Genomic DNA, 55,265 nt, shown 5'->3' on the forward strand with positions numbered 1-55,265 from the left:
GCCGGCGCGGCGACGGCGACGGGCGCGGCTTCGGCGGGTGCCGGCGCGGCAGGCTGCGCCGGGTCGGGCGGCATGGTGCTGTCGAGGAACTGCGCGAGCGCTGGCAGCGTCGGATAGTCGCTCATGATCTGCCGGAAGCTGATCGTGACGTCAAAGCGGCGGCGCAGTTGCCGGGAGACCTGTCCCATGAACAACGAGTCGTAACCGAGATCCCAGAAAGTCACATCCGGATTGGAGGTGTCGGGCGCCTCGCCGGACAATTCGGCAAGAAGCGATGCCAGTTCGGCAATGAGACGCGGTTTGCGATCGATCTGTACGGTTTGGTCCATGGTGGTCTGAGTAGTAGTGGTTATGACATCGGGCGTGACAGGCGCGGCAATGACCGCGGCTTGCGTCGTGACGTTGCGTGAAGCGGCAGATGCAGGCGCGTCGATCCAGTGCCGTTCCGGCTCGAACGGATAGGTCGGCAGCGAAATGCGGCGGGCGGCCTGGCCCTGAACGGTTTTCCAGTCCGGCGCGACGCCGTTCAGCCACAGCCGACCGGTCGACTCGGCCAGCACGGAGAGCTCCTGGTCGCGCATGGCGAAATCGGGCAGGGAGGCAATCGCGCCCAGATGCCGGTCTCTCGGCAAGCCCTGCATGACGAAGGTCGACAGCGTCCGGCCTGGGCCGATTTCGAGCAGAAGCGGCTTGCTCTCGGCCGTCACCGTGAGCAACGCGTCGCTGAAGCGCACGACGTCACGGCAATGGCTGGCCCAGTAGCGTCCCCGCACCGGCTGATCCATCGCTGCCCACTGTCCGGTCACGGACGACACGTACGGGATCTTTGGCCGTGCGAACGAAAGGGTGTCCGCGAGCCGGGCAAGATCCTCGACGACGCCGGACATCATGCGCGAGTGAAACGCATGAGAGGTATGCAGCCGGCGATGGTCGATATCGCGCGCTTTCAGCGTGGCCTCGAAAGCCTCGATCGCCGCGAAGGGACCTGCCACGACGCTGAGCGACGGTGCGTTGACCGCGGCCAGATCGACGTCGTCGCCCAGCATGGGCATGAGATCGGCCTCCGACAGGCGTACGACCAGCATCGCGCCCGGCTCGGCCGACTGCATGAGCGCGCCGCGCTTCGCGATGAGATACAGCGCATCCTCGAAGGCGATCGCCTCGGCCACGCACGCGGCGACCAGTTCGCCGACGCTATGGCCGATCATCGCGGTCGGCTTGATGCCGCGCGAAATCCACAATTGCGCCAGCGCGTATTCGACGAGGAAGAGCGCAGGCTGCGCGTAGATCGTCGAACGGATGGGATGCGGGGTGTCGTCGCCTTCCGGCGCCTCGCTGAGCAGCAGCGTCCGGATATCGAGCCCGAGATGGGGCGCCAGCGCCTGCGCGCCCTTGTCGATCCACTGGCGAAAGACCGGCTCGCTGTGATAGAGCGCGTGTCCCATGCCCGGATACTGCGCGCCCTGGCCGGGAAACATGAAGACCACCGGAGGCGTGCCTTGCGGTGCCTGGGATTCGATCGCGCCTTTTTGCAGTTTGGCCTGCGCCTGATCGAGACTGTCGGCGATGATGACAGCCCGATGCGTGAAGTCGCGGCGACCCGTTTGCAGCGTCGCCGCCACGTCGGCGAGCGCAAGGTCGGGATTGGCCGCGAGATGCCCGGCGAGATTGGCCTTGGCGCGTTCGAGCGCAGATGCGCTCCTCGCCGAGAGCGGAAGTATCTGCAGTCCGTCGCGCGAGGTGTCTTGTGCCGCATCGGCTTCGGTACGGCAAGGCGCTTCTTCCAGCAGCACGTGGACGTTCGTACCGCCCACGCCGAACGAACTCACACCGGCGCGGCGCGGCGTCGAGCCATCGGTCCAGGGGCGCGCCGCGCCGTTGAAGAAGAACGGGCTGTTCGTCACGTCGATGCCCGGGTTCGGCGCGCGGAAATGCGTGAGCGGCGGCAAGGTCCGGTTGCGCAGTGCCAGCGCCGCCGAGATGAAACCCGTCACGCCAGCGGCCGCGTCGAGGTGTCCGACATTGGCCTTCGCCGAGCCGAGCGCGCAGAACTGGCCGCCTTCGACGCCGCCCAGACGGAATGCCTGCACGAGGCCCGCGAATTCGATTGGATCGCCGAGCGGCGTCGCCGTGCCATGCGCCTCGATATAGCCAATGGAAGCGGGGTCGATGCCCGCTTCGGCGTGCGCGATGGCAATCGCGCGGGCCTGCGCGTCGACGCTCGGCGCGGTGAAGCCGACCTTGTCGGAGCCGTCGTTGTTCATGCCGACGCCGCGCACCACCGCATAGATTGGGTCACCGTCTGCGATTGCGTCTTCGAGCCGTTTGAGCAGGACCACGCCCGCGCCGCTGCCGAACACCGTGCCTTTGGCATCGGCATCGAATGGACGGCACACGCCGTCGGCGGCGCCCATGCCGCCTTCTTCGTAGAAATAGCCGCGCTTTTGCGGGAACGTGATCGACACGCCGCCGGCCAGCGCCATGTCGCAGCGTCCCGCGCGAAGGTTTTCGACTGCGAGGCCGATCGCCGTCAGCGACGTCGAGCATGCGGTCTGCACGGAGATAGCAGGTCCCGTGAGGCCGAGCTTGTAGGCCGTGCGGGTGGCGACGAAATCGCCGGCGCCGACCAGCTTCTGATACTCGCCGATCTGGAACTGGCTCGTGAATTCGTCGATCACGCCACGATCGGACAGAACATGCTTGAGGAAGTAGGTGTTCATCGAGGTGCCGGCGAACACGCCGACGGCACCGGTGATTGCCGCCGGGTCATAGCCGGCGTCTTCGAACGCCTCCCAGGCGATCTCGAGAAACAGGCGCTGTTGCGGGTCGGTCAGCGCCGCCTCGCGAGCCAGCATGCCGAAAAAGCCGGCATCGAAACGGTCGACTTGCTGGAGTATCGGCCGCGCCTTCACATACCGTTCTTCTCGGCGCGTGCCGTCGTCGAAACTGTCTTCCAGTTCAGCCACGTCGAAATGCGTGATGCAGTCGCGCCCTTCGAGGATGTTGGCCCAGAACTCGCGGACATTGCGCGCGCCAGGAAACCGGCCTGACATGCCGACGACAGCGATAGCCCCGTCCTGCACGTCCCGGCGGCGCCGGATGGCGCCTTGCTGTGCCATGCCCAGGGCGTCATGCAGATGCGCGGCCAGCGCCTCGACATTGGGATGGCGGAACAGATCCACCAGCGCGACCTTGGCCGACACGTCGCGCGCGATGATCGCGTGCGCCCGCATCAGATCGAGCGAGCGCAGTCCGAGGTCGAAGAAGTTCGCGCGGCGATCGACGGGGTTGCCAAGCAGTCCCTCGAACACAGCCGCCAGCCTCGCAGCGAAGTCTTCGTCGACCGGCGCGGATTCGACGGCTGCCGCGACGGGCGTGTCGAGTCCCGCAAGCAGGGCTTTGCGGTCGATCTTGCCATTCGGCGTCAGCGGGAAGTCCGGCAGGACACGCAGTTCCGTCGGCACCATGTAGTCGGGCAGTGCTGCCTTCAGATGCGCGCGCAGCCCGTCGAGGTAGGCCGGGCTAGCCGCTGCAGCGGCGACATCGGCCTTGACGAAGCCGGCGATGGCCTTGCCCCTGCGACCCTCGAAGGCCGCCACGGCAGCATCGGCTGCACCGGGCGCCACACGCAATGCATGCTCGATCTCATCGAGTTCGATGCGCTTGCCCGCGATCTTGATCTGCCGGTCGTTGCGGCCCAGAAAATCGATGGCACCGTCCGGACGGCGGCGAACGAGGTCACCCGTGCGGTAGAGCTTGCCGCCAAGGGTGAAGACGTCGTCGATGAATTTTTCTGCCGTCAGTTCGGGGCGATTGAGGTAGCCGAGCGCAACGCCGTCGCCGCCCGTCACGAGTTCGCCGACTTCGCCATCGGCGACAGGCGCCAGCTTGTCGTCGAGAATGTAGACGCGCGTGCCCGCGATCGCGTCGCCGATGGGAATGGCGTCGCCGTTTGCCGATGCCGCGTTGTCGCGCGGAAGGCGGTAGCAGCAGGTGAATGTCGTGTTCTCGGTCGGCCCGTAGCCATTGATGATCTGCAGCGCGGGATGGGCCTCCATGACCTTGCGGATATGCACGGGCGACAGCACGTCGCCGCCCGTCAGCACTTCCTTCATCGGCGCGAAGGCTTCGAGCCGATAGTCGGCGAGCGCATTGAAGAGGCCGGCCGTAAACCACGCGCTCGTCACGCCGAATTGCGCGATTCCCGCGGCGATCGCGTCGAGCGAAGGCTGAACCTCGCTGATGATCGCGGCGCTGCCGCCATTGAGCAGCGGACCCCAGATCTCGAGCGTGCTTGCATCGAAGGCGAGCGGCGCGAGATTGAGAAAGCGCGTCTGCGGCGTCAGGTCGGTGAAGGTCTGCCCGTGCACCAGACGCAGAATCGCGCGGTGCGGGACGATCACGCCTTTGGGTTTGCCCGTCGAGCCGGACGTATACATGATGTAGGCCGCGTCGTCGCGACCTGCAGGATGCAGGGGCGCCCGATCGGCGGTTGCGGACGATGCCACGATGCCGGCCAGATCGATCCATGCGCCATTCAGGTCGCCCACGCTCGCGAGCGCGGATCCTTCCGCGATCATGAGCTTCGGCGCGCAGTCGGCCACGATGAAATCGAGCTGGGCTCGCGGGTAAGCCGGGTCGAGCGGCACGTAGACGGCGCCCACGCGCAGGATCGCCAGCATCAGCGCCAACGTGTCGCGGCTGCGCGGAACCATGATCGCGCAGCGTTCGCCGGGTTCGAGACCCAGGTTGCGCAGGACGGTTGCCATCCGGGACGAACGTTCGCCGAGGGCGGCATAACTCTCTTCACCCGTTGCATCGATCACAGCAAGATGACGGGCAAACTCCGCACATACGGCATCGAAGCGCGCTGCCACGCCAGGAACATGATCGGTCCCGCCCGGCAAGTTGCCTGGAAATCCATCTCTGTGTGACATTTGCCGCTCTCCAGTGATTTTGAAAGGCTGTGTGCAGGGCCACGCTTGCTGATTCGCGCACGGAAGGCGCACATAGGGGCCGGCTACAGCAGGCAAAAGCAGTACGGGGCGATGCGCGCCCGCCCCATGCCTTACGTACGAAATTTGCGGTTAGTGAAAGTTAAACTTCTGCGGAGTGCCTATCCGTACGCCGTCGCACACACTAACGACGCAACAACACATCGATCCCGCCAGTGTTCGGGGTCCCACAGTGCAGATGGCGCAATCGTTAAAATCCGGCGATGCCCACGCGTTTGTTGCGGCGGCGAAACACGGCGGGCGACGGGTGTCCCGGACCAGAAATTCACGAGTCGACGGCCGGTTTCCATGTTTAGCGTGGGATTCCTAATTGATACGTCGTCATTGTTGACGTCTGTGCAAAGCGCCGCACAGTTCCTGTCGGTTTTTGGCCGCCTGTGTGGCGTGTGCGTGCTGTTCGGCGGGGCGACGTTCTGACGCCGGGCATCAATGCATCTCGACGATCGACCAGTCCATGCGCCGCGCCGCGACCGCGCACGCACAACCGGGAACGCCAGACAGCGCGCGAATGCGCCAATGCGCCGCTTCGTGCGCATCGCCACCGACCAGACGCGGCGCCGTGTCGCCATGCACGGACAGGTCGAATTCGAAATGCGTGGGCGGCAGGATGAAGCCGGTGCCGAGTGCTTTCAGGCACGCCTCTTTGCGCGCCCAGCTTTCGAAGAACACGGTCTGTTGTTCCGCTTTGGCCACGGCAGCGTATTGGGCGCGTTCCTGCTGCGAGAACACTTCTAGCGGCAGGTTTTCTTCGATTACCCGGATACGCTCTACGTCGATGCCGATCTCGAAACCATTCGATATCGCGAGTGCCGCCGTATTTTCACTGTGACTGAGATTGAAGCAGGGCATCCAGTCATGAGGTTGGCGGGTGCAATGAGGCTTGCCGTCCGGACCATAGCCGATCGCGACTTCCGATGGCGATATCCCGAGGTAAGCGCCAAGCAGCCGTCTGAGTTCGCCGCGTCCCGCTACGAAGCGGCGCCGATGCAGATCGAAGCGGAATTTGCCGGCGCGCTCGCGTTCCTGCGTGCTGAGCGTGTTCCAGTAGCGCCCGATAGCGTCATCGCAGGCTTCGAGATCCCACTGCCAGACATGCACCTGGTGTGCAGCGGGCGGAGTCAGTAGAAAAGAAGACATGGCGCGTCTTGATTCGCGGGCGATGCACGTCGTGACTTTGCGGGAGCGTCATCGGAGACGATGCTGGATCATCGATGGTTGCATTCCCGTCCATACCGCGACAACCACACAACCCGAAATGAATCAGTTTTGTAACCCGACATCGCGATGATGTTGCGGACGCAACGTGTATCGCGCGATGGCGCGAGCGTCGACGGTTCGCCTGAATGAATCGCGTCGAACTTCATGCGTCGCGATCAGGTCGACGTTGCGTGACACGTTGAGGACGCAACGGTTCAGCAAGATGCGTGAGAGCAGGGAGCAGCAGTGCAGCGCACGAAGGCTTCGCGCAATGCGACAGTGCCTGCGTGGTCGCACGATAGCGTGCGCGCCGCATGCGACCGCCGGCATCACACGCTATCTTTGCACAGCACGACTTGAAGCTGTGGCGTGCGAACCGGCGTGCTGCGTGCGGCCGGTGAGGCCGCCGACACCATGCCCGGCGCGCACCTTAGCTCACCGTCTCGGCTTCACGCAGACGCGGCAGCAGGCGGTCGAACTCGCGCTTCACGAGCCCGTAGCATTCGCATGCGCGCGCTTCGAGACCCTTGCGGTCGAGCACGCGGATGTGTCCGCGGCTGTGGTGGATCAGACCGTCGTTGTGCAGCTTGCCTGCCGCTTCCGTGATGCCTTCGCGGCGCACGCCGAGCATGTCGGCGATCAGCTGTTGCGTGACGGACAGTTCATCCGATGCGACGCGATCCACTTCGATCAGAAGCCACCGGCACAGTTGCTTGTTCAGCGAATGGTGACGGTTGCAGGCTGCCGTTTGTGCGACCTGCGTGAGCAGGGCGTGCATGTAGAGCAGCATCAGGCGGCGCAGAAAATCGGAGCGCGCGAACTGCTGGCGCAGCGCCTGTGCCGTCATCCGGTAGGCGAAGCCCGAGCACTGCACCTGCACGCGGTTCGGCATGGTTTCGCCGCCCGTCAGCACGGGCACGCCCGTCATGCCTTCGCGGCCCACGGCGGCGATTTCCACGGAGCCGCCGTCTTCCATCGTCGAGAGCATCGAGATGATGGCTGTCGTGGGGAAGTAGACGTGGTGAATACGTTGTCCCGAATCGCACAGCAACTGCTCCGTGCGCAGATGTACGAGTTCGAGGTGGGGGGCAATGGCTTGCCACTCGTGAGAAGGCAATGCGCCGAGCAAATGATTGCCGTGCAGGTCTGATTGAAGCGTTAGCATGATCGGTCCTCGCATGAAGCCGTGCGCTGCACGACCCCTTGTCTTTTTAACCCGGCGCTGTTCGCTCTCGATGCCTGCCGCCTGGCTCGCGGCGAGATTCGTACAGACCGGCCCCGTCAACCCGCCGTCGATGCGATTGTTTTGACTGTCTGCATCGAGGCTGGCTTTCACCACGCCGAGCATTTAGCGAGGACTGTGCCAATCGACGCGAAAATGAGCACTGGTGCGGCGCAGCGTGGGGATGACCACCAACAGGTCATATCAAAACGCGTCGATTTGTTTCAAATCTGCACAACGGGTTTTGGCGGCCGATTCGAGAATTTGTCTTAACTTACCTAAGCTAACTCGCTGATTTATCTGGATTTGAAAATAATCGCCCGCACGCGATCGACGCGTTATCAAGCTTGAAACACGGGCGAAACGCCCACCAAAGAGCGATTCCGGACTGAACGCGATTTGATTCAGATGTGTTCCATCGATTTCGTGCGTTTGCGCACCGAACGCCGATTTTTAAACGGCATGCAGCGCCGCGAAATCCGATTGTGTCGTACGAATACCGACGACCGTTGCGCGAGTGTTGGCGCGCATCCGCTATTTGTCAGTTGGAAACGCGGCGCCCATCCAGTGGGCCGCGCAAACGTTTTTCATGAATGTCGCCTGCGTGGTGACGATCGCGTGGGTTGTCCCATCGGATCGTCAGGGGCGCCCGGTATGAGGCCTGACGCACGCAACCGTCGTCATGCTGCATGGCCGCGTCGAATCAGGTCAGGTGAAATGGTTTGGGAGCCGTCGCACGGCGCACGTCATTCAGTTAGCGGGCGATTGCGATCCGGTAGCGCCGCGTCCGGTTTGTCTCATTGATGAGATACCGGATGCGCGCCGGCCTGGGCGATAACCGCTGCCCGTTCAGTCCGCGCAAACGTTCGACCGCATCGTCGATGCCAAAGCGCCTTGAAAGTGTGGGTCCACGTACAGAGCAACGCGCAAAAGATCGGTTCAATGGCGCTCAAGCATGCGATCCATGTGAACAATCTCGAAGCGAGTTCGCGCGATATCACGTGTAGACGCGCGGATGAGCGGCAGTGCGTAGTCTGATGAACCGGTGGTGTCGTCGTGATGTTTCGAAAACGCACGTGAATTTTGCCGGTGTAGTGACGATCCAAAGCGTGACGATCCAAAGCGCGACGATCGAAAGCAGTCAGTAACGACCTGTTGTCATGAGGCGATCGAATACTGGAGAGGAAGTGTGTTGTACGCCCAGTTAGTGGAGCAGATGGATCAGTCGGGTAGAAGCGGTGAGAGACGATTCGCCCGTCGATTTGCATGCGGACTGCTAAATGATTCGATTGGTAACAAACGTAACGAATGTAACCGCAAGAGCTTGCCGGACCTGTGTGTGCAGTACTTTCGATGCAATTTTTCCCCATTGCGCAGACCTGTTGCGATGTGCGTCAAACTTCGCTTCACGACGCGTTACACGAAAGAAACAATTGTTCGGAGGGATTACCCTGTCGAGTAATTTCCCGACTGGCGAATCCACATAAAGCGAAGCAACGTACTGTTCACTAATAAAAAATGACACGAGGGCACGTGATCAACATTCATCGCAGGCGAAAACGCCGCATCGGGGAGAAGGATGATGGAACAAACCAATAAAGAACGTTCCTTGGTCAGCAAGGTCATGGATGGACTTGTTACCGGGATCGTCGAAGAAAAGTATGGTGCGGTCTTACCGCCGCAAGACGTATTGTCGAAGGAATTCGACGTTAGCCGTACGGTGATGCGCGAGGCGCTGTCGATGCTGCTCGCGCGGCACATGCTCGACGTGCGGCCGAAGATCGGTACACGCATCAGGCCGATGCACGACTGGCGCATGATCGACGAGGACGTCGTGAACTGGCGCTTTCGCGCGAAGCCCGATCCCACGTTCCTGCGCGACGTGATCGAGTTTCGTGTGCTGATCGAACCGCGCGCTGCCGCGCAGGCAGCCACGCGCGGTAACGCCTCGGACATCGCTGCGATCCGCGATGCGTTCGAGGCTTTCCGCAACAGTCCGCCCGGCGAACCTGGCCATCAGACTGCGGATGAAGCGCTGCATACGCGCATCGTGGTGGCGAGCGGCAACCAGTTTTTCCAGCAGATGGCAGCCATCATTCGCGGCGCGCTATCGGCGTTGAAGCCGCTGGTCGATCTGCCCGCGGGCGCGTGGGATGAAACGGTGCAGCTGTACGCGCGCGTGGTCGAGGCGATCGAGCGGCGCGATCCGAAGGAAGCGGAAGCCGGGGCGATTGCGCTGATCGATTTTTCGATGAGCCGCATGAGTGCCGCGGTGCCCGATGCACCGGCAGGTTAGACGCAAGGATTTCGCCAGGTTGCGGGAAGGTCATCCGGCGAAGTGATACGCGACATTTGCGACAATGTCGGCTGTCACTGACTGGACAGACAGGATTCTTGCGACCGATGGATGACAAGGCAACTCAAGTAGCAACCCGCGCAGCAGCGCACAACCCTTTCGGGGACCCTTTCGGGGACCATGCAGCGATACGTTGGGGCATCGTTGGCACAGGCCGCATCGCCCATCGTTTTGCGCAGAGCCTCGCGCATGTCCCGCACGCGCGCCTCACGGCCGTGTGGTCCCGTCGCCGCGCGCCCGCTGAAACGTTTGCGCAGCAACATGGCGCACAGGCAGCCGATTCCTTCGACGCACTCCTTCAAAGCGGCATCGACGCGATCTATATCGCGACCATGCAGGACAGCCACGCGCATTACGCGTGCGCGGCGCTCGAAGCCGGTATTCACGTGCTGTGCGAAAAGCCCGCGACGGTCAACGCGGCGCAACTCGATCGCGTGATCGACAGTGCGCGCGCGTCGCAGCGGCTCTTCATGGAAGCGATGAAGCCGCCGTTCTATCCGCTGTACCAGAAGCTGCGCGCCCATCTCGCCGACGATCCCATCGGCGATATCGGTCTCGTGCGCGCCGGTTGTTCGGTGCCGGGCGTGCCCGACGATCATCCGTCGCTGTCGTTCGAGCAGGCGGGCGGGGCGCTGCTCGATATCGGCATCTACGAGATGTTCCTCGCCGTCGACTGGCTCGGCGCACCGCTCGACGTGCAGACGTTGGGACGCCTCGGGCCGACGGGCGTCGATACCTTCGCGAGTCTCAATAGCCAGCACGAGAAGGGCATCGCGCAGCTTTTTTGCGGGCTCGATCTGTTCGGCAAGGGCGATGCGTTCATCGCGGGCACGCAGGGCAACATCACGATTCACGAGAACTGGTGGAACCCCGCGCGCGCGACGGTGCGCTACGTGGATGGACGCGTGGTCGAGCTCGAAGCGCCGTTCGGAGGCGGTGGCCTGAACTACGAGACCGAGCATTTCTGCGATCTGATCCGCAGCGGCGCGCTCGAAAGCCCGGTGATGACACACGCGAAGTCGCGCCAGATGATCGAGATGGCCGATGCGGCGCGCGCAGCGCTCGGGCTGCGGTTTCCTTGCGAATGAACATGCGGGGCGGGAGCGCGCGGTGATAGGATCGACGCGGGCCGGTTTTCTGTCTGAAAAGAGCGCCGGCCGCGATCGTTCTTTTGTGTTTTCAAGCCTGTTTTGAAGCCTGTTTTAAGCCGTTTGCAAGGAGCGCAATGATGCGCATGCTGGCCCGACTGTGGCGCGAGTACAAGAGTCTCGTCGCGTTTATTGTCCTGATGGTGCTGTTTCGAAGCGCGATCGCCGACTGGAATGTCGTACCGAGCGGCTCGATGCTGCCGACCATCCGCGAGGGCGACCGCATTCTCGTCGACAAGATGGCCTACGATCTGCGCATTCCTCTGACCCATGTCGCGATCGCGCATCTGCATGATCCGCAACGCGGCGACATCGTGACGATCGATTCATCGGCCGCGCATGAACTGATCGTGAAGCGCCTGATCGGCCTGCCGGGCGATATCGTCGCAATGCGTGACAACGTGCTGTATGTGAATGGCGCACGCGCGAGCTATCAGCCGCTGGGGCTCGCGCCATTGCCTGGCGACGCCGCTTCACCCGGCGACTATCTGACGGAGCGTTTTGCTGGCGTTGCGCATGTGGTGCGGCTGTCGGAAGTCGCGCCGAGCCCGCGCCGCTCGTTCGGGCCGGTCACGGTGCCGGCAGGCGAGTATCTGATGCTCGGCGACAATCGCGATGACAGCGCGGATTCGCGCTACTTCGGTTTCTTTCCGCGTGAGGAACTGATGGGCCGCACGCGCCGCGTCGCGTTTTCGCTCGACCCGGATCATTACTACAAGCCGCGTTTCGACCGCTTCGGCACGCGGCTCGATGCGGTGGCGGCGCGCTGACAGGCACGCGCCGCTAGCGCTTTCGTCAGGCTGCGCGCCCGGCAAGCGCCTGCGCGCATTCGGCGACGAGGGCCGGGCCGCGATAGATGAAACCCGTGTAAAGCTGCACGAGCGATGCGCCTGCATCGAGTTTGGCCTTCGCGTCCGCACCCGAGAAAATCCCGCCCACGCCGATGATCGGCACATCGCCGCCGACTTCCGCGCGCAGCTTGCGGATCACTTCATTCGATGCATCGAACACCGGGCGTCCCGACAGGCCGCCCGCTTCGTCGGCGTGCGGCAGGCCTTGCACGGCGGTACGCGAGAGCGTCGTATTGGTCGCGATCACGCCTTCGAACTTGTGGCGCAGCAGGGTATCGGCAATCGACTTCACCTGTTCGTCGTCGAGATCGGGCGCGATCTTCAGCGCGAGCGGCACGAGCTTGCCGTGCAGATCGGCGAGACGCTGCTGCTTGTCCTTCAGCGCGGCGAGCAGCGCGTCGAGTTCGCCCGCGCCTTGCAACTGGCGCAGGTTCTTCGTGTTCGGCGACGAGATGTTGACGGTTACGTAGCTCGCGAACGGATAGACGCGCTCGAGGCAGAAGAGGTAATCGTCGGCGGCGCGTTCGATCGGCGTATCGGCGTTCTTGCCGATGTTCAGCCCGAGCGTGCCGCGATAGCGCGCGGCCTGGACGTTCTTCACGAACTGCTCGACGCCCATGTTGTTGAAGCCCATCCGGTTGATCACCGCGTTCGCCTGCGGCAGGCGGAACATGCGCGGGCGCGGATTGCCCGGCTGCGCGCGCGGCGTCACCGTGCCGACTTCGATAAAGCCGAAGCCGAGCGCAGCCAGCCCGTCGATACACGCGCCATCCTTGTCGAGACCGGCCGCGAGACCGACCGGGTTCCGGAACGTCAGGCCCATCACGGTGCGCGGCGAATCGGGCACGTGCGGCGCGAGCGCGCCTGCGATACCGGCGCGGCCGGCGGCACCGAGCATGCGCAGGGTGAGATGGTGGGCGTCTTCCGCGTCCATGCGGAAGAGTTGGGCGCGTACGAGCGGATAAAGGGAACTGAACACGGCGGGGCGCCTGGCGGCTGAAAAATGGGAACCCGCTATTTTAACGGGTCGGCGCGCCCGCCATCGACGTTTCGGTTTTCGCGCGCTTCGCGCAGCGCAGAAGCTCAGCCGCGGATACGGATGCCGGACTTCGCGGCATCGACGGGAGACAGTTCCGGCGCGGCGGGATCGAGCACTTTCCATGTGCCGTCGAACAGGCCTTCGAGCGGCGTGAAATTGGCCTTGTACGCCATTTTCGGACTTTCGCGGATCCAGTAGCCGAGATACACGTGCGGCAGCTTCAGGCTGCGCGCCTGTTCGATCTGCCAGAGGATGTTGTAGGTGCCGAAGCTGGTGTGCGGCAGGTCGGGATCGAAGAACGTGTACACCGACGACAGCCCGTCGCCGAGGATGTCGATCATGCTGACCATGCGCAGCGTGCCGGGCATGTCGGGATGACCCGCATAGCCGGGATTGGCCGGCTCGCGGAATTCGACGAGGCGCGAATTGATCCGGCTTTGCAGCAGAAACTGTTCGTACTGGTCGCGGCTGTCGCGGTCCATGCCGCCGCCCGCGTGACGCGCCGATTGGTAGCGCATATAGAGCGCGTAATGCTCTTCGTCGTAATGCAGGGGTGCGACGGTCGCGATCAGGTTGCCGTGCCGCTTCCACACGCGCCGCTGCGTGCGGTTAGGTGTGAAGCGTTCGACGGGCACGCGCACGGGCACGCACGCGCGGCAGCCGTCGCAATACGGTCGGTACGTGAACACGCCCGAGCGGCGAAAGCCCGCGCGCACGAGTTCGGTGTAGACGTCGGAGTTGATCAGATGGCTGGGCGTCGCAACCTGCGAGCGCGCGACGCGCCCTTCCAGATAACTGCAAGGGTAAGGCGCTGTTGCATAGAATTGCAGCGCCGAAAGCGGTGAAAGCGGCAGCTCATTGGGGTGAGTCACGTTGGCAGCTCTCGAAGCGTTTCTGGTTTTGCCAGTCCGGCGCGCTGCTGGCTCGTTGCTGAACGGTAGCTTGCAGCGTGCCCGACGGACACGTCATTGGCGATTGTCGCTGATCGCGCGGCGGCTCCGGTCCTCGACCGCCTTGCGCATCATTGCGCCGGCGCAAAAAGATCGCGCAGGACGGTTTTGTCGAACGACCAGGGGATCGGCGCCGCATCCACGCACGCGCGCACATGCGCGACGAACGCCTTGCGCGCGATCTCGCGGCCGCCCAGCGACGCCAGATGCGACGTGTTCTGCTGGCAGTCTATCATTTCTATTTCGTGACGTCGCAAGTGAAAGACGAGCGCGGAGAGCGCAATTTTCGACGCATCGGTGGCGTTCGCAAACATCGATTCGCCGAAGAACATCTTGCCGAACGACACGCCATACAATCCGCCGACACGCTTGCCCTCATGCCAGGTTTCGATGCTGTGCGCTTCGCCGCGCCGGTGCAGCGCGGTGTAGGCATCGATGACGTCGGAGGTGATCCACGTGCCGCGCTGGCCATGCCGCGGCGCGAGCGCGCAGGCGCGCATCACAGCGGGGAAGTCGGCGTCGACGCGGATTTCCCATGCGTCGTCGCGCAAGACGCGCTTGAGCGTCTTTTTAAGCGAAGGCGAAATCTTGAACTCGCTCGGGCGCAGCACCATGCGCGGATCGGGCGTCCACCAGAGTACGGGCTGACCGTCCGAGTACCACGGAAAGATGCCGCGCCGGTACGCATCGATCAGACGCGACGGCAGCAGGTCGGCGCTTGCCGCGAGCAGGCCGGGCGCGCCGCTCGCTGCGGACAGCGCGCGCTCGACAGGCGGAAAGGGATCGTCGGGGCCTAGCCAGGGGACCATGCGACAGCTGTCGGTAGCGTCAGCCGTCGCGCAGCGAGCGGAAAATATCGCCCGTGTGCAGGCCGTAGTTGCCCGACGCGCGGTCGGTGAAGAAGAAGCGCAAGGTCTGCGCGACGGTCGGGAACGCGATGTCGTCCCACGGAATTTCATGTTCTTCGAACAGGCGCACCTCGAGACTCTCTTCGCCCGCTTCGACGTCGAGATCGAGCAGCCGCGCCAGATAGAACAGATGCACCTGATGCACGTGCGGCACATTCAGCAGCGTGTACAGATTCTGCACTTCGACGCGCGCGCCGGCTTCCTCAAGCGTCTCGCGCGCAGCGGCCTCCGAGGTCGTCTCGCCCATTTCCATGAAGCCTGCGGGCAGCGTCCAGTAGCCGTAACGCGGTTCGATCGCGCGACGGCACAGCAGCACCTTGTCGTCCCAGACGGGAACGGTGCCGACCACGTTGCGTGGATTCTGATAGTGCACGGTGCCGCAGCTCGCGCAGACGAAGCGCTCCCGGTTGTCGCCGGGCGGAATGCTCAGGCTCACTGCGTGGCCGCAGACGGAACAGAATTTCATAGGGAGGGGATGGGAAACGGTGATGGGAGTGTATCACCGGGGCGCGGGTTGACGATGACGCGTACGGACCTCGTGACATGGCGTGCGTCTGTCGAGCATGTGGTCGCTTCATGTCGAAGCGGGCATGGAGCCACAAAACAAAAAACCCGCCATTGGCGGGTTTGATGATACGACGGCACTTATGACACTTTTGGAGCCTATGACCAGTGAGTACTGGTTGCGGGGGTAGGATTTGAACCTACGACCTTCGGGTTATGAGCCCGACGAGCTGCCAGACTGCTCCACCCCGCGTCCGTCGAAGAAAAGAGTATAGGGCAAACGCATGCTCGATGCAATCAGTTTTTAAGAATCGACATGAAAGTGTAGAAAACGACGGCGATCTGGCTTGCCGCGACAGGCGCATCGAGTGCGCGTCGAAGGCACGCATTCCTGTGAGAGCATGGTCCTGTAGCGCGCAACACGTGCGCTAGAATCGCCGTTCTTCCGCGCCGCATGAAGCTACGTGTCACCCGTGCATCAAGCGAAGCGCGGCACACATCCATCCTTGCTATCTCGACACGCCATGGACATCGCTCACGATTTGCAGTCGATCGCTGCGCAGGAACACACGCTTGTCTTCCCCCATTTCGATGCCGACATCGCGTGGCAACTCGGTGCCTGGCTGCATGAGATCGCCAAAGCGCGCGGCCTTGCACTCGCCATCGACATCCGCACCTTCGGGCAGCCGATGTTCTTCTCATTGCTCGAAGGCGCGACGCCCGACAACGTCAACTGGGCGCGTCGCAAGGGCAACACGGTTGCGCATTTCCAGTGCAGTTCTTATGCAGTCGGTTTGAAGCTGCAGCAGTCGAATGGCACGCTCGCCGACAAGCACGCACTCTCCGCCGCCGATTACGCGTCGCACGGCGGCGCATTTCCTTTGAAGGTGAAGGGCGTGGGCGTGATTGGCTCGGTGACGGTGTCGGGGTTGCCGCAGCGCGCGGATCACGAACTCGTCGTCGAAGCACTGTGCGCGCATCTCGGTCACGACTACAGCAAGCTCGCGCTTGCGAAGGCTTGATGCATGCGCGTGCCTCCTTATGCCTTGCTCGCCATCGCCATCGTCGCCGAAGTGATCGCGACGTCGGCGTTGCGTGCGTCGGAAGGCTTCACGCGGCTCGTGCCCGCCGTCGTCGTGCTGCTTGGCTACGGCATTTCGTTCTACTGCCTGTCGCTCACGCTGAAGAGCCTGCCCGTGGGCATCGTGTATGCAATCTGGTCGGGTGTCGGCATCGTGCTGATCACGCTGGTGGCGATCGTGATGTATCGACAGGTGCCCGATCTCGCGGCGGTCGCGGGGCTCGGGCTGATCGTCGCGGGCGTCGTCGTGCTCAATCTGTTTTCGAAGATGCAGGCACATTGACGCCACGCGGCGCCAGCCTGGGCATCACTTGCAGCGGATCACCATCGAACGCGTTTTCACATTCGCCGACACCACGTTCGTGATGCTGCCGCCCGCCGTGCCGCCTTCGTCGTTGTCCTTCGAAACAATGTCGTAACCCGTCGCGCCACAGGCCTTGCCCGCCTGCACGTAGCACGACGCCCAGCTCGACCCCGCGTCGGCGCCGCTGCAGCTGACTGCGAAGCCCGTTTCCCCGTTGGGCAGGTTGATCAGCGTCGTCGTGTTCGACGACGCGCACGCGCCGAGGCTTCCCGCGATGGCGAGGGCGGCAAGGGGCAGCACGGCGGCGCGGATCGCGTTTGAGAAAAGAGGGTGGCGCGCGCGCCGTTCGATCGACTTCATTATGTTTCCTTTCCTTCCAGAATTGGGTGTGCGGGAGGAGCGCGAGCGGCAGCGGCGAACATCTGCCACTAATGCGCGGCAGGACAGCCCTGACGCCGGACCGTGCCAGCCGTTGCGCGTGTCAGGTTTCGAGCCTGAGGCCTGTATGTCCTGTTTCTGACAACTCGACGCGGATCCCCGCCTGCCCGACGAGGCGCCGGCTTTCTGCGCCTTCCTCCGTCGGTGCGTCCTCCCAGATGCTGATCGCCTTCGGAATGTCGATTCCGTGACTTTCCGCGTACGCGAACCATGCATTGGCCGCGTCCGGTTCGGCGATTTCGCGCTCTCGAAGAAAATATTTTCCCATATCGTCGGTTCTCGTCCGGAAATTGCAGGCAGCGCGCCTATGCGCGCGTTGAGGATGGCGCGCACAGAACTTATCGTGCGGCGCGAAGACTTACCGTGTATGCACGCGGCGTGCCGCGTGCTGTCGATCCCATAACCTGCAGCACGATCCATCGAGAGGCAACTATGGCAGAGCGGGTGAGCGGCCCGTACCGGGGCTATTACATCAGCGCGTCGGCGCGGCTCGTGCCGCCGCATGAGCAGGCGCGGCGCGCGGGCGAGCGCGAAGGCCTGTACGTCGGATCCGTCAGTCTGTCGGAGCGCGGCCCCGATGATCCGCACCGGATGGAAACGTTGATCGAGATCGGCGACGAGCATCGCTTCGCAACGGAAGACGAAGCGCTCGTGTTCGTCGAGAAAGCGGGGCGCGCTTATATCGACCGGCTGCTGGATGGCGACTAAGCCGCATCGCGCCTGCACGGTGCAAATCCGCCAGTGCAGCAACGGCGATGCTGGACCGTCGCATGCCGCTACGAGTACCATAAAGCCCGCTGATTGGGTCAGCCGTCCGCATGCCGGTTCTCGCGTGCCGTGCGGCCGCTCGCCTGGAACGCCGGATTTTCCCGATGAGGTCACCATGGAGATTCGTTTTCCCGCCGATGCACCCGCCTACCGCGACTTCAACCTGACGCTGGTGTTTCCGGCGCTGGTCGACGGTGAACGGGTGCCGTGCGCGATTTCCGTCGAAGCGCTCGAAGACCATTTCGGCGCCGACATCAACGATACCGACGGCTGGCGCCGGGCTTTCGATGCGGGACGCGAGCGCATCGAAGCCGTCGCGCGCGAACATCTATTGATCAGCAATGGCACGCCCGTTTTGCTCAAAAGCGGCCACTTTCCTCCCGGCAATCTGGCCAGCAACTGAGTTGCTGCACATCGTCTGACGCGTCTGAAGGGCGACATCGCATGGCCGCAGCATCATGCCGGCTGCGCGCCTGCTTGCCGAACGGCACGTTGCGCAGCCGCCAGCGATTGTGCGATGCCCGCTTCATATGAAGTCTTCATAACAGGGCCGATCAGCTTCGTCAGCGCTGAGTCGTCGAGCACGACGGGGTCCGTCAGCAGGTAGTGCATCTCGACCATTTCGCGCAATAGCGGGTTGAACAGACCCATGACCCGCAGCATCGTCCTGTTCGCCACCATCAGCTTCGGCTCACACTGCGCGAGCGCATACGCGCGCGCGGCGATGTCGCGCTGCGTCGTGGTGCCCGCACCCGCCAGATGCAGCACGCGGCCAAAGGCTTCAGGCGTGCGCGATAGCCGTTCGACCACCGGCCCCACGTCGGGCATGAACACGAATTCATGCGACACGTCGATCGGGCCGATCATCTGCGCGCGCGTGCCTTTCGCCGCGCCTTCGAACACACCGTGCAGCAAGCTTCGCTCGACGCCAGGACCGTAGAAATCGGGCAGACGCAACACGAGTGTTTCGAGCCCGTCGCGGCCATGCGCATCAATGACGAGGTTCTCCTGCGCGAGCCGCATCTTGCCTTTGAACGTATGCGGTTCGCGCGGATGCGATTCGGTGACGGGCATGCTGCGCGCCCGCCCATAGGGATACACCGTCCCGATCAGGATCAGCCGCTGGACGCCGTCCGCGCGCAGCGCGTCGAGTGTTTTCTGCATCAGCACGGGATGCAGTTCGAACTGGTGATACGGCACGCCGACCAGATAGATGGCCGTCTGCAAACCAGCCGCTGCGGAGGCGATCGAGGCGGGATCGTCCGGATTCCACGTGGCGATTTCCGCGAGCGAATCGTCACCGAACGATTCCACCAACGCCTGCCGCCCACGTCCGATCACGCGATAGCGCCGGCCCGCCGCGCTCAGCGCGTGGGCAATGCTGCGTCCGGCGGCGCCCGCTGCGCCGAACAGCCCGATCTGTGCTGCGTTTTCCATGACATCTCCCGTCGAATGCGCCCGCCGTTTCGTCGAGCAAAATTGAGCGCAGAAAATTTACTGAACACTGTTCACTGAACGATGTTCAGTTTAATTTGACTTTTCAGTTTGTCAACCGGAAAATCGGTCACATGGGAATCGCTGAAAGAAAGACTCGTCAGAAGCAGGAACTGCGCGGCCGCATCCTCGATGCCGCGCGGCGCATCGTCATGCGCGAAGGGTTTGGCGCGCTGTCGATGCGCAAGATCGCCGACGCGATCGAATATTCGCCTGCCACGCTCTATCTGCACTTCGAAAGCCGCGATGCGATCGCACGCGCGCTGTGTGCGGAGGGCTACGCGCAACTGCTCGCCAGCTTCGAGCCGCTGATCTCGATTGCCGATCCCGCCGAACGGCTGAAGGCAATCGGACGCGCGTATGTCGCGTTCGGCGTCGCGCATCCGGAAACGTACCGGCTGATCTTCATGGAGGATCCGTCTTATACGGGCGCGGCGCTGGTCGGCGGCGATCAGACAGAAAACGCAGAGGCTGCCGACGACAAAGCCTTTCGTCTGATGGTCGAGTCGATCGACACGCTCAAGGCAGAAGGCCGTCTGTCCGGCGCGCCGGATAGTCTGGTTTGCGCCGAGGCGTTCTGGGCGACGATGCATGGCATCGTCGCGTTGCATCTGACTTGCCCCGTGTTTCCCCGCGCGCCGCTCGATGCCGTGGTGGATGCGGCGCTCGTCGCGTGGTTCGGAGCGGGCGAAGCGTCCGCAGATGCCGCGCCGGATCAGGGCGACAGCAAGGAAGCGGACAAGCCGCCCAAAGCGCGGCGCAGTGCCTCATCGAAGGTAAGTGCCGCATAGCCGGCTGTGCCGGTTTCACTGAAGAAGTCCGATGCGCGTGCTACCGTTGGCGTCGCAAGCTCATTCAACCGCTTCACGCCCACACCATGTCGACATCCGAATCGCGCAGCGCCTCCGACGAACTCATCGCCTATGTTGCCAACGGCATTGGCTTCATCGAGCTGAACCGGCCGAAGGCGCTCAACGCGCTGTCGCTCTCGATGATGCGGGCGATGCACGCGGCGCTCGACGCATGGCGCGAGAATCCCGACGTGCTAGCGGTCGTCGTGCGCAGCACGAGCGAGCGCGCGTTCTGCGCGGGCGGTGATATCCGTTACCTGTACGAGTCGTTTCGCCGCAGCGATGGCGATGCCGTCGATACGTTTTTCATCGAAGAATATCGGCTCGACCATGCGATCTTCACCTACACGAAGCCGTATATCGCGTTCATGAACGGCGTCGTAATGGGCGGCGGCATGGGGATCTCGCAGGGCGCGCATCGCACGGGCGGCTTGCGGGTGGTGACGTCGACCACGCGCATGGCGATGCCGGAAACGCGCATCGGGCTCTTTCCCGACGTCGGCGCCGGCTGGTTTCTGGCGCGCACGCCGGGCGCGATCGGCCGCTATCTTGCTGTGACGGGCGAAACCATCGGGGCAGCCGACGCGCTCTACGCAGGTCTCGCCGATACCTACGTGCCCGACGAAGCGATTCCCGCGCTGCTCGACCGCCTGAAGACGCAACCGTTCGAGGCGGGCGCGGATGTCGTCGCGTGCGTGCTGCGTGAAGCGGAGTCGCATAAGGTGGTGCCGACGCCCGACACCTCGCCGCTCGCCGACGCGCGTATTTCGATCGACCGGCATTTCGCGTTGCCCGACGTCGCGCAGATCATCCAGTCGCTCGATCGCGAAGGCGATTGCACCTACGCCGACTGGGCCGAGCAGACAGGCGCCACGCTGCGCGAGCGCTCGCCGCTGTCGATGGCCGTCGCGCTCGAAGTGGTCACGCGCGCCGAAGGCACGATGGCCGAAGTGCTGCGTCGCGATCTCGATCTGACGCGTTCATCGTTCGAACGCGGCGATGCGGCGGAAGGCATCCGTGCGCGCATCATCGATAAGGACAATCAGCCGCAGTGGCGCTTTGCGCGTATCGAGGACGTGCCGCGCGCGGATGTCGAAAAGATGTTTGACAGCCCGTGGCCCGCGAACGAACATCCGTTGCGGGACCTGGAAGGCTGAATCAATCAATAGAAGCAGGGCAGAAGTAGAGCGGCCTCAGTCGTCGCTCGTCATGAAGGCGCGCATGAACACGAGCGCGCCCCAGCCCCACATCGCATTCGACGCGAAGCCGAGCGCAAGGCGCGGCAGCATATTGCCCGACGGCCAGATGCCGCGCAGGGGATCGACCACGAACACGCCGGCCGCCGTCAGCACGATGCCGCCGAACACGAAAGCCTGAATCCACGGCGCGGGCCGCTCGGGCGACACGCGCAGCAGCCACGCCATCAGCACCGCCCACACCGAACTCCAGATCGCATTCGCGATGAATTCCGGCAAGCCGATGGGCATGAACGGCGCGGTCGAGAACCCTGTCGGGTCGATGAGGCCGGCGGCGTGCAGAAGCGCGAGCGTCGACTCGTGAAAGAACAGCGACGCCAGAAAGCCGGACACGAACGGCAGGATGATTTTTTGCATGCTTGACAGCGTCGGTCGCCGGGCGTCGATGATAGATCGCAACGCCCGTGCAGGTTAATCGGAGACGAGCGCCATTATATCGGCGGCGCGCTGGGGATTTGGCGGCCTGTGCGGTTTCGCGACGTATGCTGCAGCGTCAGGTAAATCACGAAAGTGGAAAACCTAAGCTCAAAAAAATCGTTCAAAAGAAAGAGCGCCGTCCATAGACTGTTTTCCCATGCAGGCGGCGCTGCCCCCATGAATTGCGCATGATGCACGCCGCCGCTCCGACACGTTTCGCGCGCAGGGATGCCGCGCTGCGTGCGCCGATCACGCCGATTCACACGAGAGAACCCGTCGCGATGTCCCATCCGATGCCCATTCGCGCTTGCCCGGCTAAGTCGTCCGCTGTGCGCGACCTTGGCATGCAAGGCAGGCCGCCTCGCTGTCGCCGCTGACGCGGTCATCTTCAATCATCAGTTTCCGATGCGCTGCGCGGACGCGGCGGGACATGACACGCCCGGCGACTGCGCCCGCAGGCATCGAGAACGCTTAAGCCCGACGACATCACACGAATAAAGCAGGAGCAGCACATGAATGTGTTCTGGTTCATTCCGACTCACGGCGACAGCCGCTATCTCGGCACGTCGCAAGGCGCCCGTGCAGCCGACTATGACTACTTCCGGCAGATCGCCGTCGCAGCCGATACGCTCGGCTACGAGGGCGTGCTGCTGCCGACGGGCCGCTCGTGCGAAGACGCATGGGTTGTCGCGTCGAGCCTGATTCCCGCGACGAAGCGCCTGAAGTTTCTGGTCGCGATCCGTCCGGGCATTGCGTCGCCGGGGTTGTCGGCGCGCATGGCGTCGACGTTCGACCGGCTGTCGGGCGGGCGTCTGCTGATCAACGTCGTGACAGGCGGCGATGCAGCCGAACTCGAAGGCGACGGACTGTTCGTCGATCACGACACGCGCTACGAAATCACTGACGAATTCCTGCGCATCTGGCGCGGCCTGCTGACCAATGCGCATCAGAACGAAAGCCTCGATTTCATCGGCAAGCATCTGAAGTCGAAGGGCGGCAAGGTGCTGTATCCGCCTGTGCAGAATCCGCATCCGCCGCTATGGTTCGGCGGGTCGTCGCCGGCCGCGCATGAGATGGCGGGCGAGCATATCGATACGTATCTGACGTGGGGCGAGCCGCCCGAAGCCGTCGCGAAGAAGATCGCGGACATCCGCGCGCGTGCCGCGCAGCATGGCCGCAAGATCAGGTTCGGCATCCGTCTGCACGTGATCGTGCGAGAAACGGAAGACGAAGCGTGGGCTGCCGCCGACAAGCTCATCAGCAAGCTCGATGACGACACGGTTGCGCGCGCGCAGGCGTCGTTCTCGAAGATGGATTCGGAAGGCCAGCGGCGCATGGCCGCATTGCACGGTGGCAAGCGCGGCTCGCGCAAGGATCTGGAGGTCTATCCGAACCTGTGGGCGGGTGTGGGTCTCGTGCGCGGCGGCGCGGGCACGGCGCTCGTCGGCAGTCCGGAGCAGGTTGCCGCGCGCATGCAGGAATACGCGGACCTCGGCATCGAGACGTTCATTCTGTCCGGCTATCCGCACCTCGAAGAGTCGTATCGCTTTGCCGAACTCGTGTTCCCGTTGCTGCCGGGACGTCAGCGTGCGGGTGTGAGCGGGCCGCTGTCGGGTCCGTTCGGCGAGATCGTCGGCAATAACTATGCGCCGAAGGCGTCGCAAAGCTGATCGCGCGATTGATCTGTCTTGATCTGACTGAAGGCGATGCTGTGTCACGCATCGCCTGGTAAAAGGAGTGCTGGTTTATGTCGACTGTTTCTGGCAATCGCCCCGTGAGCCTGAATTTCGCGAGGCTGAACGTCGCGGGTCTCGCGCGCCGGCTCGCGCCGTGGATCGTGCCGCTCGTGATCCTGCTCGCATGGGAAAGCGCTGCGCGCAGCGGCGTGCTGTCGACGCGCGTGCTGCCTGAGCCGCTCGCCGTCGTGAAGGCTGCGTGGTCGCTGATCCAATCGGGTGAAATGTGGGCCGATGTGAAGGTCAGCACGTGGCGCGCGGTGTCGGGCTTTGCGATCGGCGGCGGGATTGGTTTCGTGCTCGGTCTCGCAACGGGCTTGTTCCGTCCCATCGATATCGCGCTCGATACGACCGTGCAGATGATCCGCAACATCCCCGCACTCGCGATGATTCCGCTCGTGATTCTCTGGTTCGGCATCGAGGAAGAGGCGAAGGTGTTTCTCGTGTCGCTCGGCGTGTTTTTCCCGATCTACGTGAACACGTATCACGGCATCCGTTCCGTCGACACCAATCTGATCGAGATGGCACGCAGCTACGGCGTGAAGGGTTTCGCGCTGTATCGCGACGTGATCCTGCCGGGCGCGTTGCCGTCGATTCTCGTCGGCGTGCGCTTCGCGTTCGGGTTGATGTGGGTCACGCTGATCGTCGCGGAAACGATCTCTGCGCAATCGGGCATCGGCTACATGACGATGAACGCGCGCGAGTTCCTGCAAACGGATGTGGTGGTGGTCGGCATTCTGCTGTATGCGGCGCTTGGCAAGCTCGCCGACATGCTCGCGAAGGGGCTGGAGCGCGTGTCGCTGCGCTGGCATCCCGCGTATCAACGAGGATCGAAAGCATGAGTGCAAGCACATTGTCCGTCTTGATGGGCGGGATCACGGGCGCGGATCTCGAAGCCGAACTCCGGCAACAGGGCACGCACGAGCGTGTGCCGGCGCAAGCAGCGCCTGCGTTACGCGAGATTGCACGCGAGAAGCAGGACATCTCCGTCGAGCTGCGCGGCGTCGGCAAGCGTTACGGCGAGCGCGCGGTGCTGTCGGACTTCGATCTGTCGATCGAGCGCGGCAGCTTCGTGTCGATCGTCGGACGCAGCGGTTGCGGCAAATCGACCTTGCTGCGGTTGATCGCCGGTCTCGAAGCGCCGAGCTCGGGCACGCTCGACAAACGCGCCGACGGCGCGCAGCCGTTCGACACACGCATCATGTTTCAGGACGCGCGCCTGCTGCCCTGGAAGACCGTGCTGCAGAACGTCATGCTGGGTCTGGGCCGTTCGTCGCGTGATAACGCACGCCGCGTGCTCGACGAAGTCGGTCTGCTCGAACGCGCGAACGACTGGCCCGCGCAGCTTTCGGGCGGCCAGCGGCAGCGCGTCGCGCTGGCGCGCGCGCTCGTGCATCGGCCGCAATTGCTGCTGCTCGACGAACCGCTGGGCGCGCTCGATGCGCTTACACGTATCGAAATGCACGCGCTGATCGAGCGGTTATGGCGCGAGCATCGCTTCACGGCCTTGCTTGTCACGCACGATGTGCAGGAAGCCGTCGCGCTCGCCGATCGCATCCTGCTGATCGAGGAGGGCAGGATCGCACTCGATCAGCCCGTGCCGCTCGCAAGACCGCGCGAGCGTGCGACGGCGGCGTTCGCGCAACTCGAAGAGCGCGTGCTGCAACGTGTGATGAAGACACGTGCAAACGACGAAGCTGTTTCATCCGGTAACACCACCCACAGCGTGCACGCACGCGATATTCGCTGGGCAGTGTGAACACATTTGCGGGCTGACGCCCGCCGACTTTTTCATCGACCACGGAGTTATCCGACATGAGCATTTCCGCGATCAACGTACGCAACCAGTTCAAAGGCAAAGTGAAGGAAATCATCCGCGGACCCGTCGTGTCCGAAGTCGACGTCGACACGCCGTTCGGCATCGTCACGTCGGTGATCACGACGCGCTCGATCGACGAACTCGAACTCAAGGTGGGCGCGGAAGTGGTCGCGCTCGTCAAATCGACGGAAGTTTCAATCGCGCGACTGTAATGGCTGCAACGGGTGCGCGTCGGCCGTATTGAGCCGGCGCGCGCGCCACGTTGTCCGCCCGCTATTTCGCGTTGGTTGCGCTCGCGGGCGGATGTACCGACATGTCGTCGTTAGGCTGCTTGCGTGGCTTCTTGACGGGCATGTTGTCGGGATTGGTTGCGCTCGCCGCGCCCGACGCCGCCGCGGGCGGCGGCTTTACCATCGGCGTGCCGCCTGCCTGCGGCGCGACGGTCTGACCCCGCGCCATCGGCGCGACGCTCGCCGACATGGCCAGCGCAATGGCTATTCCCGTTGTCGCACAGACGCGGAGCTTCAGTCCCATCTTCGTTGGAATCATCGGATTCTCCCTGCGGTTACTCCTCCGTATCGCTAGCCGCGTGCCAGCCCCGGACGCAGCGCATTTGCCCGCCGCGACGTATCCCGGCAATCCGCGCAGGAAGTGCTAGCATGAACTGATCATCGACTGGCGCATTGCCATCCGGGCGGCGCGTCGCCAACGAATGCGGAGGCTGCGATGACGAAGTCCTTGAGTGCGGATGCAATCGATACCTTGCGGCAACTGAACGACATCGGCACAGGGCAGGCGGCGCCTGCCGTCGAACCCGTCGTCGAGAAGGAACTGCTGGGCGCGGGTCTGGTGGCGAAATCGGGGAAGGGCGCGGGCGTCGAAATCACCTGCGACGGCAGGAAGTACCTGTCGGGCGATTGCGACTAGCTTCCAGAGACTGAACAGATTCGAGTGACTGAGTCGGACGACGGAACCCGACCGCGGAGGAACGCGCAATGAAGCCGAAAGGCATCGACATGGGCGACTACGAGGAGCGCTACAAGGACTTCGAGATGGAGGTCTGCGTGGAGCAGGTCATGACGGGCGTCAAGGCGCATTTCCGCATCCTGAAGGATGACGCGGTGATGCTCGACTGGCGGCTGGTTCCGATCGACGGTTTCTGGCCGACGGAGCACGCGGCGGCCGAAGCCGGTTTTCGCGCGGCGCGCGAGGCCATCGACGTCGAACTGCTCGCGGCAGGCGGATAGCCGGTCCGCTTTTCGATGCCGCAAAAAACAAAGCCGGATGCTCTGGAGGAGAACATCCGGCTTAACACCACCTGCAACAACAGACTGCGTGGTACTTCCAGGGTACGGCAACTTCGAACTGCTGGTACTTCCAGATACTGCCTGCTTCGCCATCAACGGTACTGCTACTACGATCAAGCTTTGACTGCGGTACTGCTACATCTGGAACAACAACTTCGACTTCTACGACGTGCTGCAACTTCGACTTCAACGGCCACTTCCACTACCTGCTGCAACTTCGATTTCGACTGCAACTGCGGGAACTGCGTGTTACCAGTGATGCCTGTTACTGCCTGCAACTACGTACTGCGCGTACTACCGGGTACTGCCTGCTACGAAATCTGCGTCAGATCCGCTTCGGCTTAGTGGCCGAAGAAAACCGAACCCGGGCCCGTGACGGGCTCATGCTTGCCAGCTTGCGTCGAGCCGTTTTGCACGCCGCCGTAGGCGACTGCGTTGGCTTGCTGCGCTTCTGCTGCCAGCGTTTGTGCGCTTTGGCCTTGTTGCGAAGCCGGTGCGCCGACGCTCGGGTTGTAATGCGGAGCCGGGCCGTAGCCGCTTGCGAAAGCAGGCGCTGCCAGCGTGGCGGAAGCGGCGATCAGGACTGCGGCGATAAGCTTGGTCTTCATGGTGAACTCTCCGTAATGTTTGATTCGGTAAGACATTGCGGGTCTTGCGTGGAGTGCTGTGTTCGCAACGTCGATGGAAGGCAGTGTATACCCTTACTATCGACTTTTTGTGCCGATAATTTGAAATTACTATTCTGAGATTCGAAACAATGCTTCGAGGCAGGCTGGGTGGGCTTTTCGCGTGTATGCGCCCTTAAAAGAGGCTCATCGCGGCCGGAAAAACCTTATGTAAATCATGGGCTTCCGGGATTGCTGCGACGTAAAAAGACGGGTTTGAGGCCGGCTTGCGGTAAAATTGCGGGTTGATCTCACGCTGTTTTATTTCTGGTCCGCTGCCTCATGTCTTCGAAGCCTACTGTCAGTCCCGTCAGTCCCCGTCGTGTATCCGTCGCGCCGATGATGGACTGGACCGATCGCCACTGCCGCTCGTTCCACCGCACACTGTCGCGCCACACCTGGCTGTATACAGAGATGGTGACGACGGGCGCGCTGATTCACGGCGACGTCGAACGTCATCTGGCGTTTACGGCTGACGAAGCGCCCGTCGCGCTGCAGCTTGGCGGCAGCGAACCAGACGATCTGGCGCGCTCGGCAAAACTCGGCGAGCAGTGGGGCTACGACGAGATCAATCTGAACTGCGGCTGTCCGTCGGAGCGCGTGCAGCGCGGCGCGTTCGGCGCGTGCCTGATGAAAGAGCCGCAACTCGTCGCCGATTGCGTGAAGGCGATGCGCGATGTCGTGTCAGTGCCCGTGACGGTCAAGCACCGCATCGGTGTGGATGACGTCGAAGATTATTCGTTCGTGCGCGACTTCGTCGGCACGATTGCCGATGCCGGCTGCGAAGTCTTCATCGTGCACGCGCGCAATGCGATCCTCAAAGGCCTGAGCCCGAAGGAGAATCGCGAGATTCCGCCGCTCAAGTACGACTACGCGTATCAGCTCAAGCGCGACTTTCCGCAGCTCGAGATCATCATCAACGGCGGGATCAAGACGCTCGATGAAGTGGAAGGGCATCTGCAGCACGTCGACGGCGTGATGCTCGGCCGCGAGGCGTATCACAACCCCTACGTGCTCGCCGATGTCGACGCGCGTTTCTACGGCTCGACGGACATCGCGCCGACGCGCGAAGAAGCGGAAGCCCAACTGATCGAATATTGCCGCGCCGAGCTTGCGCGCGGCACGTATCTCGGCTCGATCGTGCGGCATGCGCTGGGGTTGTATCGCGGCGTCGCGGGTTCGCGCGGATGGCGGCGCGTGCTGTCGGACAGCAAGAAGCTTCAGGCTCGCGATCTCGCGATTTTCGACGAGGCGCGACAACATTTGCGCGAGCCCAGCGAAATCTTTGAATAAAGGGCTTTGCAAATACGATTCGTGTTTGTATAATCTCGCTTCTTCGTTGCTGAGCAGCGCTCTGCAGCAAAGCGGCGAAGGTGTAGTGCAGTGGTGGCTGTAGCTCAGTTGGTAGAGTCCAGGATTGTGATTCCTGTCGTCGTGGGTTCGAGTCCCATCAGCCACCCCAAAGAATTCAAGAACGGCATTGTGAGTAATCACAGTGCCGTTTTTGTTTTGTCCTTCAGGACAACGCGACGTTCGAAGCATCGAACGCACGCGTCGAATCAAGCGCGCCTCATCCCTTCCGCAAAGGCTTGAGGATATCCTTCAAGCCGTTGTGATCGATCTCGTGCATCAACGCGAGCAACCTGCCGATCTCTCCCGGCGGAAATCCTTCACGCGCAAACCAGTTCAGGTAGTGTCCCGGCAGATCGGCGATCACGCGCCCTTTGTACTTGCCGAAGGGCATCGTGCGCGTCACGAGCAATTCAAACTGTTCGACATTCATCTCAACGCAAACCATCCAGAGAAATCACCACGCCGCTCAAACCCGTCCTCGCTGGCGATGCCCGCTTACATGCGCACCCGCATCGCGCGCGAGCCCAAACACATCGAGAATCGCCACCAGCCCGACAGCCGCCACGAGCAGAAACGCGACGCTGAAATCCGCGGGCGTCACCGACTGCGCATCATGCCCATGCAGCCACGCAGCGACCCGCAGCGCGATGGCACCGAGCGCGACGCCCATGCCCATCGTCATTTGCGACAGCGTACTCGATAACGTCGACGCGCCGCTCATCTGCGGCTTCGGCACATCGGCGAAGGCGAGCGTGTTGACGGCAGTGAACTGCAACGAACGCGACAGGCCGCTCGCAAACAGCACGATGGCGGTCAGCACAAGCGGCGTGCCCGCGGTCAGCAGGCTCATCGCCGCGATGCTCAGCGCCGCGAGCGCGCCATTCACGAGCAACACGGGACGAAAGCCGAAGCGCCGCATGACAGGTGTCGTGACGAGCTTCATCGACAGATTGCCGGCGAACACGATAAGCGTCAGCAGCCCCGAGTGAAACGCGTTCATGCCGAAGCCGAGCTGAAACATTAGCGGCAGCAGAAACGGCACAGCGCTGATCGACACGCGAAAGAGCGATCCGCCGCCCATCGCCACGGCAAATGTCCTCAGGCGAAACGCCGACAGATCGACCACAGGATGCGCGCTGCGCCGCAAATGAAAGAGGGCGCCGACGCCTGCGACCACACCGCCTGCGAGAAACGCGAGCGCTTCGCGCCACGGCGCATCCGAGCGGCCGAGCAGTTCCATCGCATACATGATGGCCGTGCCCGCGATACCGCACAGCGCGAAGCCGATGCCGTCGAACGGACGCTTGTGCGTTTCCGTTTCCGCGGCGATGAAGCGCCACGCGAGCACGATCCCGAGGAGACCGAGCGGCAGATTCAGATAGAAGATCCAGCGCCACGACGAATACGTCGTAATGAAGCCGCCAAGCGGCGGACCGATCACCGGCGCAACCAGCCCCGGCCACGTGATGATCGAAATTGCGCGCATCAGATCGTCTTTGGGCGTCGCGCGCAGCACGGCAAGGCGTCCGACGGGCACCATCATCGCGCCGCCGATTCCTTGCACGATGCGCGCAGCCGTGAACGCGACGAGCCCGTCCGTCATCCCGCACACGACGGACGACGCCGTGAACACGGCCAGCGCCGCGGTGAACACATTGCGCACGCCGAAGCGGTCGGCGGCCCAGCCGCTGATGGGGATGAACACGGCGAGCGTCAGCAGATACGACGTGATGCCGATCGACAGATCGACGGCATGCACGCCGAACGAATGCGCCATCTGCGGCAAGGCCGTCGCGATGATCGTGCCGTCGAGGTTCTCCATGAAAAACGCCGCGGCCACCAGCGTCACGATCAGCGACTGCCGTCCGCTCGAAGGACCGGCTGATGTGGACGGCGTATCTGACATCGACATGACTCTCCGGAAAGGTTGTAAGCGCATCGAAACCCGCGCGGCCAGCCGATATTCTAGCCACGCACGCGTTCGCCGCGGACGTGGTAATTTCGTCGTCTGGCGATGTATCACTCGTAAAAACACGAACAGGAACCAACAGATGGAATACCGCAGACTCGGCGATACGGATGTGCAGGTCAGCCTGATCGGTCTCGGCACGATGACGTGGGGCGAGCAGAACACGGAGCGCGAAGCGCACGAGCAGATTGCTTATGCGCTCGACCAGGGCGTCACGCTGATCGATGCCGCCGAGATGTACCCGGTGCCGCCGCGCCCGGAAACGCAGGGCTCGACGGAGCGCTACATCGGCACGTGGATCGCGCAGAACCGTGCAATGCGCGACAAGATCGTGCTCGCGACCAAGATTGCCGGTCCCGCGCGTCAGCCGCACAACCCGCGTCACATTCGCGGCGAGGGCAACCAGTTCGATCGCAAGAATCTCACTGAGGCGCTGAACGACAGCCTCAAGCGTCTGCAGACGGATTACGTCGATCTGTACCAGTTGCACTGGCCCGATCGCAGCACGATGACGTTCGGCCGTTCCGCGTATCCGTGGATCGATGATGCGTACACCGTGCCTATCGAAGAGACGCTCAGCGTGCTCGCGGAATTCGTGAAGGAAGGCAAGGTGCGTCATATCGGCGTGTCGAATGAAACGCCGTGGGGCGTCGCGCAGTTTCTGCGCGCGTCGGAGAAGCTCGGCTTGCCGCGCATCGTGTCGATCCAGAATCCGTACAGTCTCGTGAACCGTACGTTCGAAGTCGGGCTGTCCGAATTCACGCATCGCGAGCATGTTGGTCTGCTCGCGTATTCGCCGCTCGCGTTCGGCTGGCTGTCGGGCAAGTACGAAGGCGGCGCGCGTCCAGCAGGCGCGCGCATCACGCTGTTCGAACGCTTTCAGCGCTATAGCAAGCCGCAATCCGTGCAGGCGATCACCCGTTACGTCGAACTCGCGAAGCGTCACGGTCTGTCGCCCGCACAGTTCGCGCTGGCCTTCGTCAACAGCCGTCCGTTCGTGACGAGCAATCTGATCGGCGCGACCTCGCTCGATCAACTGAAAGAGAACATCGCCAGCGCCAAGGTGAAGCTGTCGCCGGAAGTGCTCGCTGAGATCGACGCGCTGCACGAACTGCAGCCCAATCCCGCGCCCTGAGCGCAGCGCGCCGCGACAGTCATGTCGCGGCGCGCGGGCGGCGAGCATTTGGTTTCGATCGACGCACGACCCGCCTCCAATTGCGAAAGCGCACGCTCCAGCCGCTTTCGGCCCTACTTTTTACGATCCACGCTGATCCGTGTACAGTGGGCGTTGCCGCGCGCCGATGCCTGCGTGCCGTCGCGCGTGAACGCTGCGCACACCGCACGCGCGGCCGTCGCCAACAACACAACGACCGACCCCACGACGATGAACACCACGCGTTCCGCTTCCTCGTCCGCCGCCTCGACCTGGCCGATTTTCGTACTGCTCGCCATCGTGGGGCTTTTCTATGTCAAATGGTTTCCGTACTACAACCGCGCGTTCACGGCGGCATCGACGCATTCGATCGGCACGTCGATCCTGATGGGCAAGGCGTCGAGTGCGCCCGCGCCGTCGTGGAGTGCGGCGCTGGCCTACGCGCTCGCATACGGCAAGGCGATCTGGCAGGCAATGGTGCTCGGCCTGCTGCTCGGCTCGGCCGTTCAGGCGTTGCTGCCCGCACACTGGGTCGCGCGTCTGCTCGGCAAGACGGGTTTCGGCAGCGTCGCGGCGGGCGGCCTGCTCGCGCTGCCGGGGATGATGTGCACCTGCTGCGCGGCCCCAGTGGTCGCCGGGCTGCGCGCACGGCAGGCTTCGCCGGGCGGCGCGATTGCGTTTTGGCTCGGCAACTCGGTGCTCAATCCGGCGACGCTCGTGTTCATGGGCTTCGTGCTCGGCTGGCACTGGGCGGGGCTGCGGCTCGTGCTCGGCGTGGCGATGGTGTTCGGCCTCGGGTATCTGGTGAACCGGCTCGTCACGCCGGCGGAAGCGCAGGCAGCCGATACGCGCCTTGTCGAACTGATCGGCGAACAGCGCGACGAGAACCCATTCGCGCGCTGGCTGTCGATCTTTGTACGGATGGCCGTGCGCCTCGTGCCGGAATACATCGTGCTGGTTCTGCTGCTCGGCGCGGCGCGCGCGTGGCTCTTTCCGCAGGTCGGTCCGGAGATCGGCAATGAACTGGTGTGGATCGTCGCGCTGGCGGTCGCCGGCATGCTGTTCGTGATCCCGACGGCGGGCGAGGTGCCCATCATTCAGGCGATGCTGTCGCTCGGCATGGGCGTCGGTCCGGCGGGCGCGCTGCTGATGACGCTGCCGCCCATCAGCGTGCCGTCGCTCGCGATGCTCGCGCGTTCGTTCCGCCCGCGCGTGCTGACGCTCGTGGCAGTCGGCGTCGTCGCATTCGGCGTGCTGGCGGGATTGCTGGCGGTGGCGCTCGGCTTTTGAGCAAGCGCGCGTAATAAAACATGGCGTCGCGCCACGCAATCTCGTCCTAAACTGGGGAGGCAAGCGGGCGATCTGACGTGTTGCCGGCCCGCTCGTGAAGCGGACTTGTTGCACTGCAAGGCGCAGTCGGATGAACGCAAATGCTACGATGGCGCCCGTTCATGCTGCCGACACCGAACCCGGCGCGACAGCAGGCACCGCGCAATACGCATTCAGCTGCACAAACGGCGCGCAAGCGCCAAACAGTTAACTCAGGACATCGCATGGCCCAACAAAAGACCAATCCGAAACTCGAGCAGGCGCTGACGCGCGGCGATCTCGCTATCCGTCAGGCCAATTCGGCGCGCGCAACCGCCGTGCTGCGCGCATTGGGCAAGATGATCGTCGATGCATCGGCGACGATCGGCGTCGAAGCGCACACGTCGATTCCCGACGGCGACCGCATTTACGATCCCGTCGAAGGCGTGTGGCCGCAGGCGCTGCTCGTGTCGCTGGATGGCCCGGTCGAGGAAGCCGACCCGGAAGAACTGCGCTCGATCCGCTTGCGCTCCGACGACCCCGGCACGATCTTTCGCGTCGAATGGCATCGCGCGGACGGCAAGATCGGCCGTCAGGAAGGCGGACCGTTCGCGACGGTCGAGTTCATCTCGGACGTCGACGTGCCCTGGTCCGACGACGAAGAGTGATCTGATTCGATCAATCCGGGGGCGTCGCCGCGCATCGCACGATGCGCCGCGGCGCCCTTAGCGCATCATGCGCCGGCGAAACAGTACGGCCGACACACAAAACGGCACGACTACGTACGCGACAAGAACGGCCACGTGCAGCGCGGCATCGTCGATCGGGCGGTCGAGCATTGCTGGACGGATCAGATCCACCGCGTGCGCGAGCGGCAGCAGTTGCGCGGCGAGTTGCGCTGCGGGCGGCAGTTGCGACAGCGGAAAGAACACGCCTGAAAGCAGCAGCATCGGCGTGAGTACCAGCGTCTGATAGAACATGAAGAAATCGTACGAGGGCGCGAGCGCCGTCACGATCATCGCCGTGGCCGCGAACGCCATTCCCGCCAGCACGATCACGGGCAGCGCAATGAGCATCGACGGAAAGCTCGCGTAGCCGAGCGCGCCCGCGACCAGCATGATCGCGACACCCGACAGTACGGCCTTGCTGCCCGCCCACACGACTTCACCGAGCACGATGTCGCCGAGCGTGAGCGGCGTGTGCATGATCGCTTCCCACGTGCGCTGCACGTGCATGCGGGAGAAGCCCGAATACATCGATTCGAAGCTCGCCGACATCATCACGCTCGATGCCACCGTGCCCGCCGCGAGGAACGATATGTAGGACACGCCATCGACGTGTCCGACCATCAGTCCGAGACCAAAGCCGAGACCGAACAGATAGATCATCGGATCGGCGAGATTGCCGAACATCGACGCGAGCGCGAGCTTGCGCCACACCAGATAGTTGCGCCGCCAGACGGCGATCCAGTTGACGGCGTTCGCGGGCAGCGCTGCGAAGCGCTCGCGCATCGCAGCGGGTTCGGGCGTGTCGTAGGTGCGTGCGTCCATTGTGCTGTGTGCCTGATGGTGTGATTGTTCGATCGCGTTTGTTCGTCAGTCCTGCATTTCACGGCCCGTGAGCCGCAGGAACACGTCTTCGAGATTCGCGGGCCGGTGCAGATAGCGCAGTCCCGCGCGCTGCTTGAGCCGCGCGTGAACCGGTTGCGGATCGTCGACGTAACAGAACAGCGTCTCGCCGCTGATCTCCGTGCGCACCGACAGCGGCGCCAGTTCGTCACGCAGCGCGACGGGGTCGGGGCCGAACACCTCGATCACGTCGCAGCCAATTTCCGAAGCGATCAATTCATTCGGCGCGCCTTCCGCAATCTTGCGTCCCTCTTCGATCACGCACAGCCGGTGACACAGACGCTCCGCTTCCTCCATGAAGTGCGTGGTCAGCAGAATGGTCTTGCCGCGCGCGAGCAGCGAGCGCAGCCGTTCCCAGATCAGATGACGTGCCTGCGGATCGAGGCCCGTGGTGGGCTCGTCCATGATCAGCACGTCCGGATCGTTGATCAGCGCGCGCGCCAGCGTGAGACGCCGCTTCATCCCGCCCGACAGTTCGCCGACGCGCGCATCCGCCTTGCTCTCGAGACGCGCGAATTCGAGCAGTTCAGGCACCATCGCACGGCACTGCGCCGCCGACATGCCGAAGTAACGGCCAAACACCAGCAGGTTTTCGCGGACGGTGAAATCGGGATCGAGATTGTCGAACTGCGGCACCACGCCGACGCGCGCCCGCGCGAAACGCGAACGCACTGGAATCGGTTCGCCGCAGAGACGGATGCTGCCCGCGTCGGGTGCGGCAATGCCGAGCAGCATGCGCAGCGTGGTGGTCTTGCCCGCGCCATTTGGACCGAGCAGTCCGAAACATTCGCCCGCGCGCACATGAAACGACAAGCCATCGACGACGATTTTGTCGCCGTAACGCTTTTCGACCTGATGAAATTCGATTGCAGCTTCTGACATACGAAGGTGAATGCTCCGTGAATATGTGCGTGGCTGGTGCAAAACGCGTGGCGGCTGCCTATTTTAGGGCATCGCGTGTACCGCGTTTGGCGCGTGAATGCGCAACGCTGGCGGATTGCATGCACGATCTTGCGCTGCGTCATGCCTGACTGAGCGGTCCACCGCACTTAGCGTTTTCCATCCCTTGCATGTGGAATTGCGGCGCACCATGATTCAAGCGAGACCGCGATGGTCGCGGGGGAAGGGGGAAGCGAAATGGCGAGCTACAACAAAATTCTGCTGTGCTATGACGGCTCGCGCGAAGGCCGCAAGGCATTGCGTTGCGGCGCGAATCTGGCGCTCGATCTGGGCGCCGAGACGCATTTGCTCTCGGTAGTCGATATGCGCTCGAGCATCGCGCAAAGCGCGGGCCTGCTGACCGACGTTGCGTGCGGCAGCTTCGAAAAGACGGCGCGAGAAATCCTGCAGGAAGGCGTCGACTGGCTTACGGAGCGCGGCGTGAGAGCGACCGGGCATTTCGCGTTCGGGCATCCCATCGACGAAATTGCGTCGCTGGCGAACGAACTGCATGCCGATCTCGTGGTGGTCGGGCATCGTTGCCGCACGGGTTTGTCGCGCTGGTGGATGGGTGCGGGCAACACGCCGCTGCTGGACCGCGTGTCGTGCAGCATTCTGGTTGCGTGCTCGTCGGCGGCTGAAGAAGAACAAGCGGCCGCGTGAAGCGGCCGTGATGTCGTGATACTCGTTTGACGATGCGTCAGCCGTTCAGATCGACGGCTGACAGCTTCCACGTGAAAAGCCCCTGACGGCGGAAGATTGCTGAATAGCGTGTGTCGCCGACACCGTGCTGATAGCTGACGGCGAACTCGTTCACGCCACGGTAACCCGCTGTGGTTTGCGGCGGTTGTGGCGGCGCCTTGCTGTCTGCGTTAGCCTGGTTCGAACCTGGCGCAGGTGCCTGGGGTGTGCCGTCAGCGGGTTTGTCCGCAGCGGGCGGTGAAGGCGGGCGCTCGCCCGGCTCACCGCGCGGCGGCATACCGTTGAGTAGCGCAGCCACACCATCCGGCGTCGCGTACGCATCGACGAGCGGACCAATCAACGCAACACCGATCATCGCGCCAATGGCAGCCAGCGGATTGCCGTTGTGCTGCACATCGAGTCTGCGCGTCAGCAGTCCGGTGACCTGCATCTTCAGACTGTCACGCAGCGCCGGGTAATCGACATATTCGTTGACCGTTGCGACATCGCGCGAATCGGCGGCGCGTTTGAGCCGCTGAAGCGCGATATACGGCGATGCATACGCATAACCCAGCGCAGCCACGACGACGATCACGATCAACGCGATCAGAAGCGGCCGGCCAACCCGGCCTCTCATTCTTACCAAACCTGCCATTGTGCGGAGTGCTCCATTTCAGTATCGATCAGATGTGGACCCGATCGGTGCTGAAACGATCCCGCGAGTTTGCAAGCAAGCGTTTCCGCGCTTGAACGCACGCGGCAAGGGCGCGCTTACGCAGCCTGCTTGGCCAGTTGATCGCCTTGCTCGGCAATCGCGCGATCGATCATATTGCAGACAGCGTCCACCGTGCCGACCATGATCAGCCGCGACGAGCCGTGATAAACACGCACGGGCGCACGGCGCGCCGGCTCTGCATTGAGCGCCGAATTCAGCGACACCCGCGCGAACGCCGGCTGCGCAGACGGCAGCGCCTGGGGTTCTTCATCGAACAGCGATGCCGTGCGGTCCGCGACATTCGACGCAAGCGCCGTCAGCGAACCACAAGGGACAAGCTCGCGCAGATGGCGCAGACGACCGAACTGGCGAAAGGGCAGCAAGCGGGCAAGGCGTTCCATGAGTTTCTCCAGACAGTGTTCAGCTAATTAGAATTCGGTCGGCCGGATCAGCCCGACCGCGATGCCTTCCAGCGCGAACTCCGCGCTGCCGGCCTGAACAAAAATGTTTTCGTAATCAGGGTTCTCGGCGATCAGTTCGATGCCGTTCGGCCGCCGCTTCAGGCGCTTCACGGTCACGTCGTCGCCCAGACGCGCGATGATGATCTGGCCGTCTTTCGCTTCGCTCTTCTTCTGCACGGCGAGCAGGTCGCCGTCGAAGATGCCCGCGTCGCGCATCGACAGGCCGCGCACCTTCAGCAGGTAGTCGGGCTTGCTCGAGAACAGCGACGGGTCGCACGTATAAGTCTGCGAGATATGTTCCTGCGCGAGGATCGGGCTACCGGCTGCGACGCGGCCGACGAGTGGCAGCGACAGCTGCATGATGCTGGCGTGCGGCAGCGTGAACTGGTGCGGGGCATCGTCCTGGCCAGCCAGCAGCCGGATGCCGCGCGACGCGCCCGCAGCCAGCTCGATTACGCCCTTGCGCGCCAGCGCCCGCAGGTGTTCTTCCGCCGAGTTGGCCGAGCTGAAACCGAGTTCGGCTGCAATCTCGGCCCGCGTGGGCGGGAAGCCCGTGCGCTCGATGGCGCGACGGACGAGATCGAAAACCTGTTGCTGACGTGCGGTGAGTTTGGTCATAGCGCCACTGTATGGATAGACAGGTGACTGTATTTTTATACAGTATTCGGCGCATTTCAAGCTTTACTTTAAGTTCGTCGCGTCGGGTGTCGTGTGAGCGTCGAAAGCCGACGCTGAAACGGCGTGATAGACGCGTGCACGGACGAAAACCATTCCTTTACCACTATTGCGTATTAAAAAATGAAGAAACATTATTTTTAATGATGAAGCCCCCTGGATAGACTGGCTTCCACTGATGCAACAGCAACGTACACGCAGCGCGAGAGGCGCTTGCCGCTTGCGTAGCAGCGAAACACGGCAATCAGCGGATAACAGGCAGTCACACCAACAAGACGGAGAAGTCGATGGGCATTCGGATCACGGGGTTGGCAGGAGCACAGCAGGCAAAGCGCGGCAGCGCGAAGCGGTTCGTCGCGGCACTCGCGCTCGGCGCGGCATCGGCGCTCGGCATGATCGCTCAGGCGCACGCGGATACCACGCTGTTGAACGTCTCGTACGATCCGACCCGCGAGCTGTATCAGGACGTCAACCAGGCGTTCGGCAAGGAATGGAAGGCGAAGACGGGCGAGTCGATCACCTTCAAGCAGTCGCACGGCGGCTCGGGCGCGCAGGCGCGCTCGGTGCTCGACGGCCTGCAGGCCGACGTCGTGACGCTCGCGCTCGCTTATGACATCGACGCGCTCGCCAACAAGGGCCTCGTCGACAAGAACTGGCAGAAGCGCCTGCCCGACAACGCATCGCCGTACACGTCGACGATCGTGTTCCTCGTGCGCAAGGGCAACCCGAAGCACATCAAGGACTGGGACGATCTCGTGAAGCCGGGCGTGTCGATCGTGACGCCGAATCCGAAGACGTCGGGCGGCGCGCGCTGGAACTATCTGGCGGCGTGGGCTTACGCGGCGCATCTGCCGGGCGGCAACGACCAGAAGGCGAAGGACTTCGTCGGCAAGCTCTACAAGAATGCAGGCGTGCTCGACTCCGGCGCGCGCGGCGCGACGACGAGTTTCGTGCAGCGCGGTATCGGCGACGTGCTGATCGCATGGGAAAACGAGGCGTTCCTGTCGGTGAAGGAATTCGGCACGGACAAGTTCGAGATCGTGGTGCCGTCGGCGAGCATTCTGGCCGAGCCGCCCGTCGCCGTGGTCGACAAGGTGGTCGACAAGCACGGTACCCGCAAGCTCGCCGATGCCTACCTGAACTTCCTCTACAGCGAAGAGGGCCAGGAGATCGCCGCGAAGAACTTCTACCGTCCGCGTTCGACCAAGGTGCCTGCTGCGCTGACCGAGAAGTTTCCGAAGCTGAAGCTGTACACGGTCGACGACTCGTTCGGCGGCTGGACGAACGCGCAGAAGACGCACTTTGCCGATGGCGGCGTGTTCGATTCGATTTACCAGCCGCAGTGATACGACTCACCGGCTACTGAGCAAGGCGCGCCCACGGGCGCGCTTTCGGCAATGGTGCGGCGGCGCGCGCATTGTAATGAATAACCTGAACGAGCTTTTCGCATGACGACGTTGACCTTTCGAAAGCCGAGCGCGATCCCCGGATTCGGCCTGACACTCGGCATCACGGTGGCGTATCTGAGCCTCGTGGTGCTGATTCCGCTCGCGTCCACTTTTCTGAAGACGGCCACGCTGGACTGGAGCCAGTTCGTGCGTGCCGTTTCGTCGCCGCGCGTGCTGGCGTCGTACCGGCTGACGTTCTTTTCGGCGCTCGGCGGCGCGCTGATCAATGCGGTGTTCGGCTTTCTGGTGGCGTGGGTGCTGGTGCGCTACAAGTTTCCGTTCAAGCGTATCGTCGATGCCGTCGTCGATCTGCCGTTCGCGCTGCCGACTTCCGTCGCAGGTATCTCGCTCGCGGCGATCTATTCGGGCAACGGCTGGGTCGGGCAGTTTCTCGAACCACTCGGTATCAAGATCGCTTTTACGCCGGTGGGCGTACTGGTTGCGCTGACATTTATCGGCTTGCCGTTCGTCGTGCGCACAGTGCAGCCCGTGCTCGAAGAATTCGAGCGCGAGCAGGAGGAAGCAGCTGCGTGCCTGGGCGCATCGCGCTGGCTGACGTTCCGCCGCGTCGTGTTTCCCGCGGTGTTTCCCGCGCTGCTGACGGGCTTTGCGCTGGCGTTCGCGCGCGCACTGGGCGAATACGGTTCGGTGATCTTTATCGCGGGCAATGTGCCGATGAAGTCCGAAATCACGTCGCTGCTCATCATCACGAAGCTCGAGCAATACGACTACGCAGGCGCGACTGCGCTGGCCGTCGTGATGCTCGTCGTGTCGTTCGTGATGCTGCTGTTGATCAACACGCTGCAGTGGTATCTGCAGCGGCGCACGAGCCGCGGACGTACGGCACCGACGGCCGCGCCCGCCGCCGCACTGACGGGAGGTGCGCAATGAGCCAGGATTCCGTGCTGCTGTCGCAGTCGTCGGCGAAAAGCGCAAACGCCGCGCGCCGGCCCGATCCCGTGACGGAGCCGCGCCTTGTGCGTTGGGTCCTGACGGGCATTGCGCTGCTGTTTCTGGCGCTGTTTCTCGTGCTGCCGCTCGTCGCCGTGTTCTATCAGGCGTTCAGCAAGGGCGTGGCGTACTACTTCGAGTCGCTCGCCGATCCCGATGCCGTCTCCGCAATCAAGCTCACGTTGCTGACGGCTGTGATCGCCGTGCCGCTCAATCTCGTGTTCGGGCTGGTCGCGTCGTGGTGTATCGCGAAGTTCGAGTTCCGCGGCAAGGCTTTGTTGACGACGCTGATCGACCTGCCGTTTTCTGTTTCGCCCGTGATTTCCGGCCTGATCTACGTGCTGATGTTCGGCGCACAAGGCTGGTTCGGCCCGTGGCTCGCCGATCACAACGTGCAGATCATTTTCGCGGTACCTGGCATCGTGCTCGCGACGATCTTCGTCACGTTCCCTTTCGTTGCACGTGAACTGATTCCGCTGATGCAGGCGCAAGGCAACGACGAAGAAGAAGCTGCGCACGTGCTCGGCGCATCCGGCTGGCAGATTTTCCGGCGCGTCACGCTGCCGAACGTGAAATGGGGCCTGCTGTATGGCGTGATCCTGTGTAACGCGCGGGCGATGGGCGAATTTGGTGCGGTGTCGGTGGTGTCGGGCCATATTCGCGGGCAGACGGACACGATGCCGCTGCACGTGGAAATTCTCTATAACGAATACAACTTCTCGGCGGCCTTCGCCGTGGCGTCGGTGCTCGCGTTGCTCGCGCTCGTCACGCTCGGCCTGAAGCTGCTCGCCGAGCGCCATATGTCGGCGGAACTGGCGAGCGCGCGCGATGTGCCCGCGCATGCCGGTCCCGTCAGCAAGCCGTCCGCGCAGACGGCGAACACCGCAGCACAATCGGTTCAGTAAGGAGAGTTGTCAAAGATGGGTATCACCGTACGCAATCTGCAAAAACGCTTTGGCGATTTCACCGCGCTCGACAACGTCTCGCTCGATTTCCCGCCGGGCGAACTCGTCGCGCTGCTTGGACCGTCGGGCTGTGGCAAGACCACGCTGCTGCGCGTGATCGCGGGCCTCGAATACGCGGATGCCGGCCAGGTCGTGCTGCAAGGCCAGGATGTCGCGGAAGTGGGTGCGCGCGAGCGCAACGTCGGCTTCGTGTTCCAGCATTACGCGCTGTTCCGCCACATGACGGTGTTCGAGAACGTCGCGTTCGGGCTGCGTGTGAAGCCGCGCAAGGAGCGTCCGTCGGAGGCAGTGATCCGCGAGAAGGTGCATGAACTGCTGAAGCTCGTGCAACTCGACTGGCTCGCGCAGCGTTATCCGTCGGAACTGTCGGGCGGTCAGCGGCAACGTATTGCGCTGGCGCGTGCGCTTGCTGTCGAGCCGAAAGTGCTGCTGCTCGACGAGCCGTTCGGCGCACTCGACGCGAAGGTCCGCAAGGAACTGCGCAGCTGGCTGCGCCGTCTGCACGACGATCTGCATATCTCGACGATCTTCGTCACGCATGACCAGGAAGAAGCGCTCGAAGTGGCAGACCGCATCGTCGTGCTAAATCACGGGCACGTCGAGCAGGTGGGCAGCCCGCAGGACGTGTACGACCATCCGCAAACATCGTTCGTGTACGAGTTTCTCGGCGCGGCGAACCGTCTGCATGGAAGTGTCGACGGCACGGGCTTCGTGGTCGACGGCGCGGCACAGCCGATCGCAATCGAAGCCAACTTCCAGGGCCCAGCCTTCGCCTACGTGCGTCCGCACGATCTCGTGCTGTATCCGCAGGCGTCGGGTCATCGCGATGGCATCGTGGTCGGCGTGCGGCGCGTGGTGACGCTCGGCGGCTCGGTGCGTGTCGAACTCGAAGGCAATGCAGGGCATGTACTCGAAGCGGAACTGGATCGTGAAGCATGGCGCGAGTTGCAGCTGGCCGTCGGCGATGGCGTGACGGCCGTGCCGCGCGCGCTGCGCGTTTTCCCCGCACACTGAGCCTGTCTAACAGGGCGCAAGCAGGGCATTGAACAACAAACCTACTCTGGACGAACCGGAGACATCGATATGAATTTCCAGCAGTTGCGCTTCGTGCGCGAAGCCGTACGGCAAAACATGAACCTGACGGAAGTGGCGAACGTGCTGTACACGTCGCAGTCGGGCGTTTCCAAACAGATCAAGGATCTCGAGGACGAACTGGGCGTCGATATTTTCATTCGACGCGGCAAGCGCCTGACGGGTCTCACGGAGCCCGGCAAGGCTGTGCATCAGCTGATCGAGCGCATGCTGCTCGATGCGGAGAATCTGCGCCGCGTCGCGCGCCAGTATGCCGATCAGGACAATGGCCACCTCGTCGTCGCGACCACGCACACGCAGGCACGCTATGCGCTGCCGAAGGTGGTGCGTCAGTTCACCGAGGTCTATCCGAAGGTGCATCTTGCGCTGCGCCAGGGTAATCCGCAGCAGATCGCGCAGATGATCATCAACGGCGAGGCGGATATCGGCATCTCGACGGAAGCGCTCGACCGGTATCCCGACATCGTGACGTTCCCGTGCTATTCGTGGCATCACGTCGTGGTGGTGCCGAAGGGGCATCCGCTCGTTGGCCGCGAGAACCTGACGCTCGAAGAGATCGGCGAATACCCGATCGTCACGTACGACCAGGACTTCACGGGCCGCTCGCATATCGACCAGGCGTTCGCGAAGGCGGGCGCGCTGCCCGATGTCGTGCTCACCGCAATCGATGCCGACGTGATCAAGACCTATGTCGAACTCGGCATGGGCATTGGCATCGTCGCGGCGATGGCGTTCGATCCGAAGCGCGACACGGAACTCGTTGCGCTCGATACGCAGCATCTGTTCGAAGCGAGCACGACGCGCGTCGGCTTGCGCAAGGGCGCGTTCCTGCGCGCGTATGCGTACCGGCTGATCGAAATGTTCGCGCCGCAACTGCATGAAGCGGATATCGCGAGCCAGTTGCGCGAAGCGGCTTGATAGCAGGGCTTTTGCACGCGAGTCTCATGTAGAGGCTCGCGTTTTCATCGATGGCGGCCGGGCGTGCATCGCTTACAATCGCCGCCATGAATACTTCCACTCCTTCCTCTGCATCGCGCGCCTTGCCGCGCCTTGCCGTGCTCGCCACAGGCGGCACGATCGCGGGCGCGGCGCCCGATGCGACCAATACTTCCGGCTATCAGGCGGGCGTCGTCGGCGTCGGGCAGTTGCTCGCGGCCGTGCCGTCGCTGGCTGCCGTGGCGAACGTGCAGGCCGAACAGGTCGCGAGCGTCGACAGCAAGGACATGGCGCTCGCGCTGTGGACCACGCTTGCGCAGCGCGTCAACACGCTGCTGGCTTCCGATGAAGTCGACGGCGTCGTCATCACGCATGGCACCGATACGCTCGAAGAAACCGCTTATCTGCTGCATCTGACTGTGAAGAGCGACAAGCCTGTCGTGCTGACGGCGGCGATGCGGCCGTCGTCGGCGCTTTCCGCCGATGGCCCGCTGAATCTGCTGAACGCGGTGATCGTTGCGGGTAGCGCCAAAGCTAAAGGACAGGGCGTGCTGGTTGCGTTCAACAATCGCATTCACAGCGCGCGCGATGTCGTGAAGACGAGCACGTATGCCGTCGATGCGTTTCAATCGCCGGAAATCGGTGCGCTCGGCTGGGTGCAGGATGGACGCGTCGAATTTCAACGCAGCGTCGTGCGGCCGCATACGACGGCGACGCCATTTTCGATTGATGCGATCGGCACGCAATGGCCTGTGGTCGAAGTGGTGACGAGCTATGCGGGCGTGTCGCGTGTGGCCGTCGACGCACTCGTTGCGGCGGGCGTGAAGGGCCTCGTCGTCGCGGGCACGGGCAACGGCTCGATTCACTCGACGGTGCAGGCCGCGCTCGCCGAAGCCGCATCGAAAGGCGTGGCGATCGTGCGTTCGTCGCGTGTCGGCTCGGGGCATGTGATGCGCAACGGCGCTGCCGCCGACGATGCGCTCGGCTTCGTCACGGCAGGCGCACTGAACCCATACAAGGCGCGGGTGTTGCTCATGCTCGCACTCGCAGCGGGTCACACGACGCCGGTTGCATTGCAGCAAGTCTTCGATACGTACTGATTCTTTCCTTTTCAAGCAACGGCGCGATGACTCCGCACGGATATATCGCGCCGTTTCCTCACATTCCCTCGCTATACAGCCTGCAACGCGAATCACGCGAGGCAGGCATTCGTTCCGACGTTTGACTGAACATCGTCTATAACAGTCAATAGCCGGACGATTGTCGCTGCACGCGCAACGAGTCAGGCAAGCTTTCGGAAAGCATCGCACGCGGGTTCCGTTGCACTTGCAACGGCTTGCGATGCCGTCACGGATTGCACCAATCACGTTCATGTCTTTCCAGTACCCGTCGTTGCAGGTCCAACAAACCGCATCAGAATGACAGGAGACACACCGATGAACGCATCCCTGAAGCTCTTGCCGCTGGCTGTCGGCGCGGCGCTCGCGTTTCTGCCCGCCGCTTACGCCGCGCAGGACAACGTGCAGACGCTGTCGAACTTCAAGACGACGGGCAACACCAAACCCGCCGAAACCGTGCAGCAGACAGGCTCGCGCGCCGACGCGCTGCGCGAGAACCTGAAGGCGATCAAGCTGCCGCCGGGCTTCAAGATCGAGCTGTACGCGGTGGTGCCGGAGGCGCGCGCGATGGCGATCGAGCCGTCGACGGGCGTGGTATTCGTCGGCACGCGCAAGGATCGCGTGTGGCAGGTGACGGACCGGACCAAGCGGCGCGTGGCCGACGACGTGGTCCAGTTCGCGAGTTCCGTCACGTTCAAGGTGCCCAATGCCGTGTGTTTCTCGCCGGATGGCGTGCTGTATATCGTCGAGCAGAACCGCGTGTTGGCGTTTCCTGCCGCGCAGTTCTTCGGCGAGGGCGGGCCGGACGTAGCCGCCGCTGTGGTCGTGCCGCAGGGCAAGCTGATCCCGACGCAGTTCGAGAGCTTCAATCACGGCGCACGCTATTGCCGCATCGGGCCCGACAAGAAGTTGTACATTGCGCTCGGCCAGCCCTGGAATGTGCCGCCAAAGGACAAGCTCGCCGATCTGGACAAGAACGGCCTCGCGGGCATTATCCGCCTCGACCAGAACGGCAAGAACCGCGAAGTGTATGCGCATGGCGTGCGCAATTCGGTGGGCCTCGATTTCAACCCGAAGGACAAGTCGCTGTGGTTCACCGACAACCAGGTGGACGGCATGGGCGACGACATCCCGCCCGGCGAGCTGAATCACGCGACGAAGGCGGGCGCGAACTTCGGCTTCCCGTGGTATGGCGGCGGCCATGTGCGCACGGAAGAGTACAAGGACCAGACACCGCCGGCGGGCGTGGTGTTCCCGATGGTCGAGTACGCGGCGCACGCGGCGGACCTCGGCATGTCGTTCTATACGGGCAAGATGTTCCCTGAGAAGTATCAGGGCGGCATCTTTGATGCCGAGCATGGCTCATGGAATCGCACGAAGCCGATCGGCGCGCGGATCATGTTCACGCCTGTCAAGGATGATGGTTCGGTCGGGGAGACCGAGGTGTTTGCCGAGGGGTGGCTGACGCCGAATGGCGAGTACATGGGACGTCCTGTCGATGTGCAGCAGTTGCAGGATGGGTCGTTGCTGGTGTCCGATGACTATGCGGGTGCTATTTACCGGATCTCTTATTCGAAATGATGCGATTTTTTTTGATGCCGCTGGCGGTTGTGTTCGCTGTTGCAGGTTTTGCCTGCCCGGCGAATGCAGCCGATGTAGCGAAGGGGCGCGCGAAGGCGATTCAGTGCCAGGCGTGTCATGGGATGGATGGCATCGCCAAGATTCCCGAAGCGCCTAATCTGGCAGGGCAGAATGAGGATTATCTCGTCAAGGCGTTGAAGGATTTTAAATCTGGTGTCAGGCAGAATGACATGATGTCAGTGGTTGCCAAGCCTCTGTCTGATGAGGATATTGCTAATCTGGCGGCGTTTTATCATAGCCTGAAGTGAGCGTTTTCTTTGTCTTGCGACGCTTGGGGTGGTTTGCTTTTGGTTTCGCTGGCATCCGCGATTTGTTATCGGTTTGCCTGGGTTGCCCCTGTGCGGGGCGGCACCTACTTTTCTTTGCCGCGGCAAAGAAAAGTAGGCAAAAGAAAGCCGCTGAACACCGCCCGTTCTTGACCACCGCCTGAGGGCCCCCAACGGGTCCTCCGCTTCAAACGGCGTTCTGCCATTCAATGCCCGCTGCCAGCGCTTTAAATCGGCGCATCACCCGCTTCACACTCCCGCGTCGCCGCCAGCGCGATCAAATAGCCCGCGTTCTATAGCGGCAAACTGTGTGTAGGTTTTCGCGGCGTATGCACTTCACTCCGGACTGAAAAGCGGGATTGGTGTCGTAAGAACGATGAGGTGTGGGGCACTACGACTACGACCTGCACACAGTTTGCCACCTGGGCGGCCGTAACCATTTGCTGCCGCTGGGGGCGCTACGGGTGATTGAAGTGGGTGAGGCTTCTATTCGAAGCGTTGGCAACGGGCAGTGAATAGCAGAATGCCGTTTGAAGCGGAGGAACGGTTGGGGGCCCTCAGGCGGTGGTCAAGAACGGGCGGTGTTAGCCCGCTTTCTTTGCTTACTTTCTTTGCGGCGGCAAAGAAAGTAAGTGCCGCCCCGCACAGGGGCAACGCATGCGCCGCGTAGGCGCTACGCGGATGCCAGCGCAAAACCAAAAAAAGCCGAATCAGCGTCGCGAGACAAGGCAAAGTAATTGCCGCGCCGCACAGGGGCAACGCCTGAAGCACGAAGACAAATCGCGGATGCCAGCGACAACAAAAGCAATCAAAACCTAAAATGGCTTCGCAGAAAAAACAAAAAAATCCGACAGCAGGACACCCGACGATAACGTCTGACCGACCAAGGCTTCCCCGTCATCGCCGGGTGCCGCTGCGGACCCCACTCGTCGCTCTCAGCCCAGAGCGACTTGATTTGCCCGATCCGATGCGTGCCGCGCGCCGGACCAGGCGCCCCACCAGTGCGCTACCGCAAGCAACGCGGCAGCACTAAAGTAAAAACAGACTCGCTCAAGCAGCCTTCTGATCTGCTGCCGGCGCTTGCGCCACTTCGAAGTTAGCCATGATCTCGAGCGCGCGAACCATCGCCGAGTGATCCCAGGCCTTGCCGCCATTCGCCGCGCACACGCTGAACAATTGCTGCGCGCTCGCCGTATGCGGTAGGGCAATACCCAGCTTGCGTGCGCCGTCGAGCGCGAGGTTCAGATCCTTCTGGTGCAACTCGATCCGGAAGCCCGGGTTGAACGTGCGCTTCGTCATGCGCTCGCCGTGCACTTCGAGAATGCGCGACGACGCGAAACCGCCCATCAGCGCCTTGCGAACGCGCTCCGGATCGGCGCCCGAGCGTGCCGCGAACAGCAGCGCTTCGGCAACCGCTTCGATGTTCAGCGCAACGATGATCTGGTTCGCGACCTTGCAGGTCTGGCCCGCGCCGTTGTCGCCGATCAGCGAGATGTTCTTGCCCATCAGTTCGAACAGCGGCTTGGCGATATCGAACGACTTCTGCGGGCCGCCGACCATGATCGTCAGCGTCGCTTCGCGTGCGCCGACTTCGCCGCCGGAGACAGGCGCGTCCAGATAATCGCAGCCCAGTTCGTTGATCTTCTTCGCAAACGCCTGTGTGTCGAGCGGCGAGATCGAGCTCATGTCGATCACCAGCTTGCCCTTGCTGAGACCCTTCGCGACGCCGTCATCGGCGAACAGCACGTTCGCGACGTCGGGCGTGTCCGGCACCATCATGATGACGATGTCGGCAGTCTGCGCAACAGCCGTCGAATCGGCGACCACGGTGGTCGTCTTGGCGAGATCTTCCGGCACCGGGTATGCGCCATTGACGAACAGCGTGTGGCCGCCCTTGATGAGGTTGCGCGCCATGTGCGCGCCCATGATGCCGAGGCCGATGAAACCGATCTTTGCCATTACGTAAGTCTCCAGAAAATAAGGTTCGAAATGTGCTCGTGTGTGCTGCGATCAGGCGAGGGCTGCGAGGCTCAAGCCGACACGCCGGCGCGCTTGACGCCCGCCACGCTCTCCAGCCAGCCGAGGCCTTCAGCGGTGGTCGTGCGCGGCTTGTACTCGCAGCCGATATAGCCCTGATAGCCGAGCGAATCGAGCAGATCGAACAGGAACGGATAGTTGATTTCGCCCGTCCCCGGCTCGTTGCGGCCCGGGTTGTCGGCGAGCTGGATGTGAGCGATCTGCGCGAAGTTCTTCTTGATCGTCGCGGCGAGTTCGCCTTCCATCCGTTGCATGTGATAGATGTCGTATTGCAGGAACAGGTTGTCGGAGCCGACGGCCTGAATCACATCGAGTCCTTCCGACGAGCGGTTCAACGCGAAGCCCGGAATGTCGTACGAGTTGCACGGCTCGACCAGCAACCGGATGCCTTCTTTCTTCAACGCAGCCGCGGCGAAGCGCAGGTTGTCGACGATCGTCGCACGCGCCTTGTCGGCCTCGACGCCCTTTGGAATACCGACGAGGCAGTTCAGTTGCGGCACCTTCAGGGCCTTCGCGTATTCGATCGCGCGACCGACACCTTCCTGGAACTCGCCGACGCGATCCGGCAGCGAAGCGATCCCGCGTTCACCTGCTTCCCAGTTGCCTGCGGGCAGGTTGTGCAAGACGAGCTTCAGCTTGTTCTGCTCGAGACGTTCGGCCACTTCGGCGATCTGGTACGGATAGGGGAACAGAAATTCGACGGCGTTGAAGCCCGCGTCGGCGGCCGCTGCGAAGCGGTCGAGGAACGGGACTTCGTTGAACAGCATCGTGAGATTCGCGGCAAATTTCGGCATGTTGCTTTTTCTCTCTGGTCGGTCAAATTGAACAGCGTGACGCGGATGAATGCGATTCGTTGAGAACGCATTCATCCGGATGAAGCGGGTCCCGCAGATACAGCCTTAATCGAGCAGGCTGACGGCGCTCGGGGCATCGGCACGCGTCACGGCGAGGTCTTCGAACTCGTTGATCGCGTCGATTTCGGTGCCCATCGAGATGTTCGTCACACGCTCGAGAATCACTTCGACGATCACGGGCACGTTGAACTCGGAGAGCATCGACTGCGCCTTTTCGAGCGCAGGCTTGAGTTCTTCCGGCTTGAACACGCGGATCGCCTTGCAACCCAGACCTTCGGCAACCGCCACGTGATCGACGCCATAGCCTTCGAGTTCCGGCGCGTTGATGTTGTCGAACGCGAGTTGCACGCAGAAGTCCATGTCGAACGCGCGCTGTGCCTGGCGAATCAGGCCGAGATACGAGTTGTTGACGACCACATGCACATACGGCAGCTTGAATTGCGCGCCCACGGCCAGTTCTTCGATCATGAACTGGAAGTCGTAGTCACCCGACAGTGCGACGATCGGGCGCTGCGGATCAGCCGCACGCACGCCGAGTGCCGCAGGGATCGTCCAGCCGAGCGGGCCTGCCTGGCCGCAGTTGATCCAGTTGCGCGCCTTGAACACGTGCAGGAACTGCGCGGCGGCGATCTGCGACAGACCAATCGTGCTGACGTAGCACGTATCGCGGCCGAACACCTTGTTCATCTCTTCGTACACGCGCTGCGGCTTCATCGGCACGTTGTCAAAGTGCGTCTTGCGTTGCAGCGTGCGCTTGCGTGCCTGGCATTCTTCGACCCATGCGCCGCGGTCCTTCAGCTTGCCCGCAGCCTTCCATTCCTTTGCGACTTCGACGAACAGTTCGAGCGCCTTCTTCGCATCGGACACGATGCCGAGATCGGGGCCGAACACACGGCCGATCTGCGTCGGTTCGATATCGACGTGCACGAACTTGCGGCCCTTCGTGTAGACCTCGACGCTGCCCGTGTGACGGTTCGCCCAGCGGTTGCCGATGCCGAGTACGAAGTCCGAGGCGAGCATCGTCGCGTTGCCGTAACGGTGCGACGTCTGCAGGCCGACCATGCCTGCCATCAGCGGGTGATCGTCGGGAATCGCGCCCCACGACATCAGCGTCGGGATCACCGGCACGCCGATCGTTTCGGCGAACTGCACGAGCAGGTCTTCAGCGGCTGCGTTGAGCACGCCGCCACCGGAGACGATCAGCGGCTTCGCGGAATCGTTGAGCAGCGTGAGCGCGGCTTCGATCTGCTTGCGCGTGGCAGCAGGCTTGTAGATGGGCAGCGGCTCGTACGTATCGATGTCGAACTCGATTTCGGCGAGTTGCACGTCGATCGGCAGATCGACCAGGACAGGGCCCGGACGGCCCGAGCGCATCAGATGGAAGGCCTGCTGGAACACGCGCGGCACGAGAGCCGGTTCACGCACCGTAACGGCCCACTTCGTGACGGGCTTGGCGATCGATTCGATATCGACGGCCTGGAAGTCTTCCTTGTACAGACGCGCGCGGGGCGCCTGGCCGGTGATCGCGAGGATAGGAATGGAGTCGGCCTGGGCCGAGTACAAACCGGTGATCATGTCGGTGCCGGCGGGGCCCGACGTGCCGATACACACGCCGATGTTGCCCGGCGAAGCACGCGTATAGCCTTCGGCCATGTGCGATGCGCCTTCGACGTGGCGCGCCAGCACGTGACTGATGTTGCCTGCCTTGCGCATGGCCGAGTAAAACGGGTTGATGGCGGCGCCGGGAACGCCGAAAGCCGTGTCGATGCCTTCTTTTTCGAGCACGAGCACCGCTGCGTCGACGGCTCTCATCTTGGCCATGAATGTCTCCTGGAAGTCTGTAAAGCGGATGGGTGTTAGACACACTTTAAGACTGCATCCAAGGTTTGATAAGATCATTCACGGTCGCTTATTCCAAAACAAAAAGTATGGAATGCGGCTGGCGCGCCGGGTGGCGTGCACGAGGGGAGACGCCCGCGCCACGGGCTTGAGGAGACAAAAAATGGACCGCTTCAAGCAGATAGAAACGTTCGTGCGCGTCGCTGACGCGGGCAGCCTTGCGTCCGCGGCGCTGGAAGAGGGCGTGTCGCCCGTGATTCTGGGGCGTCGGATCGACGCGCTGGAAAAGCGTCTTGGCGTGAAATTGATGTATCGCTCGACGCGGCGGCTGGTGGTCAGCGAAGAGGGCGCAGCGTTTCTCGAGCGGTGCCGCGGGCTGCTCAGCGAATGGGATCAGGCGGAAAACGAGCTGATGGCGGGGCGGCGGTCGGTGAACGGCCATCTGATCGTGTCGGCGCCTGCCGCGTTCGGGCGAAAGCATGTTGCGCCGCTCGCGCCCGAATTTCTGAAGGACAAGCCGGAACTTCAGGTTTCGTTCAATCTGACTGACCGGGTCGTCGATCTGGTGCGCGAAGGGTATGACCTGTCGATTCGCATCGGCGGCGCGGTGGATCCGAACTTTGTCGCGGTGAAGCTGGCGACCAACCGGCGGGTCGTGTGCGGGACGCCTGAGTATTTCCGCAAGCATGGCAAGCCGAAGACGCTCGAGGACCTGCCGGCTCACAATTGCCTCGCGTTCAATCTTCAGGGCGGGCAGAACCGCGGCTGGTACTTCCGGCGCAATGGCAAGCTGACGACGGTGCGTGTCGGTGGGACGCTCGATTGCAACGACGGCGAGTTGCTGCACCGCTGGGTGTCGGAAGGGCTAGGGCTCGGCTGGCGCTCGACGTGGGAGATCGATCAGCAACTGGCTCGAGGTGAACTCGAAACTGTGCTTGATGAATATGCGCTGCCTGATTACGACATTCTGGCTGTGTATCCGCAGCAGCGGTATGTGCCCGCTAAGGTGCGGTATTTCATTGATTATCTGAAAGAGGTTTATTCGCGGGCGGATTATTGGGTTAATGCTGGGTAGTTTTTGTCTTGCGACGCTTTGTTTGGTTTGCTTGTGTTGTCGCTGGCATCCGCGTTTTGTTACTGGTGCTTCAGGCGTTGCCCCTGTGCGGGGCGGCACTTACTTTCTTTGCCGCCGCAAAGAAAGTAAGCAAAGAAAGCGGGCTAACACCGACCGTACTTGACCACCGCCTGAGGGCCCCCAACGGGTCCTCCGCTTCACACGGCAACTTCTCAGTCACCGCCCGCTGCCAACGCTTCGAATAGTCGTCTCACCCACTTCAATCACCCGTAGCGCAGCCAGCGGCAGCGAATGGCCACGGCCGCCCAGGTGGCAAACTGTGTGTAGGTCGTAGTACTCCACACCTCAGCGCTCTTACGACACCGATCGCTTTTTTCAGTCCGGAGTGGTGCGTGTACGCCGCGACAGCCTACACACAGTTTGCCGCTATAGAACGCAGGAAATGCGGTCGCGCGAATGGCGACGCGAGAGTGTGAAGCGGGTGATGCGCTCAATAAGAGCGTTGGCAACGGGCGTCGAGAAGAGCGGCGCCGCATGAAGGAGAGGACCCGTCGGGGGCCCTCAGGCAGGAACAAGAATTAGCGGTGTTCAGCGGCTTTCTTTTGCCTACTTTTCTTTGCCGCGGCAAAGAAAAGTAGGTGCCGCCCCGCACAGGGGCAACGCGTGAAGCACCGATAACAAACCGCGGATGCCAGCGACAACACAAGCAAACCAAACAAAGCGTCGCAAGACAAAAAGCAAACCTCACCCAACAACAATAGTCCCATTCATAGTCTCATGCCCCGACCCACAAAAAATATCGCAGAGAAAATCAACCGTGCCCGCATCCCCAGCCTGCGCCGGCACGCGAACAGTGGCACCAGGCGGCACATCAGCCCGCACGTTGTACTGTGGAATCGAGAACCCCATCACAGTGTCCTGAGCGGTCAGCTCAAACACCACATTCTCATGCGGCGCGAGCTTGATCTGATTCGGCGTGAACACAAACTTACGCGCATTGACCTTGATAACGCGAGGCTCAGCGGCGTGCGCATCGAACCGTCCAGCAACAGCCAGAACAGCCCCCATCGCGGTCAGCGTAAAAAGACGTCGTCGATTGACAGCAAAGCTCTGCATGAACATCTCCCCGTTATGACGTCCTGATCTGCATCTCTTCGAGCGCGAGCGCGCCGGTTGGTCCTGCTACTTCCACCTGCCGCCAGCCCAGCCCGCGATACGGCGCGGACGCATCCCACGGAACAGGAAGCTTCTTGCTCTGCGACATCGCAGCCGGCAACGGAAACATCAGCGAGCGCGCCGCATGATGCGCGATGTTGCCCGTTACCATGTGATGCTCCTGATGGATATGCCCATAAAACACCGTCACGTTCCTGCGGCGGCTCAACACGTCGATCACCTGCGCGCCGTCGCGTGTCGCCCAATCCCACTGCGGCGCGAGATCGAATAGCGGCCGGTGCGTGAAGACGACGATGCGCGCATCCTGCGGCTGTTTGTCGATATCGGTGGAGAGCCACGCGATCTGCTCTTCGCCGACGCGGCCAGCCGGGTCCGACACGTTGTCGATCGTGATGAAGTGCACGCCCTTGTGATCGAACGTGTAATGCGTCTGGCCGAAGTGCTCCTTGTACGCCGCGCCCGCATCGAGGCTCGCGTCGTGTTCGCCTGGCATCAGATAGAGCGGCTTCACCTTCAGTTGCGCGATGATCTGCTGGAACTGGCGCATGCGTTCGTGACGCAGCGCGGTGTCGTCGGTGGTGTGCGTCAGGTCGCCCGTGAAAATCACGAAATCGGGCGGCGACGGCAACGCGTTGACGGCGGCAATCGCCTTCGGCAGCGTGCCCTTCGGATCGGGGTTCACGCCGGGTCCTTCGAAACCCCAATGCGCATCCGAAAGCTGGACGAAATAGAAATCTTCGTCGCGTCCATAGCTGAAACCGGGCAATCCGGATGCGAACGCCGCGCCGCCAACTGCCGCAAGTCTCAGGAAGTCGCGCCGCTTCAGGCATTTGAGCGTAGTTTGCATGGTCTCCTCGCGAGTTAAGGACTCGTCTGCGATACCGCGCCACCGTGCTTCCTATTCCCGGATCGCGAACTTTATTTTTCGCAGGATGCGAAAAAAGTGGGAATAAACTGGATTGCAGATGGGTTTTGCAGCCGTGAAGTCTGGGCAAGCCTGGAGGCGATCGGTGGATGAGACCGGAAAACATGCGCAAGGCGACGCACGCGCCGAGGCGGCACGCAGTCTGCGTTTTCAGCAGATGGCGCTGCCACATCTCGACGCTGCGTACAACCTCGCGCGCTGGCTGTGCGGCAATGGGCACGACGCCGACGACGTCGTGCAGGACGCGTTCATGCGCGCCTACCGTTTCTTCGACACATTTCACGGCGAGACCGCGCGGCCCTGGCTGCTCGCGATTGTGCGGCGCACGTGGTACACGGAATGGCGAAGGCGATCGGGCGGCGTGAACGCGACGATCGAGTTCGACGAGAACCTCGACGACGCGTCCTTCGAAGGCTGGAGCACGGGTTCGCCCGACCCCGAAGCGCTGATGATCCGCGACGAAGATACGCGGCTCGTGCACGAGGCGCTCGAACAGCTGCCCGTCGAATACCGCGAGGTGCTGATCCTGCGTGAGCTCGAAGAGCTGAGCTACCGCGAGATCGCGACGATTGCGGATCTGCCCGTAGGCACCGTGATGTCGCGCCTCGCGCGCGGCCGGCGCAAGCTCGCAACGGTGCTGACATCGCTGCAATCGAAGGGGAACACGCGATCGAAGGGCGGCGCGCGCGATGGAGGCTCGGCGCACCGTGCGCCGGACGGGGCGGGCGACGTGC

The 55,265-nt window shown here is 62.7% G+C and carries 55 protein-coding genes and 2 tRNA genes (1 of these 57 running past the window's edge); 31 read left to right on the plus strand and 26 right to left on the minus strand.

The window, feature by feature from the left end:
- From G3O01_RS39300 to G3O01_RS39310, 3 genes are all read right to left on the minus strand, one after another.
- A partial coding sequence (locus G3O01_RS39300; protein WP_205812863.1) for a polyketide synthase occupies positions 1-4,937 on the minus strand: 4,937 nt, incomplete at its 3' end.
- 504 nt (positions 4,938-5,441) lie between these two features.
- A complete protein-coding gene (locus tag G3O01_RS39305) occupies positions 5,442-6,152 on the minus strand; it encodes a 4'-phosphopantetheinyl transferase superfamily protein (RefSeq protein WP_205812871.1) in 711 nt (236 codons plus the stop codon).
- Positions 6,153-6,642: 490 nt separating this feature from the next.
- Positions 6,643-7,377, minus strand: coding sequence for a Crp/Fnr family transcriptional regulator (locus G3O01_RS39310; protein WP_205812873.1), 735 nt, complete (start codon positions 7,375-7,377; stop codon positions 6,643-6,645).
- A 1,639-nt stretch (positions 7,378-9,016) separates the two neighbouring features.
- Here G3O01_RS39310 and G3O01_RS39315 point away from each other — a divergent pair.
- The 3 genes from G3O01_RS39315 to lepB all read left to right on the plus strand — a co-directional run bounded on the left by G3O01_RS39315 (position 9,017) and on the right by lepB (position 11,708).
- Positions 9,017-9,730: a FadR/GntR family transcriptional regulator gene (locus G3O01_RS39315; RefSeq protein ID WP_205812930.1), complete on the plus strand. Its 714-nt coding sequence runs from the start codon at positions 9,017-9,019 to the stop codon at positions 9,728-9,730.
- A gap of 188 nt (positions 9,731-9,918) precedes the next feature.
- Positions 9,919-10,878 carry a Gfo/Idh/MocA family oxidoreductase gene (locus G3O01_RS39320; RefSeq protein ID WP_205812931.1) on the plus strand — a complete coding sequence of 320 codons (960 nt, stop codon included), beginning with the start codon at positions 9,919-9,921 and terminating at the stop codon, positions 10,876-10,878.
- Between the two features lie 140 nt (positions 10,879-11,018).
- The gene (gene lepB, locus G3O01_RS39325) at positions 11,019-11,708 is read left to right on the plus strand and encodes a signal peptidase I (protein ID WP_205812932.1); all 690 of its coding nucleotides are present in this window, start codon (positions 11,019-11,021) and stop codon (positions 11,706-11,708) included.
- Between the two features lie 25 nt (positions 11,709-11,733).
- Here the strand turns inward: lepB and G3O01_RS39330 are convergent, their stop codons facing one another.
- The 5 genes from G3O01_RS39330 to G3O01_RS39350 form a co-directional block, all read right to left on the minus strand.
- The gene (locus tag G3O01_RS39330; RefSeq protein ID WP_205812875.1) at positions 11,734-12,768 is read right to left on the minus strand and encodes a quinone-dependent dihydroorotate dehydrogenase; all 1,035 of its coding nucleotides are present in this window, start codon (positions 12,766-12,768) and stop codon (positions 11,734-11,736) included.
- A gap of 104 nt (positions 12,769-12,872) precedes the next feature.
- Complete coding sequence (locus G3O01_RS39335; RefSeq protein WP_205812876.1) at positions 12,873-13,700, minus strand: arginyltransferase; 828 nt, start codon at positions 13,698-13,700, stop codon at positions 12,873-12,875.
- A gap of 149 nt (positions 13,701-13,849) precedes the next feature.
- Positions 13,850-14,587 carry a leucyl/phenylalanyl-tRNA--protein transferase gene (gene aat, locus G3O01_RS39340; protein ID WP_205812877.1) on the minus strand — a complete coding sequence of 246 codons (738 nt, stop codon included), beginning with the start codon at positions 14,585-14,587 and terminating at the stop codon, positions 13,850-13,852.
- 19 nt (positions 14,588-14,606) lie between these two features.
- The gene (locus tag G3O01_RS39345; protein WP_205812878.1) at positions 14,607-15,152 is read right to left on the minus strand and encodes an NUDIX hydrolase; all 546 of its coding nucleotides are present in this window, start codon (positions 15,150-15,152) and stop codon (positions 14,607-14,609) included.
- 214 nt (positions 15,153-15,366) lie between these two features.
- A tRNA-Met gene (locus G3O01_RS39350) sits at positions 15,367-15,443 on the minus strand.
- 271 nt (positions 15,444-15,714) lie between these two features.
- Between G3O01_RS39350 and G3O01_RS39355 the strand changes: the two genes are divergently transcribed.
- Together G3O01_RS39355 and G3O01_RS39360 are read left to right on the plus strand one after the other, a co-directional pair.
- Positions 15,715-16,212, plus strand: coding sequence for a heme-degrading domain-containing protein (locus G3O01_RS39355; RefSeq protein WP_205812879.1), 498 nt, complete (start codon positions 15,715-15,717; stop codon positions 16,210-16,212).
- Positions 16,213-16,215: 3 nt separating this feature from the next.
- On the plus strand, positions 16,216-16,554 hold the full coding sequence (locus G3O01_RS39360; protein WP_205812880.1) for a multidrug efflux SMR transporter: 339 nt from the start codon (positions 16,216-16,218) through the stop codon (positions 16,552-16,554).
- 24 nt (positions 16,555-16,578) lie between these two features.
- Here G3O01_RS39360 and G3O01_RS39365 read toward each other — a convergent pair whose 3' ends face one another.
- Both G3O01_RS39365 and G3O01_RS39370 read right to left on the minus strand, forming a co-directional pair.
- Positions 16,579-16,935, minus strand: coding sequence for a hypothetical protein (locus tag G3O01_RS39365; protein WP_205812881.1), 357 nt, complete (start codon positions 16,933-16,935; stop codon positions 16,579-16,581).
- 121 nt (positions 16,936-17,056) lie between these two features.
- The gene (locus G3O01_RS39370; RefSeq protein ID WP_205812882.1) at positions 17,057-17,281 is read right to left on the minus strand and encodes a hypothetical protein; all 225 of its coding nucleotides are present in this window, start codon (positions 17,279-17,281) and stop codon (positions 17,057-17,059) included.
- 164 nt (positions 17,282-17,445) lie between these two features.
- On the opposite strand from G3O01_RS39370, the gene G3O01_RS39375 reads away from it, so the two are divergent.
- Positions 17,446-17,721 carry a hypothetical protein gene (locus G3O01_RS39375; RefSeq protein ID WP_205812883.1) on the plus strand — a complete coding sequence of 92 codons (276 nt, stop codon included), beginning with the start codon at positions 17,446-17,448 and terminating at the stop codon, positions 17,719-17,721.
- A 175-nt stretch (positions 17,722-17,896) separates the two neighbouring features.
- Complete coding sequence (locus G3O01_RS39380) at positions 17,897-18,184, plus strand: DUF1488 domain-containing protein (RefSeq protein ID WP_205812884.1); 288 nt, start codon at positions 17,897-17,899, stop codon at positions 18,182-18,184.
- 53 nt (positions 18,185-18,237) lie between these two features.
- Here G3O01_RS39380 and G3O01_RS39385 read toward each other — a convergent pair whose 3' ends face one another.
- Positions 18,238-19,218 (minus strand): NAD-dependent epimerase/dehydratase family protein, encoded by a 981-nt coding sequence (locus G3O01_RS39385; protein ID WP_205812885.1) that lies wholly within the window; start codon positions 19,216-19,218, stop codon positions 18,238-18,240.
- Positions 19,219-19,349: 131 nt separating this feature from the next.
- Here G3O01_RS39385 and G3O01_RS39390 point away from each other — a divergent pair, with 131 nt between their 5' ends.
- Positions 19,350-20,066, plus strand: coding sequence for a TetR/AcrR family transcriptional regulator (locus tag G3O01_RS39390; RefSeq protein ID WP_205812886.1), 717 nt, complete (start codon positions 19,350-19,352; stop codon positions 20,064-20,066).
- A gap of 86 nt (positions 20,067-20,152) precedes the next feature.
- On the plus strand, positions 20,153-21,283 hold the full coding sequence (locus tag G3O01_RS39395; protein WP_205812887.1) for an enoyl-CoA hydratase/isomerase family protein: 1,131 nt from the start codon (positions 20,153-20,155) through the stop codon (positions 21,281-21,283).
- 36 nt (positions 21,284-21,319) lie between these two features.
- Here the strand turns inward: G3O01_RS39395 and G3O01_RS39400 are convergent, their stop codons facing one another.
- The gene (locus G3O01_RS39400; protein ID WP_205812888.1) at positions 21,320-21,739 is read right to left on the minus strand and encodes a hypothetical protein; all 420 of its coding nucleotides are present in this window, start codon (positions 21,737-21,739) and stop codon (positions 21,320-21,322) included.
- A gap of 572 nt (positions 21,740-22,311) precedes the next feature.
- On the opposite strand from G3O01_RS39400, the gene ssuD reads away from it, so the two are divergent.
- The 4 genes from ssuD to G3O01_RS39420 all read left to right on the plus strand — a co-directional run bounded on the left by ssuD (position 22,312) and on the right by G3O01_RS39420 (position 25,566).
- Positions 22,312-23,469 carry an FMNH2-dependent alkanesulfonate monooxygenase gene (gene ssuD, locus G3O01_RS39405; protein WP_205812889.1) on the plus strand — a complete coding sequence of 386 codons (1,158 nt, stop codon included), beginning with the start codon at positions 22,312-22,314 and terminating at the stop codon, positions 23,467-23,469.
- 77 nt (positions 23,470-23,546) lie between these two features.
- Positions 23,547-24,377 carry an aliphatic sulfonate ABC transporter permease SsuC gene (gene ssuC / locus G3O01_RS39410; RefSeq protein ID WP_205812890.1) on the plus strand — a complete coding sequence of 277 codons (831 nt, stop codon included), beginning with the start codon at positions 23,547-23,549 and terminating at the stop codon, positions 24,375-24,377.
- A complete protein-coding gene (locus tag G3O01_RS39415; RefSeq protein ID WP_205812891.1) occupies positions 24,374-25,294 on the plus strand; it encodes an ATP-binding cassette domain-containing protein in 921 nt (306 codons plus the stop codon). Before ssuC ends, G3O01_RS39415 begins: the two co-directional genes overlap by 4 nt.
- Positions 25,295-25,350: 56 nt before the next feature.
- Complete coding sequence (locus G3O01_RS39420; RefSeq protein ID WP_012401038.1) at positions 25,351-25,566, plus strand: molybdopterin-binding protein; 216 nt, start codon at positions 25,351-25,353, stop codon at positions 25,564-25,566.
- 61 nt (positions 25,567-25,627) lie between these two features.
- On the opposite strand, the gene G3O01_RS39425 is transcribed toward G3O01_RS39420, so the two are convergent.
- Positions 25,628-25,903, minus strand: coding sequence for a hypothetical protein (locus G3O01_RS39425; protein WP_205812892.1), 276 nt, complete (start codon positions 25,901-25,903; stop codon positions 25,628-25,630).
- A gap of 177 nt (positions 25,904-26,080) precedes the next feature.
- Here G3O01_RS39425 and G3O01_RS39430 point away from each other — a divergent pair, with 177 nt between their 5' ends.
- Both G3O01_RS39430 and G3O01_RS39435 read left to right on the plus strand, forming a co-directional pair.
- Positions 26,081-26,281, plus strand: coding sequence for a hypothetical protein (locus G3O01_RS39430; RefSeq protein WP_180719727.1), 201 nt, complete (start codon positions 26,081-26,083; stop codon positions 26,279-26,281).
- A 68-nt stretch (positions 26,282-26,349) separates the two neighbouring features.
- Complete coding sequence (locus G3O01_RS39435; protein ID WP_205812893.1) at positions 26,350-26,601, plus strand: hypothetical protein; 252 nt, start codon at positions 26,350-26,352, stop codon at positions 26,599-26,601.
- Positions 26,602-27,002: 401 nt separating this feature from the next.
- On the opposite strand, the gene G3O01_RS39440 is transcribed toward G3O01_RS39435, so the two are convergent.
- Positions 27,003-27,269 (minus strand): hypothetical protein, encoded by a 267-nt coding sequence (locus G3O01_RS39440; protein WP_205812894.1) that lies wholly within the window; start codon positions 27,267-27,269, stop codon positions 27,003-27,005.
- Positions 27,270-27,608: 339 nt separating this feature from the next.
- Here G3O01_RS39440 and dusA point away from each other — a divergent pair, with 339 nt between their 5' ends.
- Together dusA and G3O01_RS39450 are read left to right on the plus strand one after the other, a co-directional pair.
- On the plus strand, positions 27,609-28,619 hold the full coding sequence (gene dusA, locus G3O01_RS39445) for a tRNA dihydrouridine(20/20a) synthase DusA (protein ID WP_205812895.1): 1,011 nt from the start codon (positions 27,609-27,611) through the stop codon (positions 28,617-28,619).
- A 93-nt stretch (positions 28,620-28,712) separates the two neighbouring features.
- Positions 28,713-28,788, plus strand: a tRNA-His gene (locus G3O01_RS39450).
- A gap of 108 nt (positions 28,789-28,896) precedes the next feature.
- On the opposite strand, the gene G3O01_RS39455 is transcribed toward G3O01_RS39450, so the two are convergent.
- Positions 28,897-29,109 carry a DUF3820 family protein gene (locus G3O01_RS39455; RefSeq protein WP_205812896.1) on the minus strand — a complete coding sequence of 71 codons (213 nt, stop codon included), beginning with the start codon at positions 29,107-29,109 and terminating at the stop codon, positions 28,897-28,899.
- A 36-nt stretch (positions 29,110-29,145) separates the two neighbouring features.
- Positions 29,146-30,591, minus strand: a complete 1,446-nt coding sequence (locus G3O01_RS39460; RefSeq protein WP_205812897.1) for an MFS transporter — start codon at positions 30,589-30,591, stop codon at positions 29,146-29,148.
- 139 nt (positions 30,592-30,730) lie between these two features.
- On the opposite strand from G3O01_RS39460, the gene G3O01_RS39465 reads away from it, so the two are divergent.
- The 3 genes from G3O01_RS39465 (at position 30,731) to G3O01_RS39475 (ending at position 33,777) form a co-directional block, all read left to right on the plus strand.
- Positions 30,731-31,783, plus strand: coding sequence for an NADP(H)-dependent aldo-keto reductase (locus tag G3O01_RS39465; protein WP_205812898.1), 1,053 nt, complete (start codon positions 30,731-30,733; stop codon positions 31,781-31,783).
- 249 nt (positions 31,784-32,032) lie between these two features.
- A complete protein-coding gene (locus tag G3O01_RS39470; protein WP_205812899.1) occupies positions 32,033-33,091 on the plus strand; it encodes a permease in 1,059 nt (352 codons plus the stop codon).
- Positions 33,092-33,354: 263 nt separating this feature from the next.
- Entirely contained in the window at positions 33,355-33,777 is a 423-nt protein-coding gene (locus G3O01_RS39475; RefSeq protein WP_205812900.1) for a hypothetical protein, read from the plus strand.
- 57 nt (positions 33,778-33,834) lie between these two features.
- On the opposite strand, the gene G3O01_RS39480 is transcribed toward G3O01_RS39475, so the two are convergent.
- Positions 33,835-34,659 (minus strand): ABC transporter permease, encoded by an 825-nt coding sequence (locus G3O01_RS39480; protein WP_205812901.1) that lies wholly within the window; start codon positions 34,657-34,659, stop codon positions 33,835-33,837.
- A 45-nt stretch (positions 34,660-34,704) separates the two neighbouring features.
- Positions 34,705-35,631, minus strand: a complete 927-nt coding sequence (nodI, locus tag G3O01_RS39485) for a nodulation factor ABC transporter ATP-binding protein NodI (protein WP_346779260.1) — start codon at positions 35,629-35,631, stop codon at positions 34,705-34,707.
- A 243-nt stretch (positions 35,632-35,874) separates the two neighbouring features.
- Here nodI and G3O01_RS39490 point away from each other — a divergent pair, with 243 nt between their 5' ends.
- Positions 35,875-36,339, plus strand: a complete 465-nt coding sequence (locus G3O01_RS39490) for a universal stress protein (protein WP_205812903.1) — start codon at positions 35,875-35,877, stop codon at positions 36,337-36,339.
- 37 nt (positions 36,340-36,376) lie between these two features.
- Here G3O01_RS39490 and G3O01_RS39495 read toward each other — a convergent pair whose 3' ends face one another.
- From G3O01_RS39495 to lexA, 3 genes are all read right to left on the minus strand, one after another.
- Complete coding sequence (locus tag G3O01_RS39495; RefSeq protein ID WP_205812904.1) at positions 36,377-37,012, minus strand: DUF2939 domain-containing protein; 636 nt, start codon at positions 37,010-37,012, stop codon at positions 36,377-36,379.
- 116 nt (positions 37,013-37,128) lie between these two features.
- On the minus strand, positions 37,129-37,473 hold the full coding sequence (locus G3O01_RS39500; protein WP_205812905.1) for a hypothetical protein: 345 nt from the start codon (positions 37,471-37,473) through the stop codon (positions 37,129-37,131).
- Positions 37,474-37,500: 27 nt separating this feature from the next.
- On the minus strand, positions 37,501-38,151 hold the full coding sequence (lexA, locus tag G3O01_RS39505) for a transcriptional repressor LexA (protein ID WP_205812906.1): 651 nt from the start codon (positions 38,149-38,151) through the stop codon (positions 37,501-37,503).
- A gap of 344 nt (positions 38,152-38,495) precedes the next feature.
- Here lexA and G3O01_RS39510 point away from each other — a divergent pair, with 344 nt between their 5' ends.
- The 8 genes from G3O01_RS39510 to G3O01_RS39545 all read left to right on the plus strand — a co-directional run bounded on the left by G3O01_RS39510 (position 38,496) and on the right by G3O01_RS39545 (position 46,607).
- The gene (locus tag G3O01_RS39510; protein WP_205812907.1) at positions 38,496-39,554 is read left to right on the plus strand and encodes a sulfate ABC transporter substrate-binding protein; all 1,059 of its coding nucleotides are present in this window, start codon (positions 38,496-38,498) and stop codon (positions 39,552-39,554) included.
- 102 nt (positions 39,555-39,656) lie between these two features.
- Complete coding sequence (cysT, locus tag G3O01_RS39515; RefSeq protein WP_205812908.1) at positions 39,657-40,547, plus strand: sulfate ABC transporter permease subunit CysT; 891 nt, start codon at positions 39,657-39,659, stop codon at positions 40,545-40,547.
- Positions 40,544-41,512: a sulfate ABC transporter permease subunit CysW gene (gene cysW / locus G3O01_RS39520; RefSeq protein WP_205812909.1), complete on the plus strand. Its 969-nt coding sequence runs from the start codon at positions 40,544-40,546 to the stop codon at positions 41,510-41,512. Before cysT ends, cysW begins: the two co-directional genes overlap by 4 nt.
- Before the next feature lie 15 nt (positions 41,513-41,527).
- Positions 41,528-42,586, plus strand: a complete 1,059-nt coding sequence (locus G3O01_RS39525; protein WP_205812910.1) for a sulfate ABC transporter ATP-binding protein — start codon at positions 41,528-41,530, stop codon at positions 42,584-42,586.
- A 69-nt stretch (positions 42,587-42,655) separates the two neighbouring features.
- Complete coding sequence (locus tag G3O01_RS39530) at positions 42,656-43,582, plus strand: CysB family HTH-type transcriptional regulator (RefSeq protein WP_109478445.1); 927 nt, start codon at positions 42,656-42,658, stop codon at positions 43,580-43,582.
- An 86-nt stretch (positions 43,583-43,668) separates the two neighbouring features.
- On the plus strand, positions 43,669-44,700 hold the full coding sequence (locus G3O01_RS39535; RefSeq protein ID WP_241024658.1) for an asparaginase: 1,032 nt from the start codon (positions 43,669-43,671) through the stop codon (positions 44,698-44,700).
- A 336-nt stretch (positions 44,701-45,036) separates the two neighbouring features.
- Entirely contained in the window at positions 45,037-46,299 is a 1,263-nt protein-coding gene (locus G3O01_RS39540; protein ID WP_205812912.1) for a PQQ-dependent sugar dehydrogenase, read from the plus strand.
- Entirely contained in the window at positions 46,296-46,607 is a 312-nt protein-coding gene (locus G3O01_RS39545; RefSeq protein WP_205812913.1) for a cytochrome c, read from the plus strand. The genes G3O01_RS39540 and G3O01_RS39545 overlap by 4 nt, the downstream gene beginning before the upstream one ends.
- Positions 46,608-47,675: 1,068 nt before the next feature.
- Here the strand turns inward: G3O01_RS39545 and G3O01_RS39550 are convergent.
- From G3O01_RS39550 to gcl, 3 genes are all read right to left on the minus strand, one after another.
- Positions 47,676-48,584 carry a 2-hydroxy-3-oxopropionate reductase gene (locus G3O01_RS39550; protein WP_205812914.1) on the minus strand — a complete coding sequence of 303 codons (909 nt, stop codon included), beginning with the start codon at positions 48,582-48,584 and terminating at the stop codon, positions 47,676-47,678.
- Between the two features lie 71 nt (positions 48,585-48,655).
- Positions 48,656-49,456 (minus strand): 2-oxo-tetronate isomerase, encoded by an 801-nt coding sequence (gene otnI / locus G3O01_RS39555; protein WP_205812915.1) that lies wholly within the window; start codon positions 49,454-49,456, stop codon positions 48,656-48,658.
- A 105-nt stretch (positions 49,457-49,561) separates the two neighbouring features.
- Complete coding sequence (gcl, locus tag G3O01_RS39560; protein ID WP_205812916.1) at positions 49,562-51,337, minus strand: glyoxylate carboligase; 1,776 nt, start codon at positions 51,335-51,337, stop codon at positions 49,562-49,564.
- A gap of 181 nt (positions 51,338-51,518) precedes the next feature.
- Here gcl and G3O01_RS39565 point away from each other — a divergent pair, with 181 nt between their 5' ends.
- A complete protein-coding gene (locus tag G3O01_RS39565; protein WP_205812917.1) occupies positions 51,519-52,430 on the plus strand; it encodes a LysR family transcriptional regulator in 912 nt (303 codons plus the stop codon).
- Between the two features lie 744 nt (positions 52,431-53,174).
- Here the strand turns inward: G3O01_RS39565 and G3O01_RS39570 are convergent.
- Both G3O01_RS39570 and G3O01_RS39575 read right to left on the minus strand, forming a co-directional pair.
- Positions 53,175-53,546 carry a cupredoxin domain-containing protein gene (locus tag G3O01_RS39570; protein ID WP_205812918.1) on the minus strand — a complete coding sequence of 124 codons (372 nt, stop codon included), beginning with the start codon at positions 53,544-53,546 and terminating at the stop codon, positions 53,175-53,177.
- Between the two features lie 13 nt (positions 53,547-53,559).
- Positions 53,560-54,453: a metallophosphoesterase gene (locus G3O01_RS39575; protein WP_205812919.1), complete on the minus strand. Its 894-nt coding sequence runs from the start codon at positions 54,451-54,453 to the stop codon at positions 53,560-53,562.
- Between the two features lie 163 nt (positions 54,454-54,616).
- Here G3O01_RS39575 and G3O01_RS39580 point away from each other — a divergent pair, with 163 nt between their 5' ends.
- Positions 54,617-55,265 carry the 5' portion of an RNA polymerase sigma factor gene (locus tag G3O01_RS39580; RefSeq protein WP_346779259.1) on the plus strand. The gene runs 146 nt beyond the window's last position, so only the first 649 of its 795 coding nucleotides appear in the window; its start codon is at positions 54,617-54,619; its stop codon lies beyond the right edge, outside the window.

The organism is Burkholderia sp. Ac-20365 (assembly GCF_017104715.1).
Classification (GTDB): domain Bacteria; phylum Pseudomonadota; class Gammaproteobacteria; order Burkholderiales; family Burkholderiaceae; genus Paraburkholderia.

Excerpts from the sequence above, each read along its gene's own strand:
- G3O01_RS39305 (WP_205812871.1), bottom strand. The coding sequence starts at position 6,152 with ATGTCTTCTTTTCTACTGACTCCGCCCGCTGCACACCAGGTGCATGTC.
- G3O01_RS39310 (WP_205812873.1), bottom strand. The coding sequence starts at position 7,377 with ATGCTAACGCTTCAATCAGACCTGCACGGCAATCATTTGCTCGGCGCA.
- G3O01_RS39315 (WP_205812930.1), top strand. The coding sequence starts at position 9,017 with ATGGAACAAACCAATAAAGAACGTTCCTTGGTCAGCAAGGTCATGGAT.
- lepB (WP_205812932.1), top strand. The coding sequence starts at position 11,019 with ATGCGCATGCTGGCCCGACTGTGGCGCGAGTACAAGAGTCTCGTCGCG.
- aat (WP_205812877.1), bottom strand. The coding sequence starts at position 14,587 with ATGGTCCCCTGGCTAGGCCCCGACGATCCCTTTCCGCCTGTCGAGCGC.
- G3O01_RS39345 (WP_205812878.1), bottom strand. The coding sequence starts at position 15,152 with ATGAAATTCTGTTCCGTCTGCGGCCACGCAGTGAGCCTGAGCATTCCG.
- G3O01_RS39355 (WP_205812879.1), top strand. The coding sequence starts at position 15,715 with ATGGACATCGCTCACGATTTGCAGTCGATCGCTGCGCAGGAACACACG.
- G3O01_RS39360 (WP_205812880.1), top strand. The coding sequence starts at position 16,216 with ATGCGCGTGCCTCCTTATGCCTTGCTCGCCATCGCCATCGTCGCCGAA.
- G3O01_RS39365 (WP_205812881.1), bottom strand. The coding sequence starts at position 16,935 with ATGAAGTCGATCGAACGGCGCGCGCGCCACCCTCTTTTCTCAAACGCG.
- G3O01_RS39370 (WP_205812882.1), bottom strand. The coding sequence starts at position 17,281 with ATGGGAAAATATTTTCTTCGAGAGCGCGAAATCGCCGAACCGGACGCG.
- G3O01_RS39375 (WP_205812883.1), top strand. The coding sequence starts at position 17,446 with ATGGCAGAGCGGGTGAGCGGCCCGTACCGGGGCTATTACATCAGCGCG.
- G3O01_RS39380 (WP_205812884.1), top strand. The coding sequence starts at position 17,897 with ATGGAGATTCGTTTTCCCGCCGATGCACCCGCCTACCGCGACTTCAAC.
- G3O01_RS39385 (WP_205812885.1), bottom strand. The coding sequence starts at position 19,218 with ATGGAAAACGCAGCACAGATCGGGCTGTTCGGCGCAGCGGGCGCCGCC.
- G3O01_RS39390 (WP_205812886.1), top strand. The coding sequence starts at position 19,350 with ATGGGAATCGCTGAAAGAAAGACTCGTCAGAAGCAGGAACTGCGCGGC.
- G3O01_RS39395 (WP_205812887.1), top strand. The coding sequence starts at position 20,153 with ATGTCGACATCCGAATCGCGCAGCGCCTCCGACGAACTCATCGCCTAT.
- G3O01_RS39400 (WP_205812888.1), bottom strand. The coding sequence starts at position 21,739 with ATGCAAAAAATCATCCTGCCGTTCGTGTCCGGCTTTCTGGCGTCGCTG.
- ssuD (WP_205812889.1), top strand. The coding sequence starts at position 22,312 with ATGAATGTGTTCTGGTTCATTCCGACTCACGGCGACAGCCGCTATCTC.
- ssuC (WP_205812890.1), top strand. The coding sequence starts at position 23,547 with ATGTCGACTGTTTCTGGCAATCGCCCCGTGAGCCTGAATTTCGCGAGG.
- G3O01_RS39415 (WP_205812891.1), top strand. The coding sequence starts at position 24,374 with ATGAGTGCAAGCACATTGTCCGTCTTGATGGGCGGGATCACGGGCGCG.
- G3O01_RS39420 (WP_012401038.1), top strand. The coding sequence starts at position 25,351 with ATGAGCATTTCCGCGATCAACGTACGCAACCAGTTCAAAGGCAAAGTG.
- G3O01_RS39425 (WP_205812892.1), bottom strand. The coding sequence starts at position 25,903 with ATGATTCCAACGAAGATGGGACTGAAGCTCCGCGTCTGTGCGACAACG.
- G3O01_RS39430 (WP_180719727.1), top strand. The coding sequence starts at position 26,081 with ATGACGAAGTCCTTGAGTGCGGATGCAATCGATACCTTGCGGCAACTG.
- G3O01_RS39435 (WP_205812893.1), top strand. The coding sequence starts at position 26,350 with ATGAAGCCGAAAGGCATCGACATGGGCGACTACGAGGAGCGCTACAAG.
- G3O01_RS39440 (WP_205812894.1), bottom strand. The coding sequence starts at position 27,269 with ATGAAGACCAAGCTTATCGCCGCAGTCCTGATCGCCGCTTCCGCCACG.
- dusA (WP_205812895.1), top strand. The coding sequence starts at position 27,609 with ATGTCTTCGAAGCCTACTGTCAGTCCCGTCAGTCCCCGTCGTGTATCC.
- G3O01_RS39455 (WP_205812896.1), bottom strand. The coding sequence starts at position 29,109 with ATGAATGTCGAACAGTTTGAATTGCTCGTGACGCGCACGATGCCCTTC.
- G3O01_RS39460 (WP_205812897.1), bottom strand. The coding sequence starts at position 30,591 with ATGTCGATGTCAGATACGCCGTCCACATCAGCCGGTCCTTCGAGCGGA.
- G3O01_RS39465 (WP_205812898.1), top strand. The coding sequence starts at position 30,731 with ATGGAATACCGCAGACTCGGCGATACGGATGTGCAGGTCAGCCTGATC.
- G3O01_RS39470 (WP_205812899.1), top strand. The coding sequence starts at position 32,033 with ATGAACACCACGCGTTCCGCTTCCTCGTCCGCCGCCTCGACCTGGCCG.
- G3O01_RS39475 (WP_205812900.1), top strand. The coding sequence starts at position 33,355 with ATGGCCCAACAAAAGACCAATCCGAAACTCGAGCAGGCGCTGACGCGC.
- G3O01_RS39480 (WP_205812901.1), bottom strand. The coding sequence starts at position 34,659 with ATGGACGCACGCACCTACGACACGCCCGAACCCGCTGCGATGCGCGAG.
- G3O01_RS39490 (WP_205812903.1), top strand. The coding sequence starts at position 35,875 with ATGGCGAGCTACAACAAAATTCTGCTGTGCTATGACGGCTCGCGCGAA.
- G3O01_RS39495 (WP_205812904.1), bottom strand. The coding sequence starts at position 37,012 with ATGGCAGGTTTGGTAAGAATGAGAGGCCGGGTTGGCCGGCCGCTTCTG.
- G3O01_RS39500 (WP_205812905.1), bottom strand. The coding sequence starts at position 37,473 with ATGGAACGCCTTGCCCGCTTGCTGCCCTTTCGCCAGTTCGGTCGTCTG.
- lexA (WP_205812906.1), bottom strand. The coding sequence starts at position 38,151 with ATGACCAAACTCACCGCACGTCAGCAACAGGTTTTCGATCTCGTCCGT.
- G3O01_RS39510 (WP_205812907.1), top strand. The coding sequence starts at position 38,496 with ATGGGCATTCGGATCACGGGGTTGGCAGGAGCACAGCAGGCAAAGCGC.
- cysT (WP_205812908.1), top strand. The coding sequence starts at position 39,657 with ATGACGACGTTGACCTTTCGAAAGCCGAGCGCGATCCCCGGATTCGGC.
- cysW (WP_205812909.1), top strand. The coding sequence starts at position 40,544 with ATGAGCCAGGATTCCGTGCTGCTGTCGCAGTCGTCGGCGAAAAGCGCA.
- G3O01_RS39525 (WP_205812910.1), top strand. The coding sequence starts at position 41,528 with ATGGGTATCACCGTACGCAATCTGCAAAAACGCTTTGGCGATTTCACC.
- G3O01_RS39530 (WP_109478445.1), top strand. The coding sequence starts at position 42,656 with ATGAATTTCCAGCAGTTGCGCTTCGTGCGCGAAGCCGTACGGCAAAAC.
- G3O01_RS39535 (WP_241024658.1), top strand. The coding sequence starts at position 43,669 with ATGAATACTTCCACTCCTTCCTCTGCATCGCGCGCCTTGCCGCGCCTT.
- G3O01_RS39540 (WP_205812912.1), top strand. The coding sequence starts at position 45,037 with ATGAACGCATCCCTGAAGCTCTTGCCGCTGGCTGTCGGCGCGGCGCTC.
- G3O01_RS39545 (WP_205812913.1), top strand. The coding sequence starts at position 46,296 with ATGATGCGATTTTTTTTGATGCCGCTGGCGGTTGTGTTCGCTGTTGCA.
- G3O01_RS39550 (WP_205812914.1), bottom strand. The coding sequence starts at position 48,584 with ATGGCAAAGATCGGTTTCATCGGCCTCGGCATCATGGGCGCGCACATG.
- otnI (WP_205812915.1), bottom strand. The coding sequence starts at position 49,456 with ATGCCGAAATTTGCCGCGAATCTCACGATGCTGTTCAACGAAGTCCCG.
- gcl (WP_205812916.1), bottom strand. The coding sequence starts at position 51,337 with ATGGCCAAGATGAGAGCCGTCGACGCAGCGGTGCTCGTGCTCGAAAAA.
- G3O01_RS39565 (WP_205812917.1), top strand. The coding sequence starts at position 51,519 with ATGGACCGCTTCAAGCAGATAGAAACGTTCGTGCGCGTCGCTGACGCG.
- G3O01_RS39570 (WP_205812918.1), bottom strand. The coding sequence starts at position 53,546 with ATGCAGAGCTTTGCTGTCAATCGACGACGTCTTTTTACGCTGACCGCG.
- G3O01_RS39575 (WP_205812919.1), bottom strand. The coding sequence starts at position 54,453 with ATGCAAACTACGCTCAAATGCCTGAAGCGGCGCGACTTCCTGAGACTT.